Source organism: Rhodococcus sp. FW305-130 (genome assembly GCF_058788335.1).
Map to the genome: position 1 here is coordinate 1 of NZ_JBYTAP010000009.1, position 57406 is coordinate 57406.

Below are 57406 nucleotides of genomic sequence, written 5' to 3' on the forward strand. Positions count from 1 at the left end.
ACTCCGGACTTGTCGAGGGCGCCTTTGATGGCGATGCCGCCGAGGTCGGACCCGGAGAGGTCTTTCAACGATCCGAGGAGTCGACCCATCGGGGTACGAGCTCCCGCAACAATCACAGTGGTCGTGTCGGTCATGTCAGTTCAACTTTCAGTTCGGTGCCGGTCGCGGCGACAACGTCTTCGACGCTGACATCGGGGGCGAGTTCACGCAGGACGAGTGGGCCTTCGTCGCTCACATCGATGACGGCGAGGTTGGTGATGATCCGATTCACCACGCCCTGGCCGGTCAGGGGCAGGGTGCATGCGTCGACGATCTTGGGGTTGCCGTCGCGGTCGTTGTGCTCCATGACGACGATGACACGCCGGGCACCGTGGACGAGGTCCATTGCGCCGCCCATGCCCTTGACCATCTTGCCGGGGACCATCCAGTTTGCGAGGTCACCCGTCTTCGACACCTGCATGCCGCCGAGAACGGCGGTGTCGATGTGGCCGCCGCGGATCATCCCGAACGAGAGGGCCGAATCAAAATATGCCGCACCGGGATTGACGGTCACGGTCTCCTTGCCGGCGTTGATGAGGTCAGGATCGACGTTGTCCTCGGTGGGATACGGTCCGGTACCGAGAATTCCGTTCTCCGAGTGCAGGACCACACGAACGTCCGACCCCAGGTATCCGGGAATCAGTGTGGGAAGACCGATTCCGAGATTGACGTACTCGCCGTCGATCATCTCTGCAGCCGCCCGCGCTGCCATCTGCTGGCGCGTCCAACCCGTCACTGTCACTGGTGCGGTCATCGTGAGGTTCCTTCCGAAGCGCTGACGGTTCGCTTTTCGATTCGCTTGTTCTGAGGGCCGGTGTGCACAATTCTCTGCACGAAGACTCCGGGCAGGTGTACCGATGCCGGGTCGATTTCACCGGGCTCGACCAGACGTTCCACCTGAGCAATGGTGACCCGTCCCGCCATCGCGGCGAGCGGGTTGAAGTTCATTGCGGTCTTGTCGAACACGAGGTTGCCGTCGGTGTCACCGAGAACAGCGTGCACGAGTGCGTAGTCGGCGTTGATCGCCTCTTCCATCACGTAACGCTTGGTTCCGAAGACGCGAGTCTCCTTCGGAGGCGATGCAATAGCGATCGAGCCGTCGGCGTCGTAGCGCCAGGGCATTCCGCCGTCGGAGATGGGGCTACCCACTCCGGCCGGTGTGAAGAATGCGGGGATTCCGGTTCCGCCGGCGCGCAGACGCTCGGCGAGCGTGCCCTGCGGCGTCAGTTCCACTTCGAGTTCGCCGGCCAGGTACTGCCGGGCGAACTCCTTGTTCTCACCGACGTACGACGCGGTCACCCGTCGGATACGTCCGGCGCTCAGCAAGATTCCGAGACCGTGATCGTCGACGCCGCAGTTGTTGGAGAACACCTCGAGGTCGGTTGCACTCGTTGCTGCGATCGCGTCGATCAATACGTCGGGGATGCCGCACAAACCGAATCCGCCGACGGCCAGCGTTGCTCCGTCGACGATGTCGGCGACCGCGTCCGCCGCGGACTCGTACACCTTTGCTGTCATGTTTTCTCCCTGCCAAGCGTTCATTGAGTAGACACTCACTCACTTCGCTATCCAGTGAACTATCTCCAGTTCACAGGTTCAAGGGATCTTGAATATCAACACAGAACTGATCGACTGCTGACCATCTGAAGAAAATTCGTTCACTGAATGGACGCTAGGATGAACTCATGCCTACTCACGAGCAATCACCGGCCATGGTCGCGCGGGTGGCGGCACTTCTGCGAGCCCTCGGCGCCTCTGAGCCAACGGGCATTTCCACCACTGAATTGGGCAAGGTCACCGGCCTCGCTCGGCCCACCGCGCACCGACTGCTCACGTCTTTGGCTGCCGAAGGACTGGTCGACCGTGACGCACGAACCGGTCGGTGGTCTCTCGGCCCGGAGTTGTACCTCCTGGGCGCCGCGGCCGGAAATCGGTACGACATCACCGACCGCGCTCGCGACATCATCGACGACCTCGCCCGGGTCACGGGGGAGAGTGCATTCCTCTCGGCACGTCGCGGCGACGAGACCGTCTGCATCTTGAGTCAGGAAGGCAGTTTTCCGCTGCGATCTCACGTGCTGCACGAGGGGAAGCGATTCCCGTTGGGGGTCGCGTCGGCGGGGCTTGCCATCTTGAGTCACCTACCGACGCGGGACGTCGACGACTATTTCGCCCGAGTGAATCTGGAGTCGGAATGGGGTGAGATCCACAGTGAGGCATCAATCCGCGAGCGAATCGAGTCGACGCGTGTCACCGGCTATGCCGTCAATCCAGCCCTCATCGTCGAGGGAAGCTGGGGGATGGGTGCCGCGGTGTTCGACCGCAACGGGCGCCCGGACTGGGCGCTGAGCCTGACCGGAGTGGAAACTCGCTTTCGGCCCACGCGTCATGCCGAGTTGGGAACGCTACTTCTCGAGTACGCTCATACACTGTCGAACCGACTGAAAACGCATGCAGTGGTCTAACTTTCGGGAACTGCGTCATGCGCAGCAGCAGTTCTTGCCTTCGTTCGCACGTGGGCCTTCTCGCCTTGCGGGCCGAACAGATGCAAGATCTCCACTATCTGGTTGTCGGCGGGCCCGAACCAATGCGGCTCGGACGTGTCGAACTCCGCGACCTCACCGGGGTGCAGGACAACCTCGTTCGTACCCAGAATGAGACGCAGATCCCCAGCGAGGACGTAGAGCCATTCGTAGCCGGCGTGGGTGACGAGCTTCGGTGGACGTGGACCGATCACCTGTTTGAAGACCTGCACCCGGCCCGGATAGCGCGTCAACGGAACGACGGCACTGCCGTTCTTGCGTCGACTCGGGGTGAGATGGACCCGAGGATCGCCCGTGGCGGGAGCGCCGACGAGTTGGTCCAGCGCGACCTGGTGAGCACGCGCGAGCGGTAACAGCAGATCGAGGGTGGGACGACGCTTACCCGATTCGAGTCGCGACAGTGCGCTGACGGAGATGCCGGTGGCGTCGGACAGGGCCTCGAGGGTCAAATCGCGATCCCGACGAAGCGTTCGCAGTCTCGGCCCGATATCGGTAAGCAACTGCTCGAGTTCGGCGTCCATGCGCTCATCTTTGCAGTTTCTGCAAATTTCTTACCGGCTTCGCGGGCCGGGTTGCGACGATCCTTTCGACTGGCGGGCACGGCAGAACACTTCGAGAGATGGAGTCCGAGATGAAACCTTCGAGCGGGATCGACGAACCGCAAGTGATCGGACTTGACGCACGCCGCCGGTGGGGCATTCTGGCCATCTGCTGCACGAGCTTGTTCGTCGTCGGGTTGGACACGACCATCGTCAACGTCGCTCTCCCCGCGATCGGGGAGGGATTCGGCGTCGGAACCGTTGGTCTCGAATGGATCGTCAACGCGTACACGCTCGTCTTGGCGAGCTTGCTGATCTCGTCCGGCGCCCTGGCCGACAGGTTCGGTAGAAGGCGGATCTTCCAGATCGGGCTGGTCGTTTTCGGGGTGGCGTCGATCGTCTGCGCGCTGGCCCCGTCGGTGGGAGTTCTGATTGCGGCGAGGATCGCGCAGGGAGTCGGTGGGTCGATGCTCAGTCCGGTGGCCCTGGCGATCGTCGTCAACGTGATGACCGACCCGAAGGAGCGAGCCAAGGCGATCGGCGTGTGGGCTGCGGTCTTCGGTCTGAGCATGGCAGCAGGACCGATAGTCGGCGGAGTCCTCATCGAGAGCTTCGGTTGGAGATCCGTTTTCTGGATCAACGTGCCCGTCATCGCAGTCGTTCTTGTGCTGACCGCGGTGTTCGTACCGCAGTCCCGGGCTGAACAACCTCGACGTCTCGACTTACCGGGGCAGGTGCTTCTGATGGTCGTCGTGGGCGGATCCGTGGCGCTGCTCATCGAAGGCCCACGAATCGGGTGGCTGGCCTCCGGTGCAATCGCGGGTTACGTCGCCGTCGCTGCCGCGCTGGCAGCGTTCGTCCGCGTCGAATCGAGAAAGAGCGAGCCGCTCATGGACCCCTCGCTGTTTCGGCACCGGCCGTTCACCGCGGCAGTCCTCGGCGCGATCGTGGTGTTCGTGGCACTCAACGCGACGCTGCTTCTGGGCACCTTCTACCTTCAACAGGCGCGTGAAATGACTCCCGCCGCCGCGGGCGCGATGACACTACCGATGGCAGTCGCGGCAACCATCTGTGCGCCGTTGTCGGGGATTCTCGTCGGGCGCTTCGGTGCACGATTGCCGTTGCTGATCGCCGGAAGCTTCACCGCGCTCGGCGGACTGTGCCTGGTCTCTCTCGACAACAGCACAGGCACTTCGACGTTGCTCGTCGCGTACCTGTTCCTCGGTATCGGCTTCGGTTTCTCGAATGCTCCGATCACCAACACCGCCGTCAACGGACTACCGAGATCGCAGGCAGGCCTTGCCGGCGGGATCACCTCCAGTGCAAGGCAGTTCGGCGCTGCTCTCGGTGTGGCGCTGGCCGGCGGCATGATCGCAGGCAGCGCACAATCAGACATCGCCGAGGCATCGAGAGCGGGTTGGATCCTTGTTGTCGCCTGTGGGCTCGTGGTTCTTGTCATCGCCCTGGCGTCGGGAGGTTCCGAGAAGACGAAGGGGTGAGGAGCGTGAGTTCACCCTGCGCGGGTGATTCCAACGCCGCTGCCGCCGGATAGAGATTATGGGGTATCTGATCGTCGTATCCGAGCGGGGAGAGCCATGTGCCAGACACCTAAGGACGCAACACCGGCCACCGTGGCGGTGAACCGCGAAGCGGTCACGCGGTACGCCATGGATGACCGGCAAGATTTTGTCGACGCGGATCGTGGCTTGATCGCACCGTTGCCTGGCAATGTTCTCGGCGACGACGGGCATGTGGTCTTCGACCCCGAGGCATTGGCGTACATCGGTGACGACGTTCCGGCGCCGGACACCGTCAATCCCAGTTTGTGGCGCCAGAGTCAGGTAATTCGCCGGGGTGGGCTCTACCAGGTGACGGATCGCCTCTACCAGGTGAGGAACAACGACATCGCAAACCTGACGGTCGTCGAGGGTGATGAAGGCCTGATCATCATCGACTGCATGGCGGGAGTCGAATCAGCGCGCCAGGGCATGAAGATGATTCGCGAGCACGTCAGCGACAAGCCGGTTGCAGCGATCATCTACACGCACACCCATATCGACCACTACGGCGGAGTCAAAGGCATCATCGACGTCGAGGACGTTGCGTCGGGAAAGGTGCCGATCATCGCGCCGGGCACGATCGCATCGTTCGACAAGTTCGCAATCGGCGAGAATGTTGTTGCCGGCAATGCCATGGCGAGGCGGTCGTTCTATGCCTTCGGCGGATTGCTCGACCTCGGTCCGAAAGGGGCGGTCTCGTGCGGGATCGGCGTGCTCAGCACCAAAGGCCCTCAGATCTCGTATATTTCCCCCACCGACGGCATCACCGAAACCGGAACGAAGCGAGAAATTGCGGGTCTGGAGTTCGAATTCCTCTATGCACCCGATACCGAGGCTCCGGAGGAGATGCACATCTGGATCCCCGAACTCGCTGCACTGACGTGTGCGGAGAACGCCAATCATTCACTCCACAACATCCAGACCCTGCGCGGTGCGCGTACCCGCGATGCCCGCAATTTCGCGCGATACCTGGACGAGACTTTGGAACGGTGGGGCGACGACGCGGCGGTTCACTACGGACCGCACACCTGGCCGGTGTGGGGCAACGAGAACCTCGTTGGCTTCATCGAATCACAAAGGGATACCTACAAATACATTCACGACCAGGCGCTCCGGCTGGCGAACAAGGGATACACGCCGCTCGAAGCCGCCGAGGTGATCGAGCTACCCGAGGAGCTCGGCCGCAAGTGGCACAACCGCGGGTACCACGGAACTCTGCATCATGACGTGCGTGCCGTGTACACCAAGGAACTGGGAATGTGGGACGGCGATCCGGTGACGCTTCATCCACATCCACCGGTCGAGTCGGCGAAGAGGTTCGTCGATCTCCTTGGGGCGCAGAAGATCCTGGATGAGGGTAAGCGAGCATTCGACGCCGCAGACTACCGGTGGGCGGCAGAGATCCTGCACAAGTTGGTGTTCGCTCAACCGGAGAACACCGAGGCGAAGAACCTTCAGGCTGACGTCTACGAGCAGATGGGGTATCAAGCCGAGGGGCCTCAGTGGCGAGGTATCTACCTTTCGGCAGCGTTGGAATTGCGTGAGGGCTCGCAACCCCCGCCGTACATCACTGCGAGCGAAGACAGCGTCCTCGCGATGCCCATCGATATCTTGTTCGACTTCGTAGCAGTGCATCTCATCGGAGACAAGGCAACTGACGTCGACCTCCACATCGATTTCGTGTTCACCGATCACGACGACGAGACCTGGACGGCCTGGGTCAGGCGCGGCGTCCTCAATGCCCGCCGGGGCGCGGCGTCGAACACGCAACTGACGGTGTCCGGGCCGAAAGCTGCACTGATCGGCGCACTTCTGCAACCGGGCGCGGCTGCGGAACTTGCCAAAGCCGGGAAGATTTCGCTCACCGGAGACGAATCGGCGCTGGAGACATTGGGAGGGCTGCTGGATACCTTCGATCCCAGTTTCAATATCGTCACGCCGTGAGGAAGGGATAGTTTTCGATGTGTACACGCTTGGTCTACTTGGGGCCCAACGACACTGTGATCACTGCTCGATCGATGGATTGGAAGGTCGATCTCGGAACCAATCTCTGGGCATTTCCGCGGGGCATGACGCGCGAGGGTTGCGCGGGTCCGAACTCGATTCAGTGGACGTCGAAATACGGAAGTGTTGTCGCAACGGCCTACGACATGTGCACAACCGATGGGGTCAACGAGGCAGGACTGTCTGCAAATCTCTTGTGGTTGGTCGAGTCGGAGTACCCGGCATACGACGGCTCGACGCCGGGTCTGTCCATCGCAGCGTGGGCGCAGTATGTTCTGGATTGTTTTGCGACAGTTCAGGAAGCAGTCGAGGTGTTGGCAGCGGAACCGTTCACCGTCGTGACTGCTGCTGTTCCTGGCGAAGACCGTCTCGCTACCCTTCACATGTCACTCTCGGACGCCAGGGGAGACAGTGCGATCATCGAATACGTCGGTGGACGCGCGACTATTCATCACAGCCGTGAGTACCAGGTGATGACAAATTCTCCGATCTTCGATCAGCAACTCGCGGTCAACGAGTACTGGAAGCAGATCAACGGGACTGTGATGCTGCCCGGAACGAACCGTGCCGCTGACAGATTCGCCCGCGCGTCGTTCTACGTGGATGCGATACCGCAGACGGACGATCCGCGGTCCGCGTTGGCGTCGACGTTCAGTGTCATTCGCAATGTCTCGGTGCCGCTGGGTATTTCGACTCCAGACGAGCCCAACATCTCGTCGACCCGCTGGCGTACGGTGGTCGATCACAAACGCGCGCTCTATTTCTTCGAGTCCGCGATGACCCCGAATACGTTCTGGGTGGATGTGGCGTCGATGGATCTCGGGGAGGGGACGCCCGTCCGCAAGCTCGGGCTGGGCCCGAACGAGAGCACGGTCTACTCCGGAGACTCCACCGACCAGTTCGAACGGGCGGAGGCATTCACGTTCGCAGGAGCGTAGGGATTCGGGGACCCACGAAAACCCAATTGTGAAACTTCTTGACATTTCTACTCCGTTCAGATGAAACTTTGTTGCATATTCGGGTTTCGTCAACGGAGGACGGCATGGGCATCACAGTGCAGACACGGAACGATGGTGCGCAGCTCAAACGGCGCAGGGCGCTCGTCGCCGGCTCCGTCGGAAATTTCATCGAGTGGTACGAGTTCGGTGTGTACGGGTTCTTCGCGACGATCATCGCGTCGAACTTCTTCAGCGCCGACGGCTCCGGCGACCTCGAAAGCCTGATCAAGACCTACGCGTCGTTTGCGCTGGCCTTCTTCTTCCGCCCAGTGGGGGCCGCGCTGTTCGGCCGACTCGGTGACCGCATCGGCCGACGCCCCACCTTGGTGATCGTTCTTCTGCTGATGTCGGGTGCGACGACCCTGATCGGTGTGCTCCCCACCTACGAGAGCGTCGGAATTCTGGCACCGCTGCTCTTGACGGTTCTTCGGATCCTTCAGGGACTGTCGGCCGGAGGCGAGTTCGGCGGCGCGGTGTCGGTGATGACCGAGTTTGCGCCCCCGGGACGACGCGGACTGTACGGGTCGTGGCAATCGTTCACGGTCGCGCTCGGATTGCTCGCCGGTGCCGGAATCGCGGCGCTCCTCGCGACAGTTCTCGACTCCGGTCAGCTCAACGACTGGGGCTGGCGCATCCCGTTCCTCCTCGCACTTCCGATGGGCCTGGTCGCACTGTGGCTCAGGCTCCGACTCGAAGAAACGCCGTCGTTCGAGCGTGCCCGCGCAGTCCAGTCCGAACCGACAGTTGATGCAGCGACGCCGGTAGTGCAGCCGACTGTCGGCGAGACCGCCAGGGCGATCCTGCTCGGCATCGGTCGGTTGATGGGTTGGTCTGCGGCGGGTTACACGTTCCTCGTCGTGATGCCGACTTATCTTCAGAGTTCACTCAACGCGACATTCCATCAGGCGCTGGTTGCTTCGGTACTTGCCAATGCCGGCTTCGCAGTGACGATTCCGCTTGCGGGCGGGCTCAGTGATCGCATCGGAAGACGCGCGGTCATGCTCACCGGCACCGTTTTGATCTTGGTCCTTGCGTTGCCGCTGCTCAACGTCCTGCAGAATGAGCAGACGTCTCTGACCGCCAAGGGATTTGCAGTGTTTGCCGCCGGCGCCGCAGTGGGACTTGTCGCCGGACCCGGACCCGCCATGCTCTCCGAGATGTTCCCCACCTCGGTCCGGTACACCGGATTGGGACTCGCATACTCCCTGTCCAACGCGGTCTTTTCGGGCTGCGCCGGTCTGATAATCACGTGGCTGATCAAGGAAACTTCCAATCTCGATATTCCGGCCTACTTCGTGATGGCAACGTGCGCCGTCAGCGCGATCGCTTTGAGTACCTTGCGAGGAAATGCCCACAAGCGGGCACTCGTCGACTGACCGCAGCTTGCCCGAATGCCGAAACGATCCGAGTAAGGGAAATTTCATGAGAGTCATCGGCCTGATGTCCGGTACTTCGTACGACGCTATCGATGCTGCCGCAGCAGATATCCGGATCGACGGGGACACTCTTGTGCTGACCCCACTGGGGATGGTCAGCGAACCATATTCCGGTGAGTTGCGGGCAGCGGTGGCCGCTGCGGTACCGCCTGCGTCCACCACTGTCGGTCAGATCTGCCAACTCGACACCGAGATCGGGCAGGCATTCGCGGCCGTGGCTGCGCGGGCGAACGCGGAACTGTGTGGCGGCAGTGCGGAATTGATCTCCTCACATGGGCAGACGATGTTTCACTGGGTCGAAGGAGCGCAAGTAAAGGGCACTCTCCAACTCGGGCAGCCGGCCTGGATAGCCGAGAAGACCGGATGCACCGTCGTGTCGGACCTGCGCTCTCGCGACGTGGCGACGGGTGGACAGGGTGCACCATTGGTCAGCGCGTTCGACGTATTGTGGCTCAACGGAAGAACTTCGGGTTCCGTCGCGCTCAATCTCGGTGGCATCGCGAACGTCACTGCTCCGGGTGGCGGCGGTACGACGGCAGATGGTCCCGCAGTACCGATTGCCTTCGACACCGGCCCGGCAAATGCGCTGATCGACGCGGCGGTAAGCGAATTCACTGCGGGGGAGCAGTGGTTCGACCTCGGTGGCGCTCTGGGTGCAGCCGGCACGCCGAACGTCGATCTGCTCGCACATCTACTGAGCGAACCGTATTACACGCAGCCCGCTCCCAAGAGCACGGGCAAAGAATTGTTTCATCGGGACTATCTGCTCGCCGCTCTGCGGGGCTACGAGTCGTTGTCTCTGGCAGACATCGTCGCGACTCTGACTGCACTTACGGCCCGGACCGTCGCCGATTCCGTCAAAGCACTCGCGGCCACCGAAGTGGTGGTGTCAGGTGGTGGCACCAAGAATCCGACGTTGATGACGATGCTCCGTGACGAACTGGGCGACATCGCGCTTGTCTCTTCGGACGAACTCGGAGTCACCTCCGACATCAAGGAAGCATTGGCTTTCGCGGTTCTCGGCTTCCTCACCGCACACGGATTGCCCGGCAGTATTGCGTCGTGCACCGGTGCGCGTCACGCCAGTGTGCTCGGATCTTTGACGCCAGGAAGCCGTGGGCTGCCTAGAATCACATCGGTGCCGTCAGCTCCGAAAACGATGCGAATCGAGGCGTTATGACTTTGGACCGGAGTGCTCCGGCGTCCGTCGACCTGCTTGCTCGTATTCGCGCATCACTGAGCAGCCTCTCACCTGCCGAGCTGCGGATCGCCGAAATCATCGAAGCCGACCCCAGCCTGGCGTCCACACTGACGGTCAACGATCTTGCCGAACGAGCGTCGACAAGCACGGCGACAGTGGTCCGCACAGCCAAAAGGCTCGGATTCGAGGGGTATCCCCAGCTTCGTCTGGCATTGGCGGCCATCAGCGGTTCCGCGTCAAGTGATTCGATTCCACTCGGTGTGGACATCGTTGCCGCCGACTCTGCCAGTGAAGTCATGGCCAAACTCGCCGAGTTCGAATCCGAACAACTCAAGGGCACAGCACAATTGACTGACCCTGTTGCACTCGAAGAAGTGGTGTCGCGGATTCGATCCGCCCGCCGGGTCGAGGTGTACGGCATCGGCGCGTCAGGCATCGTCGCGCAAGACCTCACGTTGAAGCTCTCGCGGATCGACGTCAACTGCCGGGTTCATCTCGACCGAGACGCGGCGATGGTCAGCGCCAGTTTGCTCGGACCGGACGACATAGCAGTGGGAATCTCGCATTCCGGCGAGACTTCTGATGTGGTCGAACCGCTTGCCCTTGCCCGTCGTACCGGGGCGTCGACGGCCGCGATCACCGGCGGGGCGCGGTCGACGCTCGCTGTGCAGTCACACCACGTTCTACTCACTGCCGGTAGAGAGTTCGGTTTCCGGTCGGCAGCAATGGCAAGCCGCACCGGCCAGCTGTTGGTAGTCGACACAATTTTTGCGATGGTCGCGCACTCGCTGCCGAGCGCCCTGTCTGCGCTGCAACGAAGTCATGATGCCATTGCTTCGAAGCGTCACTGACGAGGAGTCGTCGCTGTGATTACTGACGAGGAGTCGGCGTAGTGAAATTTGATCGAGGAGGACTCGCCACAATGCAATTGGACATGCTGTCTACCGAGAGACCGAACCCTCTCACCCGCGATCTCGACGTCATGTCGGTGTCGGATCTGCTGACGGTGATGAACCAGCAGGACGCAATCGTGGCCGACGCGGTCGCGGCGGTGTTACCGGCCATCGAAGCCGCAGTCGATTCGATCGTCACCGCTCGGGCACAAGGTGGTCGGCTGATCTACCTGGGAGCTGGGACCAGTGGGCGTCTGGGAGTGCTCGACGCGGTGGAATGCCCTCCGACTTTCGGGACCGATCCAGGCGAGGTGATCGGAATCATCGCCGGTGGCCCGGGAGCGTTTCTGAACGCCGTCGAGGGAGCAGAGGACGATCCGCGAGCGGCTGGGGCCGACCTCGACGCAATCTCGTTGAACGCCACGGACGTCGTGGTGGGTCTGGCGGCGAGTGGTCGTACTCCCTACGTCATCGGGGGACTTGATCATGCCCGCGCACTCGGCGCCGCAACAGTGGCAGTCTCGTGCAACCGAAATGCGGCAATGAGTTCGCACGCCGGAGTGGCCATCGAAGTGGAGACCGGCCCCGAGATCCTCACCGGATCGACGAGGCTCAAGGCCGGGACTGCACAGAAGATGGTGTGCAACATGCTTTCGACGGCAAGCATGGTCCGTTCCGGCAAGGCGTTTCACAACCTGATGGTCGACCTTCGGCCTACCAACGCCAAACTGGTCGATCGTGCAAACCGGATCGTCGCGGCAGCCACCGGAGTGGATACCGAGATCGCTTCGGAGACCATCGAGAATGCCGACGGTCATGTGAAGGCAGCGGTCGTCATGTTGTTGGCCGAATGCGACTTCGCCGAAGCAACCGAATTGTTGGATCGCGCTTCGGGTTCCGTACGCGAAGCCATCGTCGGAGCCGGCAAGAGCAGAGAGGAAGCCTGAATGGAAATCGTCATAGTTCCCAGTCCGGAAGACGGCGGGCGAATCGCTGCCGACATCGTTTGCGGCGCAATCGAAAACGGAGCCCGGACGCTCGGCCTCGCGACGGGATCGTCACCGCTGCACACGTATCGGGAGCTCATCAAGCGGCATCGAGAATCGGGAGTGTCGTTCGCGGCGATGAGCGCGTATCTTCTCGACGAGTACGTAGGTCTCACGCCCGATCAGCCGCAGTCCTACGCGCACACTATCCGCACGGAACTCGTCGATCACCTCGACATCGACAATGCGCGAGTGTTCAGCCCCGACGGGGGATCCGCGGATCCCAGTGAAGCTGCACGGCGTTACGACGCTGCCATCGTCGACAACGGTCCCATCGACGTGCAGATTCTCGGCATCGGTCTCAACGGGCACGTCGGCTTCAACGAGCCGTCCTCCTCACTCACATCGCGTACCCGAGTGAAGACCTTGACCGAGAGGACCCGCGCCGACAACGCACGGTTCTTCGCAGACCCAGCCGATGTGCCGCATCACGTGATCACGCAGGGTCTCGGAACCATCAGTGATGCAAAGCATCTTGTGCTGATTGCGGAGGGGGCGCGCAAAGCCCCCGCGGTCCGGGCTGCGATTGAAGGTCCGGTGTCGGCGTTCTGCCCGGCATCGGTACTTCAGTTGCATCCGCACGTGACAGTCGTCGTCGACGAGGCAGCGGCCGGTGAACTCCAACTGGCGGACTTCTACCGCTACACAACCGAGCACAAGCCGGCCGAGCAGGGCTACTGAAAAGCGGGCTACTGAAAAGCGGGTTACTGAAAAGCGGACTTGATCTCCAGCGCAGTTGAGGTCCTAGCCTCGGGGCATGATCAACGCTAGAGGTTCAGCGGTATCCCCGCCGGCGGCGCCCCGGATTCTCTCACCACCGCTCAGGGTCTCGATCGTCGGAGCGGGGCCGGCGGGAATCCACGCTGCCGGCGCTCTCGCTGAACTGGCTCCTGGCACCAAGATAGACATGTTCGAGCGTCTACCGACGCCGTACGGACTCGTGCGCTACGGTCTCGCCCCAGGTCACGCCGAGTCCGAAAAGTTCGTCGATTCTCTGCACACCGCGCTGGTCGCCAGTGACTTCCGGCTGTTCTGCAACGTAGAGATCGGAAAGGACCTTTCCGTCGAGGACCTACGTTCTTCCTACGACGCGGTGATCATTGCAACCGGTGCGCCGCGGGATGCACTACTCGACATTCCAGGCGTCGAGCTTCCCGGTTCATTCGGGGCCGCCGATTTTGTCGGTTGGTACAACGATCACCCCGACGCCCCCCAACATTGGCCCCTGCACGCCGAGTCGGTGGCAGTGATCGGCGGCGGCAATGTCGCGCTCGATGTCACGCGGATGCTCCTCGTAGAGGCGCAATCGCTGCAGGCCACGGACGTCTCCGACGAAGTTCGGGAAGGGATCGCCGGCAGTCGCGTTCGTGAAGTACACATCTTTGTCCGGCGCGGACCCGCCGACGCTCGATTCTCCCCGAACGAGTTGCGCGCTCTCGGTGAACTACCCGGCGTAGATGTTGTCGTCGATGCTGCCGATGTCGCGCCGGACCGGCATATCGAGCGGATGACAAAACAGTTGGTGCACGCCCGACTGGCAGTCGAGACACTCCGTAGTTTCGCGGGCACTGCACCTGCCGACCGAACTGCCCAGCGTCGAGTTCACCTGCACTTCTACCGACAGCCCGTGGAGATTCTCGGTAACGGGAAAGTCGAGGCACTCCGCGTCGAGCGGACTGACCCCGACGGCTACGGTCACGTCACCGCTTCGGGTGTCTGTACCGACTATCCGGTTCAAGCTGCGTACCGGGCAATCGGATTCCTCGGCACGCCACTTGCCGGGGTGCCCTTCGATCACGGGCGCGGCATAGTTTCGCACCGGAGCGGCGCGGTGGTCGACGAGAGCGGTCTACCGATCGCGGGCTTGTTCGTGACCGGTTGGATGAAGCGCGGTGCCGCGGGGCTGATCGGTGCGGCGCGGCCAGACGCCCGCCAAACAGTCGAAACGATGCTGCGCCAACTTGATTCGTTCGGCGGGCGCCGAGCAGATCGCAGCCGGATCGAGGAGGTCCTCGCGGCCGGCGATCTGTTTCCCGTCGATTGGGAAGGATGGCTTCGTATCGATGCCGCCGAAAAGGACCTCGGTGTCGAGCACGGACGTCCACGCGTCAAGATCGGTGACCGCGAAGAACTCGTTCGTATCGGCACGAAGTCGGCAGTTCACGCCGAATAGATTCGCTGGGGTCAGAGGTACCGCCGGGGTTACGCTGAAATGAGTCGCCTCGATTCATCGTGCTCGAGGTGCGGAGCAGAACTCATGAATGAACGTGGTGCGCAGGCCAGTGACGCGACAGTCGCGAGCGGGCCCCTGACCGAACGGGGCACCGTCACCGAGTTGCGCCTGTCCGCACTGCCAGTAGTACGTGGCGAATCGAACGATGCCGACGGTCTCGGGCGCCTGGTCGGGGACTGGGAGGCGGGACGAACGCCGTCCGACCTGAGTGAATATCTGCCCGATCCAGCCAAGATTCGTCGGGGCGCGCTGATCGAACTGGTCGGAATCGACATGGAGTACCGCTGGCTGAAGAATGACGGTCCGAAACGACTCACGGAGTATTGCGCCGAGTACCCGGAATTGCTCGAAGAGCCACTACCGGCCGAGCTTCTGTACGAGGAGTTCCGGCTGCGGAAGCAGGGCGGGGAGGACGTCGTAGCGTCCGAGTACCTCAGCGAGTTCCCTTTGCAGGCAGAGGGTTTCGAGCGGTTGTTCGACCGTGATTCGATGGCCGGCCGCGAAGACGTGATGATGTTGGGGCTCTCGGGTTTCGACGAGTTCGAGATCGGGCAGCGCCTCGATGATTTCGAACTGGTGTTGGAACTCGGGCACGGTGCATTCGCCCGAGTGTTCCTGGCACGGCAACTGTCGATGCAGCGGTGGGTTGCGTTGAAAATCTCGCGCAACGTCGGGGTCGAGCCGCAGACTCTCGCCCAACTCGACCATCCCAACATCGTTCGTGTCTTCGATCAACGGCTGCTCGAGGAACGCGCACTGCGAGTTCTGTTCATGGAATACGTGCCAGGCGGGACCTTGCTCGACGTGGTCAAACTTGTCCGCGTGACACCGCAGGCTCAGCGGTCCGGACAACTACTTCTCGACGCCATCGATCAGACCCTGGCGAAGAAGGGGGAGATGAAACCGAGCGAGACGAGTTTACGGAGCGAGATCGCAGCGATGTCGTGGCCGGAGACCGTGGCCTGGATGGGAATGAGACTGGCCGACGCCCTCGAGTACGCGCGTGAGCACGGCGTACTACATCGGGACATCAAGCCGGCGAACGTACTTCTCAGTGTCGAAGGCATTCCCAAACTCGCCGATTTCAACGTCAGTTCGAGCGAGGAGGTTTCGACCGAGGATGCTGCCTGCTTTGTCGGAGGCTCGCTTGCCTACATGTCTCCAGAGCAGTTGGAGGCCTGTGCCGTGGGGTCTCCCGGCACACTCGACACCCGTAGCGACATCTATGCACTCGGCGTGATGCTGTGGGAACTCCTCACCGGGAGTAGGCCTTTCACGGACGACGGCACGGGGGAGAACCCACCGTCGCCCAAGAAGGCGCTCGAGGCACGTCGGCGTGGGGTGGATCCCGCGGCCGAGGCCCGGTTACCGGACGACTGTCCGCCGGCGCTGCGCCGAGTGCTGGTGAAGTCTCTTTCGCCCGAGAGGGACGGAAGGTGGTCTGGCGGACGAAAGCTTGCCCGTCAGTTCGCACTGTGTCTGGACCGGTCTGCCCGGAACCTGGTGGACCCGCCGGAAGGGAGCCCGCGTTCGACGTTGTGGAAGTGGGCACTGCCGATTCTTCTGGCCGCGATCGGAATTCCGAATCTCCTGGCGGCAGGCTACAACTACTACTACAACAAGATGCTGATCATCTCGGGACTCTCGCCCCAGGCTCAGCAGCACCTCGAGCAGGTTCATCTGGTCATCGGGGTGGCCGCGTTCTCGCTCGGTGCCGCGGCGATCCTGTATTGGTGCCGGCTTGCGCTCACTGTGCCTCACGGACTGCGTCACGGTCAGACGTACAGCGCGGAGGTCTTGAACAAAGCCCGTACCGCGACGCTGAACGTCGGACACCGCGCGGTGGTGATCGCATTCGGTCTGTGGGTCCTGGCCGGTATCGCATATCCAGTTGCGTTGCAGATTGCCGCCGGAGGTATTCCGCAACGAGCATACGTGCACCTGATGTCGTCGCTGGCAGTGTGCGGCGCCGTCGCAGTCGCGTATCCGTTCTTCATCCTGACGTACTACTCGGTTCGATGTCTGTATCCGATCTTGTTGTCACACGGCGAGTTACGAAGCGACGACGGACGCGATATTCGCTCGTTGGGTCGGAGCAGCACGCGTTACCTCGCAGTCGCGGCGTCGGTTCCACTGGTGGGAATCGCGGGACTCAGTTTTGTCGGTTCCGGGGCCGGGGAGGAACTCAACGCAACCGTCCGTGCGCTGTGTCTGGGCGGGATCGCGGGCTTCATCGTTGTGTATCAACTGTTTCGACGGATCGAAAGTGATCTCCGAGCACTGCTGCGCGTTGTGTCTCTCGAGGTGTCGGCGTCTTCGTAGTTGCCTGACAACCGCATCCGGGTTGGCCTATTTGGCAGTGCTCTTGCGCGGTCGGCTGCGACGAACTGCTTTGGTGGGCGGCGGGGACTTCTCTTCTGATTCTTCCTGAGGGTCGTCGCGCCAGTGAATCTCGATTTCTATCTCGACCTCGTTGCCGTCGACTTCGATCTCGAGTTCCCACCGAACCTGTTCCGGAACACTGATTTCGATCGAGTCCCCACCCGACCCCAGTTCCACTTCCGATCCACTGGCGAGGGCCTGGCCGAGGGCGATGAGTCGGTCGGCGACTTCCTGCCGTGAGAGTTGTGACTTCCTCTTGATCTCCAATTTGGGCACGATCACTCCTGACCTCGGCGGATTCTCCCCTTCACCGTAGTTGGAACAAACGGAAGATTGTTACCTTTGGACGATGTCGACCTGCTACCACGTCACCTCCGCCTTGAACCGTGCGTCGATCCAGCGGTATGGATTGGACTGGCGTCGAATGGGCTCAGCTCGCGGAATCGCAGGAAGTCTACGAGCAGAGCAGGAGGGATGCTTCCTCGCCAGCGACGAGGGCGAACGGGACTGGTTTGTCAGAATGAACAACACCGGCGGCGCGGTTGACGTATGGGAAGTCGACGGTATCGACGCTGCATCTCTTGTTCAGTCGCCGGAGGGGCACTACTACTTCCCCGGCGTCATCGCGGCCGCTGAACTGCGACTGGCACAACAAGACATACCCCCAGTTCATCTCCCATGATTCCCGGGCCCGTTCGTCCTGTTCGGAGCGCTGACGAACCGGTCGGAAAATCCGCGTAGGCGAGGATTTTCGCGAAAGTCTGGGTTCAGTCCAGAAGATTGCGCAATAGTGGAAAGGTGCCTTCGACGCCGGATTATGCAGCCCAACTGCGTAACGCTGAGCTTCGCGTGACTCGTCCAAGAGTCACGGTGCTCGAGGTTGTGCATGCACGCCCACACGCAGCCACCGAGACTGTCTTCGATGCTGTGCGGGCTGTTCTGCCGGGGGTGTCGCGGCAGGCGGTCTACGACGTGTTGCACGCTCTCACCGACGCCGGGCTGATCAGGCGGATCCAACCGTCCGGATCGGTGGCGCTGTACGAGTCTCGCGTCGGTGACAACCACCATCACGTCGTCTGCCGGTCCTGCGGGGTCGTTGCAGATGTCGACTGTGCAGTCGGAGAGGCACCGTGCTTGACGCCGTCGGCGCACAACGGCTTCGTCCTCGATGAAGCCGAGGTCATCTACTGGGGCCTGTGTGCAGACTGTTCGACAACTCAGAGTTTGCGATCACACCCGTGATCGAAGTCCGTTCTACTCGCTCATGGAGGGATTACCGTGTCCGATAGTTGCCCGGTTGCTCACGATGGAAACACCGCGAGCACCAGCGAAAGTGAAAACCCCGCGATCCCGTCTCCGACACCGACCGGGAATCGTCCGAGAACCAACCGGGACTGGTGGCCGAATCAGCCGGATCTCTCTGTCTTGCATTCACATTCGTCGAAGTCGAATCCCATGGGTGCCGACTTCGACTACGCCCAGGAATTCGCCAAACTCGATGTCGAGGCGCTCAAGCGCGACGTCATCGCGCTGATGACGGCGTCGCAGGACTGGTGGCCGGCCGACTACGGACACTACGGCGGACTCTTCGTGCGTATGAGCTGGCACGCTGCCGGCACCTATCGCATCGCAGACGGCCGCGGCGGTGGCGGTCAAGGCGCTCAGCGTTTCGCCCCGCTCAACAGTTGGCCGGACAACGCCAGCCTCGACAAGGCACGTCGCCTGCTCTGGCCGGTCAAGCAGAAGTATGGAAAACAGGTTTCCTGGGCCGACCTGCTGGTGTTCGCAGGCAACTGCGCTCTGGAGTCGATGGGGTTCAAGACCTTCGGCTTCGGCTTCGGCCGAGAAGACATCTGGGAGCCCGAGGAGATCTACTGGGGTCCTGAGGACACCTGGCTCGGCGACGAGCGCTACAGCGGAGACCGTGAACTGTCCGGACCGCTCGGCGCAGTTCAGATGGGCCTGATCTACGTCAATCCCGAAGGACCCAACGGACAACCGGACCCGGTAGCGGCCGCCCGCGACATCCGAGAAACCTTCGCTCGCATGGCGATGAACGACGTGGAAACGGCCGCGCTGATCGCCGGCGGCCACACCTTCGGCAAGACACACGGTGCCGGTCCGGCCGACCTCGTCGGACCCGAACCGGAAGGCGCACCCGTCGAGCAACAGGGACTGGGCTGGAAGAGCGCCTTCGGTACGGGCGTGGGTAAGGACGCGATCACCAGTGGTCTCGAGGTCGTGTGGACTCCCACTCCGACGAAGTGGGACAACACTTTCCTGGAGATTCTGTACGGATACGACTGGGAGCTGACCAAGAGCCCGGCGGGTGCGTGGCAGTGGATCCCGAAGGATGGCGCGGGGGCCGGCACGATCCCGGATCCGTTCGATTCGTCGGCCGGACGTACTCCGACGATGCTGACCACCGACCTCTCCCTACGCCTGGATCCGACGTACGAGAAAATCACACGGCGTTGGCTCGATCATCCCGAAGAATTCGCTGAAGAGTTCGCCAAGGCTTGGTACAAGCTCCTGCATCGCGACATGGGACCGGTCACGCGCTACCTTGGACCGTGGGTTCCCGAACCGCAGTTGTGGCAGGACCCCGTTCCCTCGGCCGATGATCAACTGATCGGGGACGCGGACATCGCGATCCTCAAGAGTCGACTTCTCGATTCCGGGCTGTCCGTCTCACAGTTGGTATCGACCGCGTGGGCGTCGGCCGCGAGCTTCCGCAGCACTGACATGCGCGGCGGCGCCAACGGTGCGCGAATCCGCTTGGAGCCGCAGAAGAACTGGGAAGTCAACGAGCCCGCAACCCTCTCCGCGGTGCTTCAGACCCTCGAGCGAGTTCAGCAGGAATTCAACCAGGCTGGTGGAGCCAAGGTTTCACTTGCCGACCTGATCGTTCTGGGTGGTACAGCGGCAGTCGAGCAGGCCGCGAAGAACGCCGGACAAGACATCACGGTCTCGTTCACGCCGGGACGTACGGATGCGACTCAGGAGCAGACAGACGTCGACTCGTTCGAGGTACTCGAACCCCGGGCCGACGGATTCCGGAACTACCTCAAGGGAGGGGAGAAGATTCCGGCAGAGATTCTGTTGGTCGACCGCGCGTACATGCTGTCGCTGACCCCGCCCGAGGTGACAGTTCTGGTCGGCGGACTTCGCGCGCTGAACGCGAACTTCGGCAAGACCGGCCACGGGGTGTTCACCGGCCGTCCCGAGACGTTGACCAACGATTTCTTCGTCAACCTTCTCGACATGGGTACCGAGTGGAAGCCGTCGAAGACGGAAGAGAACGTCTACGACGGGGTTGATCGGGCGACTGGAGATCCGAAGTACACGGCAACTGCGGTCGACCTTGTTTTCGGATCGAATTCGCAACTGCGCGCACTCTCCGAGGTGTACGCCAGCGAAGACGCGAAGCAGAAGTTCGCCGAGGACTTCGCTGCCGCCTGGACCAAGGTGATGGACCTCGACAGGTTCGACGTCAACTGATTCAGCAGATTAGCCGACGGCGCCCCGCGAGCTTTGTTCTCGCGGGGCGCCGCCGTTTCCCGCACGTGGTCGGGTGAACCACGCCGGATGGAGCCGTTGAGATCTGCAGATCTGCGGTGGTGGCCGGTTGACGAACTCCCGGAGAAGTTGGTCGACCACGAGCGTTTCGTGATCGAAGCCCACCACGCCGGTCAGCTCGCACCCATCCACAGTTACGGGTTCTGACCGAGCGAGGATCCAATTCAGGCTTCGCTCGCAACGATGACCGGGCAGTGAGCTTTTCGAATCATTGCACTGCTCGTGGTGCCGAGAGCGGTGTCGTCGAACGAACCTCGGCCGCGCCGGCCCACGACGAGAAGCCGTGCCTCGGTGGAGAGTTGTTCCAGAATGGCAACCGAGGGGCCGTCGTACTCGATCTGTCGGATGGTGACGCCGGGGTAGAGCGTGGCCCAACCTGACAGTTGCCACGTCAGCGGCGTCGAATGCTGGGGCGCGTGCCCGGCTGCGAAGTTTCGACTCAGCTCGGCCTCGGGCGGGGCGGCGTGCACGACGACCAGTTCGGTGCTCGCCGCCTCGGCTTCCTTGAATGCAATGGCCAAAGCGCTTTCGCTGTAGGCGCTTCCGTCCAAACCGACGACAACGGGAAGATCAGCCGTAGCCTGGCTTTCACACGAAGTTCCGACTGTTGCGAATGAACATGCCGGGGCGGGTGCAGTGAGATCGTCCTGTGGTGTGACGATCAACGGGTTGACGATCAAGGCAGCCTCGGACGTCAACGCGGTGAGGATTGCGGTGTTCTCCCCGGAGATCAGATCGGTCCGGATCCGAAGATCTGGCGACACCGACTCTGCGATCTGAATGGCTTCCATGAACAGGCCGGTCGGTGATGCCGAGGTATTCGGATCGCCGGTGTTCGGATCTGCGGAGTTCGGAGCTACGAAAACTATTCGCATCCAGAGACTGTGGCGATGCGCGAACTCGGCCGCCCACGTGATCACGTCGGTGCGCAGCGGGGATCCATCGATGCACACGACGACCGCTCCGTCTGCGGACCACTCCGAGGTGAAGACGTCAGTCGAAAGTTGGGAGGTCATTCCGAGCTCCTCGCGTTATGTCTGCCGAAGGTTCTGCTGAATGCGAACTGGCTTGCAGGACAGTGCCGAACAGCAATCCTGCAACTACTATCGAGCAAGCGGCAGTTGTCAGGGGCAACCACACGAGCGTCGTGACTGCGAACATGAGGACGAGCAACGGCATCAGGAGATGGCCGGGTTTCGCTCGGCGTTCAACCTGCTGACTTTCTGCCCAAGCTCGATACTTCGTGCCGTCATTCATGTCGTTTCACCTCTGTGCTTACCGTGGAAACCGGCTTGTGACCAAGCAGTCCGACGTGCGCCTCGTCGCGCATCCTCTCGACCATGTGGGGGTAGTGCAGTTCGAATGCCGGCCGCTCACTGCGGATTCGGGGGAGTTCGGTGAAGTTGTGTCGTGGTGGCGGGCAGGACGTCGCCCATTCGAGTGAGTTTCCGAATCCCCAGGGATCGTCGACCGTCACGATCCTGCCGTACCGATAGCTCTTGAAAACGTTCCAGATGAACGGAATCGTCGAGGCTCCGAGCACAAACGCGCCGACGGTCGAGATCGTGTTGAGAAGAGTGAAATTGTCCGACGGCAGGTAATCCGCGTACCGCCGAGGCATACCCTGAGCGCCGAGCCAATGCTGGACGAGAAATGTCGCGTGAAAGCCGATCAGAGTCAACCAGAAATGGATCTTGGCGAGCTTCTCGTCCAACATTCGGCCGGTCATTTTCGGGAACCAGAAATAGATTCCGGCGTATGTCGCGAACGCGATTGTTCCGAAGAGGACGTAGTGGAAATGCGCGACAACAAAGTACGAGTCGGTGACATGAAAGTCCAGGGGCGGGCTTGCGAGAATTACGCCGGAGAGTCCGCCGAACAGGAATGTGACCAGGAAGCCGACGGAGAACAGCATCGGCGACTCGAAAGTCAACTGCCCCTTCCACATCGTGCCGATCCAGTTGAAGAACTTGACTCCGGTGGGAACTGCGATCAAGAAGGTCATGAACGAGAAGTAGGGGAGGAGAACGGCGCCGGTTGCGTACATGTGGTGCGCCCACACAGCGATCGACAGAGCTGCAATTCCCAGTGTTGCGTAGACCAATCCGGTGTATCCGAAGATCGGCTTGCGGCTGAAGACAGGGAAGATCTCGGAGACTATGCCAAAGAACGGAAGCGCCAGAATGTAGACCTCGGGATGGCCGAAGAACCAGAACAGGTGCTGCCACAACATGACTCCACCTGTCGCGGGGTCGAACAAATGCGCTCCCAGGTGCCGGTCCACCCACAGCCCGATCAAGGCAGCAGCGAGCAGCGGAAAAACGAGGAGGATCAGCATGCTGGCGACCAGCGCATTCCACGTGAAGATCGGCATGCGGAACATCGTCATCCCGGGGGCCCGTAGGCAGACGATCGTCGAAACGATGTTGACTGCGCCGAGGATGGTGCCGACGCCGCCGAGAGTAAGCCCGATGATCCACAGGTCGGCACCCATACCGGGGGAGTGGAGTTCGCTGGTGAGTGGCACGTAAGCGGTCCAGCCGAAATCTGCTGCACCACCGGGTGTTACGAACCCGGCGGAGGCGATCAGGCCGCCGAAGAGATACAACCAGTAGCTGAACGCATTGAGCCGCGGGAAACACACGTCCGGCGAGCCGATCTGCAGCGGCATGAGGTAGTTGGCGAATCCGAAGAAGACCGGGGTCGCGTACAGCAAGAGCATGATCGTGCCGTGCATGGTGAACAACTGGTTGTACTGCTCGTTTGACAGGAATTGCATTCCCGGGACAGTCAATTCCATGCGCATGAGCAGCGCCATCAGTCCGCCGATCAGGAAGAAGGCAAACGATGTCACGATGTACATCAGCCCGATCATCTTGTGATCGGTGGTCCTCAGGATCTCGACCAGTTTCGAACCCTTCGGAGCGGTCCGGGGAGTTGCGCCGACGTGGATATCGACCTCGTCGACCGGCCGGGGCGCGAGATCAACCACGACGGCCGCCTGTGCGCATCGACGTGACGAAATACCGAGAATTCTTGGGACTGTGGAACATAAACGCAATGATCGCGGCGGCCACGACCTCGGACGAGGGGAAAAGGTCCCGAGGATCGGACAGGGCGGCATGGCGTAGATCACGTGGTCCGGTACGGTCGAAAGACAATTGTCCTTGCGGATGGAAAGCGAGTTGTCATGGCATGTCGTATCAGTGAATTGGTGCTCGGTTGCCGGGATCCTGAGGTTCTGGGGCGGTTCTGGTGCGAGGTCCTGGACTTCGTCGTGCTCGATCGAATGCACGACGGTTCTCTGGAGATCGGCCCGCGCGAAGGGTTCGGCGGTCCGCAGCCGACGATCATCCTCAGTCGCAGAGACGAACCGGAGAAGGGTAAGCCCCGCCTGCATATCGACGTCAACGCCACCGACCGCGATCAGGAAGCCGAACTTGAACGCCTATTGGGTCTTGGTGCGCGGCCGGCCGACATCGGCCAGACGGGGCAGGAACAATGGCATGTCCTGGCCGATCCAGAAGGTAACGAGTTCTGCCTGCTCAAGGCCCAACTGGATCCGCTCTGACGCTCAACCGTGCTGGATTGACAACGGACTTCGCCTGGGGCTCAGCGGAACTCGCCACACCAATTCGGTGACGCCGTTCTCGCTGGTGATGTTGCTCGAGCCGCCGCACTGACGAGCGCGGGTCGCCAGGTTGTCGAGACCGTGGATTCTGGTTGCCTGGTCGATTCCCACACCGTCGTCGACGATGCTGATGACAAGATCTTCCGTTGCCCGGATGGTGACGTCGATGGCGTTGGCATGGGCGTGCCGCAGAGCATTGCTCAACCCTTCTCGCACAACGGCTTCGGCGTGCGGGGCGAGTCGAGCCGGGACGGAACTGTCGATGGTCCCCTCGAAAGTGACGCTGGGAGTGATCGACGAGTGACCGGACAGACCGTTGACGGCGTCGAGTAATCGGCGTCGCAGGCTTGTGGGAGTCGACATCTCACTCGTGTGGAGGTCGAAGACTGCGGTGCGGATTTCGCGGACCGTTCGATCGAGTTGATCAACGGAGTTGTCCAACACCGTGCGAATGGTTTCCTCGTCGCCGGGACGTTGCAATGCCCCCTGCAAACTCAATCCGGTGGCGAACAACTGCTGAATGACGTGGTCGTGAAGATCACGCGCGATTCGGTCTCGATCTTCGAGGACGTCGACCAGTCGCTCTTTTCGTTGCTGTTCGGCGAATTCGACAGTGACAGCGGCGATGTCGGCCATTGCCGTCAGCTGCTCGATCTCGTCGACGCCCCACGGACGATCGCTGCGGCGTGACGCGAAGAGGACGCCGCCGCCGAACGAGGTTCCCGACAATGGGAGTGCGACGACGGATTCCTCGCTGGAAACATGCAGTGCCGGAACAGCGCTGGCACTGGGGGCGGAAATCGTTCGCCGGCTGCGGGCAGCTTCGTCGATCACGGTTCCGGAAAGATCGAGAACTGTGCCGTCCGAGACGGTCATCCCGCGAGTCCGGGATTCTGCGACGTGAACACCCGGCCCTTCGCCGAGGTCGTAGCGAACTATGCACACCAGATTGCCGTCGGTGAGACGGCGCGTCGTGCGAACCAGTTCGGCGAGTGTCTCGTCGCGAGATCCTCCACTGAGCAGGCGTGCGTTTACGGCGGCGACGGCCTTGAGCCACGCTTCCCGCGTTTGGGATTCCTCGAACAGACGCGCATTGTCGATGGCGATGCTCGCAGCGTTTGCCAGAATCTGGAGTACGGCCTCGTCACGGTCGTCGAATGCAGTCCGTTCCGAGCTGTCCGCGAGGTAGATGCTGCCGAACACCTCGCCCCTGACGAAGATCGGAACACCGAGAAACGTGTCCATCGGTGGGTGATTGGTTGGAAACCCCGCCGAGGACGGGTGTGAGGCGATTCGGTCGGTTCGAACCGGACAAGGTTCTTGAACGACCAGGCCCAGCAGTCCGTGACCTTCGGGAAGATGCCCGATCTTGGCAACCTGCCCCTGATTCAAACCGGAATGGATGAAGCGCGACAAGCGGCCGTCGGGAGACTTCACGCCGAGCGCACCGTAGTCCGCTTCGAGCACATGTCTTGCGACGTCGACTATCTGTTGCAGCGTTTCGTCGAGTTGGAGGGTGGACCCGACTGTCAATACGGCACTGAGCAGCTTGGGAATTGCAGTCGGGTTGAGGGCAGTCAGCTCTGCGCTTCCGGCGATGTCGCCGAAAAGGCTGAGCATGAGCGCGTCGCGGCTACCTGGCATGGTGTGTGCCTGTAGTGGCGGAGAATGGGGAACCGGACGGCGTCAGTAGGTGTGTGGTCGCCTGTCCCGATGGATCCGGGTAAGCAGTGCCCGCACGAAGCTTGGTCGCCAGAACTGCAGCCTGCGTTCGACGTTCGAGACCCAGTTTTTCGAGGATGCGTGAGACATAGTTCTTGACTGTTTTCTCCGAGAGTTCCGCGTGCGTGCTGATCTCTCGATTGCTCAGCCCCTTGCCGATCAACTCGAAGATCAACAGTTCCTGATCGGTCAACAGTGCTGCCGCAGTGCCCGACTCCTGCTCGGATCGGATGCGCCGGACCAAACCGACCACCGCCTGAGTGTTCAACAGCGATTTGCCGGTGGCGACCGTACGGATCGCGGATACCAGGTCGTGGCCACGGATGTTCTTGAGGACGAATCCGCGTGCGCCGGCGATCAGGGCGTCGAGTAGGGCGTCGTCGTCGGAGTACGACGTGAGCATCAACGTGGCCGCTTCCGGACAGGTCGACGCCAGTTCCCGGCACAGTTCCACACCGTTGCCGTCGGGAAGTCTGACGTCCATGACGACCACGTCGGGTCGGCATTCGGGTATTCCGTCCGAAGCTTCGCGAACACACGACGCCTCGCCCACAACGTTGAGTCCCGATACCTGATTCAACAGGTCTGCCAATCCACGACGGACGATCTCGTGGTCGTCGACCAGATAGATGCCGATCGTCACGGTGGTCACCTCTTCCAGCTCGCGCCTGCCATCGATGTTACCGGACGGTAATGTACTGGCAAGGACGGGTTGTTCGTCAAACGGTCGACAAAAAACCCGCGTCGAACGGTGCGAGACCGAGTGTCGATTGCACAGAGTCAAAGGTCCCGATCGCGACGAGATATGGATCACCGAGGTACGGCTCGGCGATCAGTGCGGAGTGAATGTGATTGCGCCGGTGCCGTTTCGATCGTTTCAGTCCGTAGGCGCGAGTTCGACCGAAACGTAAACACCCTTGCCTTTTCGATGTGCGAGGGCTTCGCCAGGACGATCGATACCGTCCAGTTGGAGAACGATGGGGCCTTGTTCCGGATAGAAATTGCGCCACCAGCTTTTCTTGTCCGGCATGGCAACTCCGATCGTCACATGGTCGCCTTTTCTTTTGTAGGACACGGGCGCGCTGAAGGTACGTCCCGATTTGCGGCCGACGTAGGTGATGACGGTCATTGAACGGCCGAGTAATTTGCCCACGATCGGAGCGCCGATCAGTGGTTGGACCACTACGTTGACGGCGGCGGATACACGTTGGAAAGTGTTCACAAGAAGCCCTTTCGCTTCGGATGCTGCACGGATTCGAACGCTGCACGGAAATGGTGCGTGCTGTAGTTCTATCCTGCTCGACGGTGATTGTCGCGTGGCAGAAATTGGTACAAACCGGTGCGCCGAAGCGAGTAGCGTGGGGGTACGTCGAGGGTCATTCGTATATGCGCGGTCAAGCCATGTCGTCCTCGACGCCAACCCGGTCTGTGGTCGAACGGCCGAGAACTGGAGCGCCTGTATGGCGTCGAACCCGTCCGATGTGTCGAATGCACCAGGGCAAGCCGAGTCGACAGACGCGGATCAGAAAACGCCGTCCATCTGCCCTGCGTGTCAGCACAGTATGGAATCCCACGATCCGCTCGGCGTTCGGTTCTGCGCAGTGACAGCCGACCGCGGTCTCGATCGAAAGTGCATCTGCGCTGCCGATCGTGAGGAGATGCAGCACTATTCGCGATACTGATCCGCCTGGGCATCACGTCAATTCCTCCGTCAAGATTCGACTGCCACCTCGACGACACTGCCCGCGCCACTGAAACGCGCCGCGGGTGAACCGCACTGAGCAATAGATTCATTCTCGTCGCGACCACTTGCCGCGCAGAAGCATCAGTGCGGTAAGGGTGAGGCCCCATCCGATCGTGGACAGTGCGACGCCGACGCCTGCCTGTCCGGTGACATCAGTACTGGCGTCGATACTGAATGCTGTGGTGAATCCCGCAGCCGTGCCGGCAGCTGCAGTCAGGCCGCCTGCCTTCATCCACCGCGACCGATGCGCGGAAACGAAACACGCGAGGATCACCGTTAATCCGCAGGCAAACACCTGCCAGGGAGGAAACTGCGTCGGGGCAGGCAGGCCGGGGCCGCGGAATCCGCCTTTGTAGTCGGCTGACCAGCTGAGCCAGCCCACACAAGACAGAAAGCCCAGCGCAAAGGCCAACAGACCGGTGCGCCACAGTCCGAGTGGGCCGGATCCCGTGCGCCCGGGGTCGAGGGCGGTCGTGGAGTGCTCCACGCCAGTTCGTTCCGAACGCCAGATTGTCCAGATGATGCTCGCGCCGATAGTTGTGGGCACGCCGACGAAGATGAATGCAATCCAGAGAAACTGCGGCCAGGAAAACTCGAGATCGACAGTCATGATCGGAGTATGCGCGAACTTCGAATCCTGTGCGCCCATCTACCGATCTGGCGAGTTGCGGGTCAACCCTCCTCGACCTTCTCCACATGTGTACTTGTCGGGTCCAGGTCGATATTCCGTGCGTTGATCAGTCGAAGCCTGGGCACCGGATCGCCCGTGGTGTCGTCGATCAAGATCGAGTGTGGCTCACCGTCATCGAAGGCGTGGCGCTCTCCCCATTGCCGCAGGCTCGTGATCACGATGAACAGATCCATACCGCGTCCGGTCAGGATGTACTCGTTGCGGGTCCCTTGTTCGTTCGGTCGGACTTCGAAAATTCCTTGCTCGACAAGGGTTTTCAGCCTGTCCGTCAAGATATTCTTTGCGATGCCCAGGTTTCGCTGAAACTGACTGAACCTCGACGACCCGTCGAAGGCGTCTCGCACGATCAACAGCGACCATCTGTCGCCGATGATGTCGGCCGCTCGGGCCGTCGGGCAGTGCGGGTCCGTCCATTGCGTGCGATCAGGCATCGGGTTCCTCATTGGTTGCGTTTTGAAACTGTATTGACATAGTCTTCAAATGGTATCAAAACGCAACCAAATTGAGGTGGAAGTGACTGCACGTCAATCTGTCGAGAACGCACGGGACAAGTTCAAAATGCCTCGTGGACTTCGCCTGTTGCTCGCGGTGCTCTGCGGGGTCTCGGTAGCCAATATCTACTACGCACAGCCGCTCCTCGGGCAAATCGGTTCAGATCTTTCCATTGCTCCGGCCGGCCTCGGCTTCGTCGTGGCACTCGCCCAACTCGGTTACGTGGTGGGGTTGATCGTGTTGGTGCCACTGAGCGATCTCGTGAATCGGAAAAAATTGATCGCAATCCAGATCGTCTCTGCTGCAACAGGAACGATGCTTGTTGCTCTGGCAGCCACGAATCTGCAACTGCTGATCGGGATGGCCGTCGCAGGCACCTTCTCGGTCGTCGTTCAAGTCGTAGTCGCCTACGCTGCGGCAATCAGCGACCCAGATGAGCGCGGCGCAAACATCGGTGTGATCACCAGCGGCGTTGTTGTCGGCATCATCCTCGCTCGAACTGTCGCCGGCGCAGTTGCGGATCTGGCAGGCTGGCGGGCTGTCTACGCGGGATCCACCTTGATTTCGGTCCTGATCGCGGCTGTCGCGTTGACGATGCTGCCGAAAGACCCTCGTTCGCACTCGGATCGGGGTTCGTACGTGGGTGCAATGGGATCGGTCGTGACATTGACTCTTACGAACCGACTATTTCGCACGAGGGCTCTGATCACCCTGTTCCTGTTCGCGTCCTTCGGTGCGCTCTGGAGCGGTATGGCATTACCACTGAGCGAGGAGCCATGGCGATTGTCGACCACACAGATCGGGTTCTTCGGAATCGCCGGATTGGTCGGAGCATTGGGCGCGATCGGTGCCGGACGTTGGGCCGATCAAGGCAAAGCCCAACGCGTCACCGGGGCGTCGTTGGTCGTTCTCTTGCTGTCGTGGGTTTTCAACGCGCAGGCGACGCACTCGCTGGTGTTACTCGTAGTCGGTGTTGTTGCGTTGGACTTCGCCGTGCAGGCTGTTCATGTCTCGAGCCAGAACCTGATCGTCGCGGATGAACCGGAATCGGCCGGGCGGACCATCGGTAGTTACATGGTGTTCTATTCGTTGGGCAGCGCGGCTGGGGCGGTTTCCACCACTATGGTTTTCGACGCGGCAGGGTGGGGCGCTGCAAGTATTCTCGGCGGCGCCTACGCGTTTGCAGCCTTGATCGTGTGGACGGTCGATCGATTGCGGACCCGCAACACACTAGGGAGTTGGGAGCCACGTCCTGGCCGCGACGACCAAGGCGTTCACACCGATGGTCAGGGTCGGCTCGATCACGGGAGCGTAGTGCGGGGAGTGGTTCGACGGCACGGTTCGCAAAGCCGGATCGGTCATGTCACCTGTCGTGAACAGTGAAGGGTCGGTACCGCCCAACAACCAGTACGACAGTGGCGCACCGGCACTGGTCGCGAGAATACCGACGTCTTCACTACCTGCTCCCGCACCGGGATCGAGAATCTTGTTCGTCCCCAACCATTCGGCGAAGGCATCGAGTGTCTTGTCCAGCGCCGCCGGGTCATTGACGACGATCGGAAAGTGCTCCGTCTCGGTGATGGTCGGTGGGGTGGGAGCGCCGGCGGTGGCCGCTTCGCCCTGGACGATGCGGTCGACGCTATCCAGGATGCGCTGACGCACAACTGCGTCGTAGCTGCGGATGTTGAGTTGCAGTTCTGCTTCGCCGGGAATGACGTTGGCGGCATCTCCAGCATGGATGGAGCCGACGGTGAGGACAGCTGTTGCAGTACTCGGGACCTCGCGTGAGATGACAGTTTGCAAACGCAACACGGTTTCGGCCGCCATGACCACGGGATCGACCGAGTTCTCCGGCATAGATCCGTGGGCGCCCTTTCCGACCAGTCTCACACGAAGTGAGTCCGATCCCGCATACGAGGGGCCGGCGTGCCCGGCGATCGTGCCTGCCGGTAGCGGCGATACGTGTTGGCCGAGAACGATGTCGGGCTTCGGGAATCGCTCGAACAGTCCGTCGTCGACCATGGCTTGCGCACCCGCGCCAAGTTCCTCCGCCGGTTGGAAGACGAGGACAAGAGTGCCGGACCAGGTCGTCGTGTCCTGCGAGAGGATCCGGGCTGCACCGAGTAAGCAGGTCGTATGCAGGTCATGGCCGCACGCGTGGCTGACCGAGACGGTCTTCCCCTGGTCGTCGGTCGTTGTCACGGTGCTGGCGTAGTCCAATCCGGTTTCTTCCCGAACCGGGAGGGCGTCCATGTCCGCACGCAGCAGCGCTGTGGGGCCCGCTCCGTTCTTCAGGACTCCGACGACTCCGGTTGTCCCGACGCCGGTAGTCGTGTCGAATCCCAGTGCTGTCAAATGTCCTTCCACCAGACTGGATGTTCGATGCTCGTGAAATCCAAGTTCCGGGTTGCCGTGGAGGTCTTTGTACAGGTCGATCAAATCCAGATCCACTGCGATCGTTTCGTGCACTGACGAGGTCATGAGAGTCCTCTCGGTAGCGTCTTTTCAGGCTAACCGGGATGACGGGTCGGTAAACAGGACCTTAGGCCCCACCGCGTCCGCGATGCGGAGTTCTGGTGCTACGGCACGTAGAACGATGCGACACCTGGGGTGATGATGGATCCGGCCACAGACGTCACGGCGACAGCGACTTGACCGGTCCCGGTCTGCACGATCGCCCCTGCCGGGACTCCGTTCAGACCGTCCGAGAGACGAGCGGAGCCGGAGACCCCGGTCGAAAGGTTCAGCCAGCGCACTTCGGACGAGAGCAGGCATCCCCAGCGGTCTTCCTTGCCCCCAGTGATCGTCACTGTGCCGGGTAGTTCGCCGACTACAGCTACGCAGCGGACCGCCGGCGCGTCGAAGCTGCCGTTCGGGTTGCCGTACGGCGCAGGGTTGATCTGGAATGGAATGGTCACCGCAGCGGATGCGAGCGCTACCGACGTCAGAGCCGACGTGATCACGACGGATGTGCAGACGCTCAGTCGGCGAACGAGATTCATCACGGAGGCCTCCAGCCATATCCAGGCGATTTGCTTATTCCCCGACATAACGTCTTGGTCGTAACTTCCCTTCTTGCACCGCCGCATTGAAGACGACAGCCTCACCATATCCGGTTGCACAGGAGAATTCAGGTACTCGTCGCTATTCGATACCTGTAGCGGCCTCAGATGCCGTCCGTCGAACCGCTCGAGGGGATCAGAACGCGCGGATTCAAGATGTTGTTGGGGTCAACAGCGTTCTTGATGGTCCTGTTCAGTTTGCTGACGACGGGATCGAGCGAGTTCGACAAGCGATCTCGTTTATCTTGTCCTACACCATATTCTGTTGCTGCGAATCCGCCCAGAGTGCTCACGAGTTGATAGATTTCTTGTCGCGCCGCGGAGGCGGATTCAGCGGCGGCCACGTCTCCGATGGGGTAGTTGAGGACTGGGTGCGTGAGCTCGTCGGCTGCGTGGGTGTAGCTGACGATGGTGGTGCTGTAGCGCTTCGCGATGTCGGCTATACCGTCGGTGAGCTCGGGGAGTCTGTCGATGGGTACCGCGACGTCGTCGCCGATGACCACCCCTTTCTGCTCGAAGGCTTCGTAAACGGCATAGCGGGGGCGGATGAACAGTTCGCCTTCGTGAGGGTCGTCGGTAGCGTATGTAGCTGTGGCTCGATGCTTTTCGCAGAGAGTGCTCATCAATTTCATCTCTGTCTCTGCGCCGTTACCGGCGTCGGATCGCCCGATCAGGAGTGCTCCGGCATCGGTGTCCAGTTCCATGTTGAGGAATTCTTCCGCCACCTTGATGGCTGCGTTGTCGAGGATTTCGAGTTCTGAAGGGCGTATAGAACTTGTGATATCTCGGGCAGCGGCAACTGCGTCGGCCATGAGTGGAAAGAAGGCCACCAATGTTTGGGGAGTCGGAGGCTGAGGGATGAGTCGCAGCGACAGTTCGGTTATCACACCGAGCGTTCCTTCACTGCCGACGAATAGCTTGGTCAATGCAAGCCCTGGGGTGTCTTTGATCCGTTTTCCGCCCAGTTCGGCGACGGATCCATCAGGCAGCACAACCGTCATACCCAGGATGTAATCACTGGTGACGCCGTATTTTATGCAGCACGGTCCGCCTGCGTTGGTGGCGGCATTACCGCCGATGGAACAGATTTCATAAGACGACGGGTCTGGTGGATAGTACAAACCTTCGCGTGCGGCAACAGCCTTGACGTCATTGGTGATTGCCCCTGGTTCGACGATCGCGGTTCGTGACGAGACGTCCACTCGAATAGATTTCATTCGCTCGAGGCTGAGGGTGATAGCGCCGTCGACGGCGGTGGATCCGCCGACGACGCTCGTGCCGGCGCCCCGTGGAATGACCGGGACATTGTTACTGTTGGCGAAGCGCAAGGTCTCCTGGACATCTGCCGTCGTCGAAGCACGTACGACGGCGATCGGAGTGCCGGCTGCGGGATCGAAACTCCAGTCCTGCCGATAGGACTGGAGTAGATCTGGATCTGTGATCATCGCACCCGGCGACAATCGTCGGGCGAGCGTGTTCAAAGCGTCGACATTGACCATGATCTGGCTTCAGCCTTCCGATCCGAGATGTGAAACTCATTGTGTCCAAGGCATGTCCGTGGACCTAAGAGTTGAAAGTTAGTATCTCGAGTGCGGTTGAGATCCACCGAATGTGGCGTACGTCATATGTTGCTGAGGTCGGTCAGTACCTGATCGAAGGCACCGGTACGTCCAGGTGTCACTACCTTCTGAAACAGTGTCAGGACACATTCGTCAAGGGTGTCCGTTGCTGTGAGGGTTCTTCTGGTGACGATACTTCTACCGGACCATCGCCCACGTTCCATGTGAGCCAATGCGATTCCGTCACGTCGGGCTGTTGCCTTTCGGCCCGATGAATGAACGAAGAGGTACCTTCTGCCCGCGATATCGACTTCGCACAGCTTGTTCTTGCGGCGCATGGCCTTGGGTCTCTGGTCGATCAGAGTCCCGATCGTTCCGTCGGACAATCGAAGTGATGCAGGTCGGCCCTTGCGGAATGCGAGCCTTGGTCGATCCTGCTCGGCTGTTGACGATTTCCTCTTCCGCCCGCCGGAAACGCTCTCCAATTCGTCGTCGGGTGCGGGAATCAGTTCGCCTTGGACGCTCCCCGACGGATCGAATATCGATACGGCCGAACCACCTTCGGCAAGGTTCACGAACCAGCCGGTCTCTGTAGGGGTGTTCCATTTCATGTAGATGATTATTCTTCATCGGTGCCGAGGAACATCAGCAGATAGTCCGAGACGAGGATCGCGGTCAGGATTCGACAGTCACCTCGACGGACTCGAGCACCAAATCGCGCAGTGCATCGATCACTTCGCCTCGTGACGGAGCTTCTTCGCTGAATTCGTTGACAATCGCTTCGACGGCCAGACGATGAAGAGCCTGGTGCTGGTCGACGACGTGGCGTAGGCGGGGAAGCATGCCGCGTACGGTGTCAGGCTCGAGTGAGTGGGCGATAAATCCGACGGCTCGCCCGTCGAGGTTGCAGGTCAGGCTGTAGTAGTCGTCGTCCAATCGCTCACCGTCGGACAAGATGTAGTGCCCGCGGACAAGGGTGCCGAGCGCTTCGTCAGTGATGCCGAAGCCGGAGTCTGTCGTCACGAGAGCAGCCTAAAGGTTGACGAGGGCAAGGCGTAGTTCTGCTGAGACGGCCACAACGTCCGAACCGTGGCAGGAGCTGTTTTTCGCCAATCCACTCGCAATGTCCCGCTGACTGGGCATCCGGAACCTTCTGCGCCGCGACTGCCTTAGCGTTCTACGTCGATAACCACGTGAAGGGATTTGTTCAATGGCTAAGAATCAGGCACCCCCCGCGACACAAGCCAAGGACATCGTTGTCGATCTATTGGTGATCGGTGCCGGTACCGGCATGGCTGCCGCTCTCACCGCGAACGAACTCGGCTTGTCCACGCTGATCGTGGAGAAGACGCAGTACGTCGGCGGTTCGACGGCGCGGTCCGGTGGGGCGTTCTGGATGCCTGCCAACCCGATCTTGGCGAAAGCCGGTGCGGGCGACACCGTTGAGCGAGCGAAGACATACGTGCGTTCGGTGGTCGGTGATACTGCCCCTGCCCAACGAGGAGAAGCATTCGTCGACAACGGTGCGGCCACTGTCGACATGCTCTACCGCACGACGCCCATGAAGTTCTTCTGGGCCAAGGAATACTCCGATTACCACCCCGAACTGCCGGGCGGTAGCGCCGCCGGACGTACCTGCGAGTGCCTGCCGTTCGACGCGTCGGTACTGGGAGCGGAACGCGGTCGCCTGCGCCCAGGTTTGATGGAAGCCGGACTGCCGATGCCGGTGACGGGTGCGGATTACAAGTGGATGAACCTGATGGTGAAGAAGCCGAGCAAGGCTTTTCCCCGCATCATCCGCCGCCTGGCGCAAGGCGTTTACGGCAAGTACGTCCTCAAGCGTGAATACATCGCGGGCGGTCAGGCGCTCGCCGCCGGACTGTTCGCCGGTGTGGTCCAGGCCGGTATCCCGGTGTGGACGGAAACGTCGTTGGTTCGGCTCATCACCGAAGATGGCCGCGTAACGGGTGCAGTTGTGGTGCAAGACGGACGTGAAGTGACGGTGACCGCTCGGCGCGGTGTCGTCCTGGCAGCCGGCGGGTTCGACCACAACATGGAGTGGCGCCACAAGTACCAGTCGGAGAGCCTCGGTGAGCATGAGAGCCTGGGCGCAGAGGGCAACACCGGCGAAGCGATCGAGGCAGCACAAGAGCTCGGTGCAGGTATCGGATCGATGGATCAGTCCTGGTGGTTCCCCGCGGTGGCAAGCATCAAGGGCCGCCCGCCGATGGTGATGCTCGCAGAGCGTGCGCTGCCCGGCTCTTTCATCGTCGACCAGACCGGTCGTCGATTCGTGAACGAGGCGACGGACTACATGTCGTTCGGCCAGCGCGTGCTCGAACGGGAAAAGGCTGGCGATCCGGCCGAGTCGATGTGGTTTGTTTTCGACCAGGAGTACCGCAACAGCTACGTGTTCGCAGGCGGTATCTTCCCCCGTCAGCCCCTTCCGCAGGCATTCTTCGAGTCCGGCATCGCGCACCAGGCGAGCAGTCCGGCCGAACTCGCCCGCAAGGTCGGTCTCCCCGAGGATGCGTTTGCCGAGTCCTTCCAGAAGTTCAACGAGGCCGCTGCTGCAGGTAGCGATGCGGAGTTCGGTCGCGGCGGCAGCGCATACGATCGGTACTACGGCGACCCGACAGTGTCTCCGAACCCGAATCTGCGCCAGCTCGACAAGAGCGCCCTCTATGCGGTGAAGATGACGCTCAGCGACCTGGGCACCTGCGGCGGTGTGCAGGCGGACGAGAATGCACGCGTGCTTCGTGAGGACGGCAGCGTCATCGACGGCCTGTACGCGATCGGCAATACTGCGGCCAACGCATTCGGTCACACCTACCCAGGCGCCGGCGCGACGATCGGCCAGGGGCTGGTTTACGGATACATCGCGGCCCATCACGCAGCAGAGAAGTAGCTCAAACCGTAGATGCACTAGCTAGTAGATCGACCTGACGGGAGATCAGCGCGCGTTTCCGATGCCGGAACGTGCACTGGTCTCCCGTTCGGCGTGTAGCAGCAATGCCAGCTGTATGTCCCATCTCGGTAACGCTGACGTGCCGGGTGACCGAGGCGCGGTATCGTCTCCAGAAGTGATGTGAGGCACTGATTTTTTCACCAGATGCCGTGGAATGAAGTGGCGCCTGATATCGACCGGTCGGGTCGAAAGCGCAAAAACAGGTACGTACCCAGGTAATTCAACCGTGGCGTGGAGCGTCGTGAAGCGACAGCGTATGAGGTGATTCCTCATCCGCAACGCAAGGATCTCCATGTTCCACCCCATTTCCGACCATCCGGGTAGACACCCACCCTGTCGATCTTCGAACGAAATGCCCTCAGTTCGGTCCGGCATTCGTAGTCCTCGATCAACGATCGATTCAGGCACTGCCTCGATGTAAAACCCGTATCTCCTGTGCTGTCACCAGGAGATACAGACCTGCGGGTCTATGCGCGCGATCGCGTTCGAGAGTGGTCACCGTACTTCTCTCCATGGCGCAATCCGAAAATTTCACTCCAACGGAGTCTCGGTGCGATGCACCGCGTAGCTCAGCACGTACTGAGTGCTGTCTGGCGGTAGAGCCTGCGCCGGCTCCGAGCACATCAGTCAAGGAAAATATGAGTAAGCACAGAAAACACAAGCCTTCCAGCACAAAACGATTCATCGCCGTAACTGCAGGACTGGGCGCCCTTGTGGGGGCCGGAGCAGTTGTCAATGCAGGTACCGCCGGTGCGCAGGGCTGGTCGGCGAGTTGCAGTTGGGAGTGGCCGGTAAGCGGATCACTTTCGCAGGGGTACCACGCGGGACATGACGGAGTCGACTTCGCTGTCAACGTCGGCACCGCGCTTCACGCGCCGACATCGGGCACGATTTCTGTTGCCGGACCCAATGATCCGGGTGGATACGGAACGTACATCCAGTTGGAAGCGGACAGTGGCGAGCAGATTCAGATGGGCCACCTCTCCGAAACCTGGGTCGGTGTGGGGCAGCACGTCGAGGTAGGCGACCAGATCGGGGCAACGGGTAACACCGGTAGCTCCACCGGTCCACATCTGCACCTCCGCATTCACAGTGGTGGCGCCGTCGATCCCATGTCCTTCCTGAGTTCGATCGGGGCGTGCGATACCGGGTCGAGCATCGTGCCCGCACCCGCGCCCGTGCCGGCACCGGAAGTAGCACCCGAATCCGCACCGGAACCGGCGCCAGTTCCCGTCGTCTACTCTGAGGCAGCCGAATCTGCACCGGTAGAGAGCATTCCGGAGTCGAAGGCTCCAGCGTCTGGCGAAGAGGTAGTCGTTGCGGCCGGTGATACATTGTTCGACCTCGCTGCAGAACGAGGTCTCACCTGGCAGCAGTTGTGGGACATCAATCCACAGATCGCCGATCCCGACCAGATCTTTGTGGGCGACGTAATCAATCTGTGAGAGTGGATAATTCGATACTGATCCTGGGATGAGTCAAAGATTCGTATACGACCGGTTCCAGTACCCGAGTTAACTCCGAGTTCCAGTTGGTGCGTGTGAGCGCTGCAGCCGGGCCGTGTATTTCACGGTCCGGCTGTTTGCGCGCTCCGAGAAGTGATTCCTACCGAAGTGCTGATGCGTGGCGGTTCGCTTCTTGGGCAGCCACGGCCAATCGCGGGGGATCTTGCCGATACTATTGAGCCCGTGAACCGGTCCGCGATCACCTCCCTACGTCGACGTTGGTCAGATGAGGGCGTCGACAATTTACGGGCGCAGCTGCTCGATCAGTCGCGGATCGTCAAGCCGCCCCACACTCTCGTCTCCCCATGGGCGGAGACCGATGACGGGCTGATCGATGTGCGTGGCCTGACAGCGGGTAGCGGTGGATTGGACATCCGGTATCTCACGTTGGAACGGATTGATCTGAGTTTCGCTCGGGGTGCGATCTCCGCCTTCGAATCCGAATTATTCGACTGCCGTTTCGATTTCGTGGCACTGACCGGACAGCCCCGTTTCAATCGCCGATTCGAACGGTGCAGTTTCCGGGGTGCCACGCTCTCGCGTCTGGCGCTCGGACCGAGGGTGGTCGATTGCGATTTCACTGGAGCCAAAGCACGCGGGCTCCGCTCCGTGCCCAATACTGTGTTCGAACGATGTGCATTCGACGACACAGACCTGCCTGGTGCGCAGTTCGCCGATACCTCTTTCGTGGAGTGCACTTTCGGCGGCTCAAGATTCTCGGCGGCCACGAGTTTTGTGCGGTGTTCCTTCACCCGGACCGCTGTCGAGTTCTCCGAGGCGCGAGTGTCGCGAACAACGGGTGACGGCGCCGCGATTCCGGATCAATGGGCAGGTGAGGCCGATACCGCAGTCGCACTGGAGCGGTATGCCGGTCGATATGCCCGAGCACTTGGCATGGGCGACACAGAGGGTATGGCCCTCGATCCTGAAATGGATGATTCGTAAAGGGGGAGATCGATGACTCGCGGGGTCACGTTCAGAACAGTGTTCGGTGGACCGTCGGTGCCGCTCGACTTCATCGAGGAGTTGACTCGGCTCAGACACCGGCTGAGGCGCATCGCGATGCAGTACGACTTCGATCTGTTTGTTGTCGTTGGTGGCGACATCACCGTGGTGACCGATCCGACCGGGATCCGGCTTCCACGTGTGTTTCTGGGCCGGCGCACCGCTACGGCGCAGGTACAGATGAACACTGACGACGTGATGGGGGTGTCCGACCCGCGTGCATTTCTGTACACGACGATCCATGCGGCACTGACGGAACTGATCGCGCGTGTCTCAGACCGCGACAATGACTTCGATGCGGACGGGGAGCGGGCGAAGATCGAGTTCTTGATCCTCGATGACAGTGGCGAGCGCGAATCAAAGCTGTGATGGCAATGACAAATGCTGCGCTCCCAGATTCGTCAGGCTGTTGTCGCTCTCTGGCATCAAACACTGCGGTGGGCCCAATGAATCCGGACATTCCGGCTAAACGATGTGTATATACGTTGTAACCGTACGTGTCACGGGTGGCCGGTGTCGGCGCGCTTCGTCCTTGTTGTGTGAGTGTTTCGTCCCGCTCCGCCCATTTCGGGCGATTCTTCATCTAGCTGAGGTTGGTGAATCTTCGGCTTGCGTCGTGGAACGATCCTCAGGCTTCGCCCGGGCTTGACGACTGAATACGGCCTTCCGTCCGCCCGAATAGACGGACGGAAGACCTCAATTCAGTTGCGGGTGAACGCACTCGGCGATCGCGGTCGGGTCTTGTCAGGGTTGAAATTCGTCGTTGGATGAATTCTCCGGCGAGCCGGCCGTGAGTATGCGCGTCCACCACCTTTGTCGCTGCGGATCTTCGTTCCAGACGACCGGTTCAGCCAGAGCTGCGGCGGGGGCCATGATTGGCGCGGGCATAGTGGACCTCCTGGATGAAAGGTTCTTGTACAGTCGATTTCGTGCCAAGCCGTTCAGGTCAGGCTTCGATCTGTCCCTGAGTTTCTGCCTCGGAGTTGGCAGTGCTGGACGGCGGCCCCGACGAGATTTCGATCCGCCGCGGTTTCGCCTTCTCTGCGATCGGCAAGCTCACGGTCAACACGCCGTTGTCGTACGAGGCGACGATCCGCTCGGAGTCGATGTCCTCACTGATGGACAGCTGCCTTCTATACGTTCCCGTGAAACGCTCGCTGGCCAGCCACGTCACTCCATCTTCGGAGAGAGCACTGCGGTGCGCGGTCAAGGTCAGGGTCGAGCCGTCTACCTGTACGTCCACCGATCCCGGGTCGACGCCGGGAAGATCGGCGTGAAGGACGTAGTGATCATCGATCTTGTAGAGGTCCATCGGCATGAAACGTGGACTTCGGTTGCTGCCGGTTCCGGTAGCAAGCAAGGACTTGGTGATCGCGTCGATGTCGGTGAAGGGATCGAAACGAAGCACAGCAACACACCTCCCGTATCGTCTAAGAAAGGCCACCGTCACCTCGACGGCGACCGAACTCACTGTGCGAGAACATGATAACCAACCGATCTGGCACTCTGCAACCTTGAGTGCCAGATTCTTCGACTGAACTTCGGCTAGATTTTCGGGAGCATCTGGGGGCGTGGCTGTTCGGTGATCACGCGATCACTCGAGTCCTGCTGGATCAGGACACCTGGGTTCAAGAATCCGCAGATGCCTCGGTTCGATCCGCCTCGAACGAGTGTAATGAAGTACCAGTCAGCTTGTGGTGCTGGCTATTTCGTCGAGAGCTCGTTCTACGGCTTGCGCGATCTTGCTTGCCGGAGGGAGATGCTCGGCATCGGTCTGGATTCCGATCCAGAATTTATCGTTGTAGGACGCTGCTGTGAAGCCGATTCGAACATTGCCCGCCAACGGGCCGAGCGGCCAGAGTTGGACGAGCGCTGCCCCGTCGAGCGTGAGCGGACCGCGTGGTCCGTGAACATTGGACACCACTGCACCGATCATGTGCTGTCGCTTCGCGAATTTGTCGAAGATGCCGGCTACACGCGGCGACCGAAATGTTGTTCCTGCCGCACGTGCGGACGGTTTTGCGGCCGCAGTTTGCTTCGCGACGATTGCGACGGCACGTTCCAGGTCTGTTTCTTGAAGTGGGAGGTCGATGATCATGAATCCGACGGCGTTGCGTGCGTCTCCGATCGCTGTGACTGCGACGGGGACCGATACGGCGATCGTTTTCGGAATGGACTCGCCACGATCTTCGAGGATGAATCGCAGTCCGGTGCCCGCTGCAACGAGGTAGGCATCGTTCAATGTGCCTCCCACACTTTGCGCACCGCGCACGACCGGAGCGGTCCGGGTGCTGACGGAAGCGATGGATCTCGTGGTGCCGATTGTGCCGAGCAGTACCCGTGATCGGATCGGCCGATGTAGGAACGTCCCGATTCGAAATCGGAGGAGGTCCAGGGAACTGGCCTTCTGGGGGATGTGTGGCTCGGGGGAGTGGCCGGTTTTCGCCGTTGGTGGCGCCCCTGGGTCGGGTTTTTTCGAATCAGGCGAGGCGAACAAGCGCTCGAAAAGGTCGCTGGCACCGGCGCCGTCGAGAACCGCATGATGCACTCGAATGACGATGCCGCACTGACCGGTTCGAGCTACAGGAATCAATGCGATGTGCCACAACGGTCGGGTGGTGTCAAGGGGTTGCATCACAAGTCGACCACAAACCGCTTCGAAGTCGGGTTCGGTGGGACCGCGTTCCTCCAGTGAGACATGGAGGTCGACCTCTATGTTGCTTTCCGTCCACCACCATGACCCATGCCGCACAATCGGTCGTTGCCGCAACAACGGTTCCTGCGCGATCTGCGCGGCGAGTGTTCGGTGAAGATGCGCTAGATCCGGTCGACCGTCGCTGTCGACAAAGCCGCCCGGAGAGAGCAGACCGGCAATAGTGACCAGGTACGGCTGGACATCCACACCGAGCTGGAAGCTCGCAGCGTCGACGGGTGATATCGGCACGTCGGGTGTGGTGTCGACCATCTGCTGAGCCTAATCGAGGCGACACGGTGGACGGCGCTGGTTTCGGCTAGCGGATCACCAAGTCGTGGTCGGTGGCGCTGAGCGTGATCGCGGCAATGGGGTTTCCGCGCATCCAGTCCTGCACGAACGCGTTCAGAGCGGGGTTCGATGCCCGATCCGCGTACGCGTCCGACGGGATCTCGATTGCCCCGACGAGGTGGCGCGGATCGGCATCGAGGCCGGATGCGCGGGGAGTCATCCGTAGTCCGTCGGCGGTGTGCAGGACGACCGGAAGAACCGTGCCATCCGGTGCAGTCACGGTCGCGGTCCGGGTGGTGGCGACCGGGTTGAAATGGTCCACGTCCAGTCGGTATCCGGACGGTTGTGCGTACTGGCCGATCGCGTCCAGCATGCGCGGATCCACCACAGAGTACGGAAACCCGATGTCGATCAGAGTCTGACCGTCGATGGCGCCGTCGCGGGCGGGCAAGGTCGTGGACAAGTGCCAGGGGGCAGCGGGGGACAGGGTATCCGTCGACCGGTCTGTCAGCGCGTTTTCGATCAGTGTGCCGAGGAGGGACGCGCCAGTCGGCGTGAACTCCCAAGCATCCCCGACGAGATCCTTGTGCCAGAAACCGGATTCGGCGCCGCGGCGGCCCTCGACACGCAACTCCCGCCGGTTCGGGCCGGGGCCGAGTGAGTGCACACTGATCGCGGATGTGACTTCACCGGGAATCTTGGGCTGGTGCACCCAGTCCGGTGCCGGAAGTTGGATCGCGGCGGTGCTGCGGTCCAGTGTTTCGGCCACGAGGTTGGGTGCCGACGGCTTGTCCGACTGATCTTCCCAGCTGTAGCGGAAGAAGATCGAGTCCGATCCCGAAGAATCGAAATCAAATGTGCGGGTGTACATGTCGCCGTACTTGTTCATCACGAAAGTGGTTGATCCGGCCGCCGACAGCGAGTCCGCCTGGAATCGCCCGCCGAGCGGGCCGCCGATCTCGTAGCTGTCGTCGTTGGGCAGCCACGGGTCTGCGTAGGTTATTCGGCTGCCGTCCGCGGTCAGCGTGGGGATCATCGTCATCTTGGCGAGCCCGACGAAGTGAATCCGTCCTGCGATGTCGATGAAAGTTTGATTGTCCCAAGGCGACGAGACGCTCAGTGCCCACCCGTTCGGCCGGTCTCCTGGAAGTTGTCGGCCTGGACCACTCCACAGGGGCGCACCCCACGCGGAAGTCCAGTTCCACAGGAGCGGGTCCTGGGAGGCGTTGTCCATCGTGTAAATCCAGCCGTTGTCGTCGACTGCGACGAGTTCGTCGTCGTCCAGTGATATCCCGACCAGTCGTCCACGTAGGCATTCGGGCATCGGCACGAAACGCCATGGCTCGGTCGTTGGTTCGCCGGGTGCCCGCGGACGAGCGAGTAAGTCGTGGTCGACCAGTGCAAAGTCCCAGAATCGATTGAATTGGCTTGTTGGCGTGCGAATCTCAATGGAAGAGGGGGCGGCCGTGCCGTTGAACAACGGAAGGTTTTCCAACCCGACTCGTCCGCCTCCCGAGGGTGCGCCGGGTGGCAGTTGGGCGGTTCCGAATGGTACGCAACTGGCCGGCCCGGTTTCGGTGGGCGTGGCTGCGGAGAGGGGACTGGACCACAGCAGGCCGGCGGCGAAGAGGATGCCGACGCTCGACAGTCGCGATCGGTGCAGGTGCGCAACTCCACTGTCGGTGTCGTTCACAGTTTGATTGTGGCACGTTCCGGCACGTCTGCCGTGCTGATTGTGTGGATTGTCCAAATGTGTCGGCCGGTGGCGCAAAGTGCTGATTGCTGCGCAGAGGAGTGGTTCCGTGCTAACCGGTCAGTGCTTTGTTCGAGTTATCAAGACGATTTGTCTGATTCTGTCTAGATTGGCAACAGCAGAGGTTTGATGCTGTGTGGGTAATGGCTGTGCCGAGTTCGTTGGAGTGGAGGCTACTGATGACACCAAAGTTCGCTGGCCGGATCGAACATGATGTGAGGTCCTCGACTCCGGATTGGGCGCCGTTCACCGAGCCTGAGGCCACTCGAGGTTCCCCAAACGTGCTCTATGTCGTGTGGGATGACATGGGGTACGGATCCTGGGATCTGTTCGGTGGCCTTGTCGAGATGCCCAGTATGAAGCGGATCGCCGACGACGGGCTCAAGTTCACCCAATTTCACACTACCGCACTGTGTTCGCCGACAAGATCCTCGATGTTGACCGGTAGGAACGCCACCACCAATGGGATGTCGACGATCGGTGAACTCGCGGCCGGATTCCCGAATCTTTCGTGTTACATCCCACCCGAGAACGGGTTCATTTCGGAGGTACTCCGTGAAAACGGGTACAACACTATGGCTGTCGGCAAGTGGCATCTGTCGCCGGCATCGGAAATGTCGATGGGGGCGTCGAAACGTACCTGGCCGACACAGCGAGGTTTCGACAGATTTTACGGGTTCCTCGGTGGTCTCACCGATCAGTGGTATCCGGACCTGTGGTACGACAATCACCAGGTCGACCCGCCAGCTTCGCCCTCCGAGGGCTATCATCTGTCGAAAGACTTGGCAGACAAAGCTGTCGAGTTTCTATCTGATTCCGCCGCAACTGCCCCCGACAAACCTTGGATGATGTATCTGTGTCCCGGGGCATGTCACGCACCGCACCATGTGTTCAAGGAGTGGTCGGACAAGTACAAAGGTGTGTTCGACGACGGGTACGAGTTGTATCGCGTCGCCGCGCTACAGCGACAGAAGGACCTCGGTCTCGTCCCGGCTGGGACAGTCTTGCCTGACATCAATCCGCTTGCCGCTGCCACCAGCACTGACGGGAAACCCTGGCCTGCATCCGATCTTATCCGGCCGTGGGAGTCGCTGAGCGAGAACGAGAGACAATTGTTCGTACGCCAGGCGGAAGTGTTCGCGGGATTCGCCAGCTACACAGACAGCCAGATCGGACGCGTCCTGGACTACCTCGAGCGCACCGGGCAGAAAGACAACACAATAATTGTCGCCGTATCGGACAACGGTTGCTCGGCCGAAGGTGGACCGAATGGATCGGTCAACGAAAACCGCTGGTACAACGACGTTCCTGAACGCCTCGAGGACAATCTGAAGTACCTCGACGAACTCGGCACCGAATCAACCCATCCGCATTTCTCGAACGGTTGGGCGATGGCCTTCAATACGCCGTTCAAGATGTACAAGACCAACTCGTCGTGGGAAGGCGGTACCGCCGATCCTATGGTGATCTCGTGGCCGAACGGCATTGCAGCCAGGGGAGAGGTGTGTGACACGTACATTCACGCCATCGATCTGGTCCCGACGATCTACGACCTTGTAGGAATCACAGCTCCGGATACCGTCCGATACGTCCCACAAGCCCCTATCGAAGGGGTGTCGATGGCTGACGTCCTGCGGGACGTCACTGCCGAGTCCCCGAAACACAGCCAGTTCTACTCCATGCTCGGGACCCGGGCGATCTGGCGGGATGGATGGCAAGCCAACACAGTGCACGCGCCCGCTCCGGCTGGGTGGGGGCACTTCGATGACGATGTCTGGCACCTGTATCACCTCGAGGAGGATCGCAATCAGCTGCACGACTTGGCATCACAGCGGCCCGAACTGTTGGCAGAGTTGGTCGAACTGTGGGACGAACAGGCAGGACGTTACAGCGGGTACCCTCTCGACGATCGGACCGCGATCGAGCTGTTCAGCCTCGAACGGCCCTCGGTCTCCGGCGAGGCCCGCAGACTCACTCTCTACCCGGGCGGTGCGGAGGTACCTGAGCGCGCGTTCGTGATTGCAGGGCGATCGTTCACGATCTCGGCGGCGGTGACGATCGATGCCGATCAATGTGACGGCGTCATCTTCGCCAGTGGCGGACGGTTCGGTGGGCACTCGCTGTATCTGAAAGACCGTCGATTGCACTACGTCTACAACTGGCTCGGGGAGAAAGAGCAGAAACTGATCGCACCTCATCAAATTCCGCTCGGGAAGGCAGTTCTCGGTGTCGACTTCGTCAAGTCGGGCCTCGACGGTCCGTCGCCCACAGGTACCGCACACTTGTACGTCAACGCCAAACAAGTTGCCACAGAACCCATCACCATTCAGCCGCTGTTCTTCTCGCTCTCCGGCGAAGGCTCGAACGTCGGACACGACCGCGGGCAACCGGTGTCCTCGGATTACACTTCGCCGTTCACCTTGACCGGGGCGACGATTAATCACGTGACAATCGACGCAGGCGACGATCTCGCAGTCGACCTGCAGCACGAAACTGACGCGGCATTTCGGCGAGACTGAGGCATTCGCACCGTCAGAAGCTACCGGGGCATCGCGCCGCGGAAACCGTTGGCCGGCGATCCAACCGAGATCGGCGGTGAAGCCGACGGGAGCGACATGACTGAGTCTGACGTCCACCTGCAGATACGGTGGGGTGATGAGAAGGCCGAAGTCGCTGGGTGAATGGTTGGTAGCTGACCCTCCGGAGTCGTCCAAGCCACCGGGGCCGATTCTTTTGGCATTCACCGTTGTTCCGCTTATTGCGTTGGTCTGCCGGCATTACGGGTGGTGGCCTTCGCCATTCGGTGACTTCAGGTGGTTCGATCCTCTCCTCGTCAGCGCTGCGGCTCTGCTCACCTTGATCGTTGTTGGTCTGGTGTGGGCGGTTCGTACGCTCTACGTTCTCGGCCAGGACCGACGGTGGTCGTGGTGGATCCTGCCCTCTCCGGTTGCCGTTATCGCCGCGGTCGCTGCGGTGTTGTTGATGCCGCCGGCAACTTTCCTCGACAAGAGCGGAGAGTTCGAGACCATCGCGATTGCTCTCCTGGAGCAGCCTGGATCGACTGTGGAAGAGCTCGAGATCGGCCAGTTCGAGATCAGCAGTGCCCATGTCGTACGTCCCGATGAGGTCTACTTCATCGACAACGACAGCATGTTCACCACCACGAGTGGATGGGTGTACTCGCCCAGCGGCGCACCTACGGGGTTCGACGATTTCTCCGCAAAGCACCTCGGCGGACCTTGGTACGAGTTCACGGCGGTCTGGCGTGACTGATTCACCGCGCCATTTCAGGCATGAAGTGCGTCGATAAATCGAGTGGCCCGTGTCGAGGACCTGTGGCTACCATCGGGGTGTGGACATCGTGATGCCCCATGGGCGTGAGGGGGTTGTCGGCGTCGTCTTCGCCGGCAGCAGATAGCGCATTTCGGACCCGACAGCACTAGGTGCTGGTCGGGCCATGAGCTGTACCCACCTTCACCGATCCACGATTGGCATACACCCATGATCATTTTGACCGATACATCTGTTCGTTCCAGCCTCGTCAACGCGAGCCGTAAGGAGAAGACTGATCTCACGTTGCCGGATGGCTTCGACACCATCGACTTCGACGCTCTCGACTATCTGGGCTGGCGAGATCCCAAAATGGGCCGACGCGCCTACGCGATCGTCCCGACACTCGACGGGGAGATCATCGGAGTCTTGCTCGTTCAAGCGCAAGCCACTCCGCGGTCGCGTGCCCAGTGTTCCTGGTGCCGTGACACGCGCCTTCCCAACGAGGTCGTCTTCTACGGCGCCAAGTTGGCCGGGCCAGCTGGTCGACGCGGCAGCACAGTCGGAACACTGATCTGCCGAGATTTCCAGTGCTCGGCCAATGTTCGTAACGACCCCCCGCTACCATACGCCGGCTACGATGCCGCCGCTGCGCGCCAGGACCGGAAAGATGAACTGGTGCTGCGTGCTTCGAGTTTTGTCGAGCGAGTGGCTCGGCAGTAGCGAGGGCCATCCAATCGGGAGCGAGTCGCGTACTGTTGCGAAGTTCGACCCCCTTCCTGCCATAGGGAGGGGGTCGAACTGCCTGGACGGTGTCGATCCGAGGGGCACTCGGAGACGGTGCGACATCTGGCGTCGCACATGATTACTCGGTCAGGGCGTTGCTCGACGTAACGTGACCCAGGCTCCGGCTATGCAGGCGATGGCCAGGGCCAATGGAAGTAGTGCCATCGGCACCACTCGGGAAGTATCGGCAAACCACGAACCGATCGCCGGCCACCAGTTGGCCCAGGTGATTACGATCGCTGACAGGCCGAGCACACCGAAGAGACCGGTGAGAGAGGCGAGCAGACCGGTGGTCCTCCATCGCTGGTAGATCGCACCTGTCAGCATTGCGATCGAACTGGTCAGCAGCAGCGTCGCGAACAGCGCGAGCAGCTGAACGGCTGCGCTGTCGGTGAAATAGCGTGCGATGCCGAACATGCGCATGTGCACACCCCAGCCGTTGGTGGCGGACTCCACCACTGACAGCAGTTGTAGCGCGATTGCGAAGATTGCGGACTGTGCCAGCGCCATTATCGTGGTGGCAGTGAAGAACTCGCGGCGAGTCACGCTCAGCCCGAGCGCGAACGGGAACGTCTGGGTCATCGACTGGAGGTAGAACGCCAGCACGAAACCGTAAACGGAGAACACACTGCCGGTGAATCCCTCACCCTCATCGTTCCGGACGATCGCGTAGATGGTGAAGCTGATGAGGAAAGAGATCAAAAGGATGCCCACCGGCCAGGCGATCAGCAACGGCCACGCGACCGTGTGCAGTTGGAGGACGGAACCGATCCTGGACCGGGTGGGCGCCTTCGGGACCGTCCGTGGCGCTGTCGTTGCGATGCTCATGCGGTGATCTCCTTGCGCTGCGTCGAAGTCGCGATGACAAGTTCCTGCAAAGATGCCGGTTCCACTTGGACTCCGGCCTCCCGCAGTCGGATTCGCTCGGTCTCGGTCACATCGGCCTGCAACATGATTCGGCTGTGGGAGCCTAGTGTCTCCCGGCGCAGGACCCTGCCGGACGCGGCAACGGCATCCACCGCATCAAAGGGGCCGGATACCACTACGGCGCGACCTCGCAGTGCGTCCGCGTCCTCGTCGACGACAATCCGGCCGCTGTCTACGACGATCACGTGCTCGAGCAGATTGGCTACCTCGTCGATAAGGTGAGTCGAAAGCACTACAGTGCGAGGATGTTCGGCGTAGTCGGCAAGCAGTCGATCGTAGAACAGTTGGCGTGCAACGGCATCGAGGCCGAGATACGGCTCGTCGAAGAGCGTGAGCGGTGCACGGGAGGCAAGTCCGATAATCACTCCCAACGCTGACCGCATGCCGCGCGAGAGCTTCTTCACCTTGCGGCACAGTGGAAGTTGGAAATCGTCGAGCAGTGTCTCGGCGAATGCGTGGTCCCAATTCGGGAGCAAATGGCCGGCGGCGACGAGTACATGCTTGACCTTGAGGTCTTCGGGGTACGTCTGGCTTTCCTTGACGAAGCACACGTTCGCCAGGACGTCGGCATTTTCGAAAGGGGCAGCGCCGAATACCTCGACGTCGCCGCTGGTGTGCAGGTCCTGTCCGGTCAGTATCTGCATGATCGTGGTCTTGCCTGCGCCGTTACGGCCGAGCAGGCCGTAGATCTTGTTCTGGCCGATCTCGAACGAGACGTCCGAGAGCGCATCGACGTCCCCGTAGCTTCTGTTCACTGCTCGCATCGAGGCGACGAGTTCAGTTTCGTCGAAACGCCTGACGTGCGACTTGGTCGTTGTCGTGCTTGAGTTCATCGGTCCGCCTTCCTGTCGTCCAGCATGGATTTGAGTTCGTCGAGGGAAATCTGAAGGCGGTCGGCCTCCATGACCAGCGGCTCGATGTATTGGCGCGCGAACGCTTCTCGTCGTCTGAACCTGAGTGCGTCGCGGGCGCCGACGGTGACGAACATTCCGATTCCCCGTTTCTTGTAGAGGAGCCCCTCGCCTACGAGTTGATTGAGGCCCTTGGCTGCCGTCGCCGGATTGATTCGGTGGAACGCCGCCAGTTCGTTGGTTGAGGGCACCTGCCCGTCTTCCGGCAGTGAGCCGTCGATGATCGAGCCTTCGATCTGCTCGGCGATCTGCTGGAACAGTGGTCGTCCGTCGTCGATCACGATGATCGACGCCCGGTGTTCACTGGTTCATTACTCATGTAATGAACCATAGAACGTCGTGGGGCATGTTGGCAATGAGATCGCGGAATCTGGCACCGATGCCTTGGGTCTCCGAGCGCTACCCATCGGGATATTCATCGCAGAGGCTGATGGAACAGCTTGGATGCAGACCAGCTACGACTTCCAGATCCCCGACCAGGCGGTCGAGAGCACAACCTCGATGGCGCGGGCGTACTGGCCGAATACCCGCCCCGAACATCACCCACGTACCGTCGTCGAACTCGATGTCGACGACCCCGCGGGGCGTTGCACCACAGGCATTGAACTTCTGCGGAACCGTGGAACCGCCCCGTTGTAGGTGGTCGACCACGGGACGGGGCACCTTCGGGTGGCCGTCTCCTATTTTGGAGGGAGTCGATCCCTTGGCAACAGAGAACAGTTCATTGATCGAATCGCTAAGTTCGGCAGTTATCGCCCCAATGAATTCGGCTACCTCATCGAAGACGGCAACTATGTCGCGGGGTCATTCTGCATGGACGTTGTAGATGGGGAGTTCATCACGCGTTGACGCAAACACCCGTCAGCATTGGCAATTCGCCACCCAACGTGAAGCAGGCGAAACCAGAAGCCTCGGCTTCGGGTCGTAACCCGCAGTTGTAGAACAGAAGCCGGACCGCACGCCCCGGTCCGGCTGTTTTTCGTCAACCCAAAGACGGAGTCGCATCCACCGCAAGTAGGGACTTAGCGCCCTGTTTTGGTGTTTCTGTACTGATTTGCAATCCGATACGTACGCTTCCGGCCAGGGAATCGGACACTCGACCAAACAGGGGTATCTATGCCGAATGTGTCAGTGAAATTCGGGGGTTCAGACCCGGAAACAGCCGACCTTGCACGCCGGGCACTGCAACCAGTACTCGACAGCATCTACCGCACATACCGCAGGAAACCACTCCCATTCGTCGAAGCCGCACTTAAGCGCGCAGGCCGAGGAAGCTTCTCACAAGCAGGAATTGAAAGATTCGCCAATTACATTTCAAGAGGCGACCGACCGATCCTCACCAAATAGCGGCCGCCGTGATCAGGCCGAAGACCGAAGCGCTTCCACCGGCTACCTGGTCGACGACCTAATTGGTCGGTGCCGACTAGGTACTGGTCCATCGTGGTCAACATCAAGAGACAGCTCCCGCCCGCGTCCGAGATCGGTAGCTGCCTCAACGTGGCACGGGCACTCGAGCCAGCAGATGTATTCGATCAATCGGAGCTGAGAATGCTGATTGAGCAGATGCACATTAGATCGACCTCTGTCGTGTTTTTCCTTCCTTCGGTCTTCGTAGCTGTGTTTTTCGGTCAAAACCCCTGAGTCCTTCGTTGTCCAGAAACTGTTGGAGAACTGTGCAGCCGTCAACGCTGGGAATGCCCGGGGACGTACCGCGTGCGCCGAACAGGAAACGTGATGTCGGACACGGCGTGACAAAGGTCCCTTATGCAGGTCGGATTGCTTTCGTGATGTGTCTGTTATTGGAGTTTCGAGGTATTTCGGCTCCGGGGCATTCGGAGCTGTGGCGGCCAAACGGGACGATTGGTACTGTCCGGTAACTCGTTCAGTTAGTTATCGGTTACCGTCAGGTTTCCGTTCGAAGCTCGGGAGCAGTCCATGAGAATCGGTCAATCGAATCGCGCAGCGCGTCCCTGTGTGAAGTCTTTGGGTGTAGCTGTAAGTGTTTGTGCTGCAAGCGCTGTCGTAGCAGGAATCGTCTCCGTCGGAACCGCCTCGGCAGCCCCGACGGCGTTGGCGGACAAATTCGCGAGCACGGTCACCGATGACGGCTGGTCGTTGGATCTTGCCGCCACGAAACTTTCGGCGAACCCGGTGCCGAATCTGGCGACGACGGCGTTCACTCGTGAGGGGTTCGTGTCGGCGAAGGTGACCGGCACGATTGGTGGTGCGGGCGATTCGGCAGTGAAGACCGGATATGTCGAGCAGGGATTGCAGATCGGCTGCCAGATCGATGTCTCCTCCGGACTTGGCTTGGGGCTTGGCTTTTCGCTCGGCCCGTCTGTCGGTGTGAGTATTTCGGGTGTCCCGTCGGCGAACGTGGGTGTGAATGCGTCGGTAAATCCGAGTATCCAGTCGACGATTGCGCCGGGCACGATCACGACGATTCCGTTGGGGAAGAAGGATCTCGAGTCGTCGAAGGCGTCGATCACGGCAGAGAACGTGCACGTGAAGGTTGATGCGTGCATGGGGCCGGTGACGATCCGCTCGTACGCACAACTGTCGGTGTCGACGGCGACGTCCGACAACACGTTGTTCGTGTACTCCGATCCCACCTGGCTCTGACCTCTGATCCCGGGGCGGTCACGCGGGGATATCTGCTCGACATCCGCGCCGCAACTGACTGTTTTCTGACGTCGTTGTGCGCCTTGACATCGACTTAGTGCGCCATTCGATCTTGTCGCATTCAGATCCTCTCTGAATGCATCTGTCCTGCTGCCGTTCTCGTTCATTGTCTGGAGTTCAAGTCATGGCTGTCCGTAGTGCTGATCATTCTCGGCCTGATCCAATAGCTGATCAACGAGCTGCTGTCGGTCGCGACCGCAACGCTAGCGATGACGACTGGGACCCGAACAGTGAATTGAGCGAAACGTCGAAGGCTGTGATCGCCGCAGTCGTCGGGTTGGGCTTGTTGATTGCAGCGTTCGCGGTGATCGGACGCCTCGGGGGCTGGGCCGAGGATTACGGGACGATCCTGGTGTATCTGGCGTTCTTTCTGTGGATGTCGATCGCGGGGCGCCTGTTCTGGTGGGGCGCAGACAAATTGATTGCCACGGTGAGGAAGAAGTCGGGCACGAGTGGTGATCGTCGGTGAAGTCCGCTCTGCGACTCAAGAGGTCATTCGCGGGGTTACTTGCAGCCGGAGCACTGTTGACCGGGACCGCCGGCGTGATCGGTGCGGGGCTCGCGCTCACTGCCGGACCGGCGCATGCGACACCGGAAGAGGATTGCGCGGCGGTGCGGGCACGTGATCATCAGATCTACCTGAACCTGATCGCCTCACTACCACCTGGTGCACCGATCCCGCCTGAGTACATCAACCCGTGCCTTACTGCGCCGTTCACGACCGCGACGGCTGCGCCGACGACCACCGTCGGGCTCCCCGGTGCACAGGCTCCGGGCGGTGGCCCGAACGTCGGGGCGAACGCACCCACGAACTTCCCCACCTACAACGGCACCCCCATCGTTCCCGTGCCGGGTGCGGCGCAACCGGGGCAGCCGCAGTCGCCGACACAATCTGGTGTCGAGAACCCTGCGGGAGTTCCGGTTCCGTCGACCACAGGCGGACCTGCCCCGAATACGCCGCAGCCTGCAGGATCGACCGCACCCACAGCGGTTCCCGATCGTGGTCCCGGACCCATCCCCGCGGATTCGGATTCGAATATCGCACCGGCCCAAACGGTTCCGGACCCGGCAGCAGATGTTTCCACAACCGGGGAGGACTCGGGCCGTGACCGGTATCTCGAACTCACCCTGATCGGCGCTGCGGCGTTCACCGCTGCGGGTATCGGAGTGCGCGGGCGGCCGGGACCGTTCAGCCCCCGCACGCCCGAAGCAGTGCTCTCCCAGGCGGTCGGGACTGTCGCGTCGCCGTTGACGGCGTACGCGCCTGGCGGGCAGTCCTCGTTGCGGGTGTTCGATCCGATCACCGGCGGAGGCCGGTTCTTCTTCCTGATCCACGACGAAACGTCGTCGCACGAATCCGTGATTCCGGTGACGGTGCCGCCCGGTGGTCACATGAGTGTCAACCCCGATGGCACGGTCACCGTCTTCGACGCCGACGGAAACCCGGTCTCGACAATCGATGCCCCGTGGGCGTACGACGCCAACGGCACACCCATCCCGACGCATTACGAGATTCGGGACGGGCAACTCGTCCAGGTCGTCGACACCGCCGGTATCGAGAACGTGCTGTATCCGATTTTGGCGGACCCGCAGGATCGCACACAGAGCGGCAAGAAATCGCCTGCACCGGCGCGCCCGACCAAGATATCCGGTGAGGACGACGGCACCCGCTCAGATGACGGTCCACATTGGAACGAGACACCGCAGGTCGAAGGCCACAAGGCCCCCAATCCACCAGTCCAGAAACCGAAACCCACTCAACCACCAGTCCCACCCGCGGTCGAGCCCGAACCACAAGTCCCTGAGCAGGCTCCGGCGCAAGTGCCGGAGCAGATCCCGCAGCAGTCGCCGGCCGAGAACATCAGCGGAGACATCGGCGGGGACGGACCAGGTGCCGGGACATCCCCATCCATCGACCCAGCGCCCGCTACACCGAACGAAACCGACCCACCCCAAGCAGAATTGGCAGGAATTCCGATCATCGGCGGCATCTTCAGTGCAGCCGAAGCCGGGCTCATGCTCACCGCTGGAATCGCAGCTTTGTTCGCGCAGATACTTGCAGGTGTGGGTCTGGGGGATTCGGAACTGTTCGGCCGCATGGAAAGCCTCGAGGAATGGGCGCTCGAGGCCGGGGTGAATCTCGCCGAAGTGCTTGTGAAGGCTATGGCCCTGCTTTCTCCGCAGGATCAGGCACTTCTTCGCACTGTCCTTTCTCCGTTCGTGAAGCTGCCCCCAGCGCATGAGCAGGACACTCCCGGCCACGCCCAGCCCGGGCCGGCCGGACCTGCCGCGAAGCCGCCGCCTCGGAGGCCCACACCGCGGCCTGTACCGCGTCTGCCTGGTGATCACGATCCGACCCAGCCGCAAGATCCCTCCAGCGAGCCGGATTCAGGCGATCCGGCAACACCGTCGGATCCGGGTTTCGAACCACCGGTAGACCCCGGCACCACCACACCTGGATTCGTTGACCCCGACCAACCTTCGGCTCCCGAACCTGGCGAGCAACCGGCCGTCGATCCGGTCAACCCAGGCCACATTCCGGTCGATCCCGAGACTCCCGGTGCGCCGACCCAGCCCGGGCCCCCGGATTTCGACCCCTTTGATCCCGACCCGAGCACGATCCCGCAGCCAGGTGCCATCGAAGATCCGACAGAGCGGCCCTCTACTCCCATCCCTGGGACGACATCACCTGATACACCGCTCCCCGGCGTACTAGTTCCACCATCAGCAGCTATCGAGCCAGGCCCAGCCCGGACACCGAGGACACCACCAGTCATTCCGCCTGATTCGCCGCCAACTACTCAGGACCAGGTCGTCATTGACCATGTGGAGCCGATACTGCAATATCTGGCGTCTCTGGCATGGTGGACCGTACTTGACCTTTACGGGACACGCCTACCCCCGTGGCTACTCGGCATTTTCGCGCATTCGATGTTTGAAGGTTTCGTCCGCAGTATCCTCTCTCCACAGGTCGGACAGCTGTTTCCTGGAGTTGTGTTGTTGCCGGAAGTGTCGTTCAGGCCGATCGAGGGGGGACCGGAAATCGCGGGTCGAGGTGAGCTGGGAAGCTTCCGACCTGATGTCGTACTCATCCGCACGATCATCGACGAGTTTGAGGATGCCACGATGGTTATCGTTCAGGTGTGGGATCTCAAGACGGGAAACGCGACTATTGACCGGGCCTGGGCAGAAAAAGTTGCGCAGTTCTTGCAGATTCCCTTGAACTGGATCAAGAATCTCTTCCCTGAAGCGATGGACAACGAATGACGTTCGATGGACAGGATGTGTACTGATGAGCGATGACAAGCCTAAGCCTCCGAAATCGGTCACTGAGGTGCTCGAATCCCTGGGAATGGACCGGGATCAGTTGCGGGCGATGGCGAAAGATGCGATCGCGGATCTGACTCCGAAGAAAGGAAGAGGCGCTGCGTGGGAGAAGGTGCTGGGCGCGGCGGTGCAGAAGCTCGGGCCCAACTGGACGATCATCGGTAGCGGTTTGCGAGCGGAACTGCTGCACACGCCAGTTCGGTGGTGGTTCGACACCGTCGGGATCGATCCGATCCCCAACAGAGAACAACTGACCATCGGCCATGTCCGGCTCTTCGAACCGCTCATACCTCGTGCCATCACTCTGAGGCAGGACATTCCCGACAGTAGGCTTCAGGACCAGGAGTTCCGCCGACTGCAGATCGACATCTTCGACACCGCCTCCGCTGCGGCAATAGTGACGCAGTGGGCTCAGGGCCCAGCAATGCAACTATTCGACACCAAGCCGGCTGAGCTTTTCTCGGCATTTCTGGAGGAGAAGTATCTGGTCCGAGACCAGTCGCGTAGCACCAGCTGGAGGTTTCTGGCGGCGTATCGCGTGATCACCGACACCGGGTCACCGCTCGAGGTCATCGACAGCCAACTCGACTATCTCCGCAGCCGGGCCGCCGACCCGGCAGGTCCACTTGTCATGTTCTGGACACAGTTTCGTGAGGTGGCTACCGCCGGTAATCGAGAGCGGACACTGCGGTGGCTCGACGAGCATCGACGTGCCACGGTGCGTGAGCACTACCCGTTACCGGATTCGGTGTTCGCCGACGTTCTCGACGACCTGGGCGACGGTTAGTCATGTGACTACAAGAATCTCGAATTTGCTTCGACCGCAACACTTCAGGGAAATGAGAAATCAATGGACCACTGGGTCGTCGTCCCGGAACAGCCAGGGTTTGTCGGGAATCGCACAGTTGTCGAAACCGCAACCTCGCCGCCGACCGTGGAGAGGGCGCACTTTGTGTTGACCCGGCAACCTACCGACGGACTGATCGGTGCCGGCCCGCTGGTGTTGGTGGACCGTGAGACCGCGGAAGCGCTCGAGGACAACGTCTTCGGTGAAGTGTCCCTTCATCCGGCTGACCTCGATACGGACCCGGCGTCGGGGTTGTTGCACGTTCCCGACTTTGTGTGGTGTCAGGTGCATGGGCAAGCGGGGATGCTCGATATCGGCCTCACCGAGGACGGTCGCCTGGTGATGTCGGGGCAAGCGTTGCTGGTGTTCCACTCTTTCGGTGGCGGCATCGACAACGCCACCATCTCCGAATGGCTCGGCTGACCCACTCGCCTGTCGATATCTCGTGGCCGGCGGTGGCCCAGGAATGGGCCCGACAACCGCCGCTGACGTGGACGTTCTCACGGTTGTTATACCCAAGAGCGGTCACGCAAATGAAGGACTGTTGAATGCTCAGTGCTCTGACCCCGAATCAGCAACAGGACTTCGTTGTTCGCTGGCGGCAACCGCACCGGCAGTATCGCCCGATCGGTCATCTCCATGCCGTACTCGACGCACTGAACATGCGCGCCTCGCACGGCTGCGAATTCGACTCGGAAACAGTGATATTGGCGGCTTGGTTTCACGACGCGATCTACGATATCCAGGCCTTGGACAATCAGGAACGGTCCGCAGCGTTGGCCGCGTCGACTCTGGGCCTAGGGCCCTTGGCAGACGAGGTTGTCAGGTTAGTGCTGTTGACGAAGCTCCGGGAGTAGTTGATGACCCGGCGCAATTCCTCACCGCCGCCCAAGTTTCCGCGCTCGTGAACGCTGCGCCGTGGCCCTACATCGTCATGGTCCACGTCGCGGCTTGGTCGGGTCTCCGCGCGGCTGAACTCGCAGGACTCCAGATCGGGGACGTTGAGTTGCCGGCCAAGTCGCTCAACCCGAACGCAGCGCCGAAGCCGGGCCTATGCGGGTGGATCGGACGGTGATGGTGATTGACGGC

General features: G+C 61.0%; 55 protein-coding genes and 1 pseudogene (1 of these 56 cut by a window edge). 33 read left to right on the forward strand and 23 right to left on the reverse strand.

Going from position 1 to position 57406, the window contains the following annotated elements:
- The 3 genes from AC3WQS_RS25350 to AC3WQS_RS25360 all read right to left on the reverse strand — a co-directional run.
- Window positions 1-134 (reverse strand): thiolase family protein (locus AC3WQS_RS25350; protein WP_455769918.1); only part of this gene is annotated, 134 nt, incomplete at its 3' end.
- Complete coding sequence (locus AC3WQS_RS25355) at window positions 131-793, reverse strand: 3-oxoacid CoA-transferase subunit B (RefSeq protein WP_492713203.1); 663 nt, start codon at window positions 791-793, stop codon at window positions 131-133. The genes AC3WQS_RS25350 and AC3WQS_RS25355, both read right to left, overlap by 4 nt.
- A complete protein-coding gene (locus tag AC3WQS_RS25360; protein WP_153211317.1) occupies window positions 790-1557 on the reverse strand; it encodes a CoA transferase subunit A in 768 nt (255 codons plus the stop codon). The genes AC3WQS_RS25355 and AC3WQS_RS25360 overlap by 4 nt, the downstream gene beginning before the upstream one ends.
- Before the next feature lie 167 nt (window positions 1558-1724).
- On the opposite strand from AC3WQS_RS25360, the gene AC3WQS_RS25365 reads away from it, so the two are divergent.
- Window positions 1725-2504 (forward strand): IclR family transcriptional regulator, encoded by a 780-nt coding sequence (locus tag AC3WQS_RS25365; protein WP_030535888.1) that lies wholly within the window; start codon window positions 1725-1727, stop codon window positions 2502-2504.
- Here AC3WQS_RS25365 and AC3WQS_RS25370 read toward each other — a convergent pair.
- Window positions 2501-3103 (reverse strand): helix-turn-helix domain-containing protein, encoded by a 603-nt coding sequence (locus tag AC3WQS_RS25370; RefSeq protein WP_492713202.1) that lies wholly within the window; start codon window positions 3101-3103, stop codon window positions 2501-2503. The two genes, AC3WQS_RS25365 and AC3WQS_RS25370, sit on opposite strands and share 4 nt — an antisense overlap.
- Window positions 3104-3213: 110 nt before the next feature.
- Between AC3WQS_RS25370 and AC3WQS_RS25375 the strand changes: the two genes are divergently transcribed.
- The 10 genes from AC3WQS_RS25375 (at window position 3214) to AC3WQS_RS25420 (ending at window position 16813) form a co-directional block, all read left to right on the forward strand.
- Window positions 3214-4620 carry an MFS transporter gene (locus AC3WQS_RS25375; protein WP_070385427.1) on the forward strand — a complete coding sequence of 469 codons (1407 nt, stop codon included), beginning with the start codon at window positions 3214-3216 and terminating at the stop codon, window positions 4618-4620.
- 96 nt (window positions 4621-4716) lie between these two features.
- Window positions 4717-6624: an alkyl/aryl-sulfatase gene (locus AC3WQS_RS25380; protein ID WP_046378066.1), complete on the forward strand. Its 1908-nt coding sequence runs from the start codon at window positions 4717-4719 to the stop codon at window positions 6622-6624.
- Window positions 6625-6641: 17 nt separating this feature from the next.
- Entirely contained in the window at window positions 6642-7622 is a 981-nt protein-coding gene (locus tag AC3WQS_RS25385) for a linear amide C-N hydrolase (RefSeq protein ID WP_019747534.1), read from the forward strand.
- Between the two features lie 104 nt (window positions 7623-7726).
- A complete protein-coding gene (locus AC3WQS_RS25390; protein WP_019747533.1) occupies window positions 7727-9058 on the forward strand; it encodes an MFS transporter in 1332 nt (443 codons plus the stop codon).
- 46 nt (window positions 9059-9104) lie between these two features.
- Window positions 9105-10298 (forward strand): anhydro-N-acetylmuramic acid kinase, encoded by a 1194-nt coding sequence (locus AC3WQS_RS25395; RefSeq protein WP_492713201.1) that lies wholly within the window; start codon window positions 9105-9107, stop codon window positions 10296-10298.
- The gene (locus AC3WQS_RS25400) at window positions 10295-11170 is read left to right on the forward strand and encodes a MurR/RpiR family transcriptional regulator (protein ID WP_042950990.1); all 876 of its coding nucleotides are present in this window, start codon (window positions 10295-10297) and stop codon (window positions 11168-11170) included. The genes AC3WQS_RS25395 and AC3WQS_RS25400 overlap by 4 nt, the downstream gene beginning before the upstream one ends.
- 71 nt (window positions 11171-11241) lie before the next feature.
- Window positions 11242-12159 carry an N-acetylmuramic acid 6-phosphate etherase gene (murQ, locus tag AC3WQS_RS25405; RefSeq protein ID WP_020968668.1) on the forward strand — a complete coding sequence of 306 codons (918 nt, stop codon included), beginning with the start codon at window positions 11242-11244 and terminating at the stop codon, window positions 12157-12159.
- Window positions 12160-12939, forward strand: coding sequence for a glucosamine-6-phosphate deaminase (gene nagB / locus AC3WQS_RS25410; RefSeq protein ID WP_046378067.1), 780 nt, complete (start codon window positions 12160-12162; stop codon window positions 12937-12939). It begins immediately after the preceding gene.
- Between the two features lie 76 nt (window positions 12940-13015).
- A complete protein-coding gene (locus AC3WQS_RS25415; RefSeq protein ID WP_046378068.1) occupies window positions 13016-14431 on the forward strand; it encodes an FAD-dependent oxidoreductase in 1416 nt (471 codons plus the stop codon).
- 84 nt (window positions 14432-14515) lie between these two features.
- Entirely contained in the window at window positions 14516-16813 is a 2298-nt protein-coding gene (locus AC3WQS_RS25420; protein ID WP_492713200.1) for a serine/threonine-protein kinase, read from the forward strand.
- Between the two features lie 27 nt (window positions 16814-16840).
- Here the strand turns inward: AC3WQS_RS25420 and AC3WQS_RS25425 are convergent, their stop codons facing one another.
- Window positions 16841-17149, reverse strand: coding sequence for an amphi-Trp domain-containing protein (locus AC3WQS_RS25425; RefSeq protein WP_024487387.1), 309 nt, complete (start codon window positions 17147-17149; stop codon window positions 16841-16843).
- A gap of 73 nt (window positions 17150-17222) precedes the next feature.
- Here AC3WQS_RS25425 and AC3WQS_RS25430 point away from each other — a divergent pair, with 73 nt between their 5' ends.
- From AC3WQS_RS25430 to AC3WQS_RS25445, 4 genes are all read left to right on the forward strand, one after another.
- Window positions 17223-17555: a hypothetical protein gene (locus AC3WQS_RS25430; RefSeq protein ID WP_046378070.1), complete on the forward strand. Its 333-nt coding sequence runs from the start codon at window positions 17223-17225 to the stop codon at window positions 17553-17555.
- A 116-nt stretch (window positions 17556-17671) separates the two neighbouring features.
- Entirely contained in the window at window positions 17672-18115 is a 444-nt protein-coding gene (locus tag AC3WQS_RS25435; protein WP_020906505.1) for a Fur family transcriptional regulator, read from the forward strand.
- Between the two features lie 36 nt (window positions 18116-18151).
- Window positions 18152-20374: a catalase/peroxidase HPI gene (gene katG, locus AC3WQS_RS25440; protein WP_046378071.1), complete on the forward strand. Its 2223-nt coding sequence runs from the start codon at window positions 18152-18154 to the stop codon at window positions 20372-20374.
- A gap of 87 nt (window positions 20375-20461) precedes the next feature.
- A complete protein-coding gene (locus tag AC3WQS_RS25445) occupies window positions 20462-20599 on the forward strand; it encodes an NUDIX hydrolase (RefSeq protein ID WP_257209879.1) in 138 nt (45 codons plus the stop codon).
- A gap of 17 nt (window positions 20600-20616) precedes the next feature.
- Here the strand turns inward: AC3WQS_RS25445 and AC3WQS_RS25450 are convergent, their stop codons facing one another.
- Window positions 20617-21468, reverse strand: coding sequence for a universal stress protein (locus AC3WQS_RS25450; RefSeq protein ID WP_046378072.1), 852 nt, complete (start codon window positions 21466-21468; stop codon window positions 20617-20619).
- Between the two features lie 233 nt (window positions 21469-21701).
- Complete coding sequence (gene ctaD, locus AC3WQS_RS25455) at window positions 21702-23444, reverse strand: aa3-type cytochrome oxidase subunit I (RefSeq protein ID WP_020906509.1); 1743 nt, start codon at window positions 23442-23444, stop codon at window positions 21702-21704.
- A 198-nt stretch (window positions 23445-23642) separates the two neighbouring features.
- Between ctaD and AC3WQS_RS25460 the strand changes: the two genes are divergently transcribed.
- Window positions 23643-24023 carry a VOC family protein gene (locus AC3WQS_RS25460; RefSeq protein ID WP_020906510.1) on the forward strand — a complete coding sequence of 127 codons (381 nt, stop codon included), beginning with the start codon at window positions 23643-23645 and terminating at the stop codon, window positions 24021-24023.
- 3 nt (window positions 24024-24026) lie between these two features.
- Here the strand turns inward: AC3WQS_RS25460 and AC3WQS_RS25465 are convergent, their stop codons facing one another.
- From AC3WQS_RS25465 to AC3WQS_RS25475, 3 genes are all read right to left on the reverse strand, one after another.
- Complete coding sequence (locus AC3WQS_RS25465) at window positions 24027-25727, reverse strand: sensor histidine kinase (protein ID WP_046378073.1); 1701 nt, start codon at window positions 25725-25727, stop codon at window positions 24027-24029.
- Window positions 25717-26448, reverse strand: coding sequence for a response regulator transcription factor (locus tag AC3WQS_RS25470; protein ID WP_060938362.1), 732 nt, complete (start codon window positions 26446-26448; stop codon window positions 25717-25719). Before AC3WQS_RS25470 ends, AC3WQS_RS25465 begins: the two co-directional genes overlap by 11 nt.
- A gap of 234 nt (window positions 26449-26682) precedes the next feature.
- A complete protein-coding gene (locus tag AC3WQS_RS25475) occupies window positions 26683-27027 on the reverse strand; it encodes a PNPOx family protein (RefSeq protein WP_019747516.1) in 345 nt (114 codons plus the stop codon).
- 238 nt (window positions 27028-27265) lie between these two features.
- Between AC3WQS_RS25475 and AC3WQS_RS25480 the strand changes: the two genes are divergently transcribed.
- Window positions 27266-27487 carry an RGCVC family protein gene (locus AC3WQS_RS25480; RefSeq protein WP_019747515.1) on the forward strand — a complete coding sequence of 74 codons (222 nt, stop codon included), beginning with the start codon at window positions 27266-27268 and terminating at the stop codon, window positions 27485-27487.
- 108 nt (window positions 27488-27595) lie between these two features.
- Here AC3WQS_RS25480 and AC3WQS_RS25485 read toward each other — a convergent pair whose 3' ends face one another.
- Window positions 27596-28198 (reverse strand): hypothetical protein, encoded by a 603-nt coding sequence (locus tag AC3WQS_RS25485; RefSeq protein ID WP_492713196.1) that lies wholly within the window; start codon window positions 28196-28198, stop codon window positions 27596-27598.
- A 23-nt stretch (window positions 28199-28221) separates the two neighbouring features.
- On the reverse strand, window positions 28222-28671 hold the full coding sequence (locus AC3WQS_RS25490) for a winged helix-turn-helix transcriptional regulator (protein WP_492713195.1): 450 nt from the start codon (window positions 28669-28671) through the stop codon (window positions 28222-28224).
- Window positions 28672-28798: 127 nt separating this feature from the next.
- Between AC3WQS_RS25490 and AC3WQS_RS25495 the strand changes: the two are divergent.
- Window positions 28799-29782: pseudogene (locus AC3WQS_RS25495) on the forward strand (MFS transporter); the annotation flags it as partial.
- A gap of 180 nt (window positions 29783-29962) precedes the next feature.
- On the opposite strand, the gene AC3WQS_RS25500 reads toward AC3WQS_RS25495, so the two are convergent.
- The 5 genes from AC3WQS_RS25500 to AC3WQS_RS25520 all read right to left on the reverse strand — a co-directional run bounded on the left by AC3WQS_RS25500 (window position 29963) and on the right by AC3WQS_RS25520 (window position 34376).
- Window positions 29963-31213 carry an amidohydrolase gene (locus AC3WQS_RS25500; protein WP_019747511.1) on the reverse strand — a complete coding sequence of 417 codons (1251 nt, stop codon included), beginning with the start codon at window positions 31211-31213 and terminating at the stop codon, window positions 29963-29965.
- Window positions 31214-31311: 98 nt separating this feature from the next.
- Window positions 31312-31734, reverse strand: coding sequence for a hypothetical protein (locus tag AC3WQS_RS25505; RefSeq protein ID WP_029537826.1), 423 nt, complete (start codon window positions 31732-31734; stop codon window positions 31312-31314).
- 164 nt (window positions 31735-31898) lie between these two features.
- The gene (locus tag AC3WQS_RS25510) at window positions 31899-33293 is read right to left on the reverse strand and encodes an FAD-binding oxidoreductase (protein ID WP_492713194.1); all 1395 of its coding nucleotides are present in this window, start codon (window positions 33291-33293) and stop codon (window positions 31899-31901) included.
- 122 nt (window positions 33294-33415) lie between these two features.
- Window positions 33416-33964, reverse strand: coding sequence for a hypothetical protein (locus AC3WQS_RS25515; RefSeq protein ID WP_019747508.1), 549 nt, complete (start codon window positions 33962-33964; stop codon window positions 33416-33418).
- Between the two features lie 64 nt (window positions 33965-34028).
- On the reverse strand, window positions 34029-34376 hold the full coding sequence (locus AC3WQS_RS25520) for a hypothetical protein (protein WP_264614000.1): 348 nt from the start codon (window positions 34374-34376) through the stop codon (window positions 34029-34031).
- Between the two features lie 187 nt (window positions 34377-34563).
- On the opposite strand from AC3WQS_RS25520, the gene AC3WQS_RS25525 reads away from it, so the two are divergent.
- The 4 genes from AC3WQS_RS25525 to AC3WQS_RS25540 all read left to right on the forward strand — a co-directional run bounded on the left by AC3WQS_RS25525 (window position 34564) and on the right by AC3WQS_RS25540 (window position 39200).
- Window positions 34564-36261 carry a 3-ketosteroid-delta-1-dehydrogenase gene (locus AC3WQS_RS25525; protein WP_492713193.1) on the forward strand — a complete coding sequence of 566 codons (1698 nt, stop codon included), beginning with the start codon at window positions 34564-34566 and terminating at the stop codon, window positions 36259-36261.
- A 698-nt stretch (window positions 36262-36959) separates the two neighbouring features.
- Entirely contained in the window at window positions 36960-37766 is an 807-nt protein-coding gene (locus tag AC3WQS_RS25530) for a peptidoglycan DD-metalloendopeptidase family protein (RefSeq protein ID WP_492713192.1), read from the forward strand.
- A 243-nt stretch (window positions 37767-38009) separates the two neighbouring features.
- On the forward strand, window positions 38010-38771 hold the full coding sequence (locus tag AC3WQS_RS25535) for a pentapeptide repeat-containing protein (RefSeq protein WP_492713191.1): 762 nt from the start codon (window positions 38010-38012) through the stop codon (window positions 38769-38771).
- Window positions 38772-38783: 12 nt separating this feature from the next.
- Window positions 38784-39200 (forward strand): hypothetical protein, encoded by a 417-nt coding sequence (locus tag AC3WQS_RS25540; RefSeq protein ID WP_492713190.1) that lies wholly within the window; start codon window positions 38784-38786, stop codon window positions 39198-39200.
- Window positions 39201-39777: 577 nt separating this feature from the next.
- On the opposite strand, the gene AC3WQS_RS25545 is transcribed toward AC3WQS_RS25540, so the two are convergent.
- From AC3WQS_RS25545 to AC3WQS_RS25555, 3 genes are all read right to left on the reverse strand, one after another.
- Window positions 39778-40239, reverse strand: coding sequence for an Hsp20/alpha crystallin family protein (locus AC3WQS_RS25545; RefSeq protein WP_317558220.1), 462 nt, complete (start codon window positions 40237-40239; stop codon window positions 39778-39780).
- A gap of 279 nt (window positions 40240-40518) precedes the next feature.
- Entirely contained in the window at window positions 40519-41796 is a 1278-nt protein-coding gene (locus AC3WQS_RS25550) for a wax ester/triacylglycerol synthase domain-containing protein (protein WP_021333874.1), read from the reverse strand.
- A gap of 46 nt (window positions 41797-41842) precedes the next feature.
- Window positions 41843-43507, reverse strand: a complete 1665-nt coding sequence (locus AC3WQS_RS25555) for a hypothetical protein (RefSeq protein ID WP_492713189.1) — start codon at window positions 43505-43507, stop codon at window positions 41843-41845.
- 239 nt (window positions 43508-43746) lie between these two features.
- On the opposite strand from AC3WQS_RS25555, the gene AC3WQS_RS25560 reads away from it, so the two are divergent.
- From AC3WQS_RS25560 to AC3WQS_RS25570, 3 genes are all read left to right on the forward strand, one after another.
- Window positions 43747-46086 (forward strand): arylsulfatase, encoded by a 2340-nt coding sequence (locus tag AC3WQS_RS25560; RefSeq protein WP_492713188.1) that lies wholly within the window; start codon window positions 43747-43749, stop codon window positions 46084-46086.
- 136 nt (window positions 46087-46222) lie between these two features.
- Complete coding sequence (locus AC3WQS_RS25565) at window positions 46223-46840, forward strand: hypothetical protein (protein ID WP_029537817.1); 618 nt, start codon at window positions 46223-46225, stop codon at window positions 46838-46840.
- Window positions 46841-47068: 228 nt separating this feature from the next.
- Window positions 47069-47560: an FBP domain-containing protein gene (locus AC3WQS_RS25570; protein ID WP_080910146.1), complete on the forward strand. Its 492-nt coding sequence runs from the start codon at window positions 47069-47071 to the stop codon at window positions 47558-47560.
- Between the two features lie 150 nt (window positions 47561-47710).
- Here AC3WQS_RS25570 and AC3WQS_RS25575 read toward each other — a convergent pair whose 3' ends face one another.
- Genes AC3WQS_RS25575 through AC3WQS_RS25585 form a run of 3 tightly spaced genes read right to left on the reverse strand, consistent with a single transcriptional unit; the run spans window position 47711 to window position 49742 of the window.
- Window positions 47711-48451, reverse strand: coding sequence for an ABC transporter permease (locus AC3WQS_RS25575; RefSeq protein ID WP_211918053.1), 741 nt, complete (start codon window positions 48449-48451; stop codon window positions 47711-47713).
- Window positions 48448-49383, reverse strand: coding sequence for an ABC transporter ATP-binding protein (locus AC3WQS_RS25580; protein ID WP_029254676.1), 936 nt, complete (start codon window positions 49381-49383; stop codon window positions 48448-48450). Before AC3WQS_RS25580 ends, AC3WQS_RS25575 begins: the two co-directional genes overlap by 4 nt.
- On the reverse strand, window positions 49380-49742 hold the full coding sequence (locus tag AC3WQS_RS25585) for a GntR family transcriptional regulator (RefSeq protein WP_019747490.1): 363 nt from the start codon (window positions 49740-49742) through the stop codon (window positions 49380-49382). The genes AC3WQS_RS25580 and AC3WQS_RS25585 overlap by 4 nt, the downstream gene beginning before the upstream one ends.
- Before the next feature lie 163 nt (window positions 49743-49905).
- On the opposite strand from AC3WQS_RS25585, the gene AC3WQS_RS25590 reads away from it, so the two are divergent.
- The 8 genes from AC3WQS_RS25590 to AC3WQS_RS25625 all read left to right on the forward strand — a co-directional run.
- Window positions 49906-50100 carry a hypothetical protein gene (locus tag AC3WQS_RS25590; RefSeq protein WP_492741578.1) on the forward strand — a complete coding sequence of 65 codons (195 nt, stop codon included), beginning with the start codon at window positions 49906-49908 and terminating at the stop codon, window positions 50098-50100.
- A gap of 1296 nt (window positions 50101-51396) precedes the next feature.
- Window positions 51397-52083 (forward strand): MspA family porin, encoded by a 687-nt coding sequence (locus tag AC3WQS_RS25595; protein ID WP_492713186.1) that lies wholly within the window; start codon window positions 51397-51399, stop codon window positions 52081-52083.
- A 184-nt stretch (window positions 52084-52267) separates the two neighbouring features.
- Window positions 52268-52612 carry a hypothetical protein gene (locus tag AC3WQS_RS25600; protein ID WP_046378089.1) on the forward strand — a complete coding sequence of 115 codons (345 nt, stop codon included), beginning with the start codon at window positions 52268-52270 and terminating at the stop codon, window positions 52610-52612.
- The gene (locus AC3WQS_RS25605) at window positions 52609-55410 is read left to right on the forward strand and encodes a hypothetical protein (protein ID WP_492713185.1); all 2802 of its coding nucleotides are present in this window, start codon (window positions 52609-52611) and stop codon (window positions 55408-55410) included. Before AC3WQS_RS25600 ends, AC3WQS_RS25605 begins: the two co-directional genes overlap by 4 nt.
- A 25-nt stretch (window positions 55411-55435) precedes the next feature.
- Entirely contained in the window at window positions 55436-56257 is an 822-nt protein-coding gene (locus tag AC3WQS_RS25610; protein WP_046378090.1) for a hypothetical protein, read from the forward strand.
- Window positions 56258-56320: 63 nt separating this feature from the next.
- A complete protein-coding gene (locus AC3WQS_RS25615; RefSeq protein ID WP_046378091.1) occupies window positions 56321-56740 on the forward strand; it encodes a hypothetical protein in 420 nt (139 codons plus the stop codon).
- 125 nt (window positions 56741-56865) lie between these two features.
- Window positions 56866-57174 carry a hypothetical protein gene (locus AC3WQS_RS25620; protein WP_052740926.1) on the forward strand — a complete coding sequence of 103 codons (309 nt, stop codon included), beginning with the start codon at window positions 56866-56868 and terminating at the stop codon, window positions 57172-57174.
- Window positions 57175-57388: 214 nt separating this feature from the next.
- On the forward strand, window positions 57389-57406 hold the start of the coding sequence (locus AC3WQS_RS25625) for a site-specific integrase (RefSeq protein WP_371331159.1). It continues 573 nt past the right edge of the window; the window shows 18 of its 591 coding nt (coding positions 1-18); the start codon lies at window positions 57389-57391; its stop codon lies off the right edge, out of view.

Bases quoted from the DNA above. Each gene is read 5' to 3' on its own strand.
- AC3WQS_RS25490 (WP_492713195.1), bottom strand. From the start codon at position 28,671: ATGCCTGATCGCACGCAATGGACGGACCCGCACTGCCCGACGGCCCGA.
- AC3WQS_RS25485 (WP_492713196.1), bottom strand. From the start codon at position 28,198: ATGGGCGCACAGGATTCGAAGTTCGCGCATACTCCGATCATGACTGTC.
- AC3WQS_RS25620 (WP_052740926.1), top strand. From the start codon at position 56,866: ATGCTCAGTGCTCTGACCCCGAATCAGCAACAGGACTTCGTTGTTCGC.
- murQ (WP_020968668.1), top strand. From the start codon at position 11,242: ATGCAATTGGACATGCTGTCTACCGAGAGACCGAACCCTCTCACCCGC.
- AC3WQS_RS25510 (WP_492713194.1), bottom strand. From the start codon at position 33,293: ATGGTCAATGTCGACGCTTTGAACACGCTCGCCCGACGATTGTCGCCG.
- AC3WQS_RS25610 (WP_046378090.1), top strand. From the start codon at position 55,436: ATGAGCGATGACAAGCCTAAGCCTCCGAAATCGGTCACTGAGGTGCTC.
- AC3WQS_RS25365 (WP_030535888.1), top strand. From the start codon at position 1,725: ATGCCTACTCACGAGCAATCACCGGCCATGGTCGCGCGGGTGGCGGCA.
- AC3WQS_RS25375 (WP_070385427.1), top strand. From the start codon at position 3,214: ATGAAACCTTCGAGCGGGATCGACGAACCGCAAGTGATCGGACTTGAC.
- AC3WQS_RS25390 (WP_019747533.1), top strand. From the start codon at position 7,727: ATGGGCATCACAGTGCAGACACGGAACGATGGTGCGCAGCTCAAACGG.
- AC3WQS_RS25460 (WP_020906510.1), top strand. From the start codon at position 23,643: ATGGCATGTCGTATCAGTGAATTGGTGCTCGGTTGCCGGGATCCTGAG.
- AC3WQS_RS25540 (WP_492713190.1), top strand. From the start codon at position 38,784: ATGACTCGCGGGGTCACGTTCAGAACAGTGTTCGGTGGACCGTCGGTG.
- AC3WQS_RS25400 (WP_042950990.1), top strand. From the start codon at position 10,295: ATGACTTTGGACCGGAGTGCTCCGGCGTCCGTCGACCTGCTTGCTCGT.
- nagB (WP_046378067.1), top strand. From the start codon at position 12,160: ATGGAAATCGTCATAGTTCCCAGTCCGGAAGACGGCGGGCGAATCGCT.
- AC3WQS_RS25445 (WP_257209879.1), top strand. From the start codon at position 20,462: ATGGAGCCGTTGAGATCTGCAGATCTGCGGTGGTGGCCGGTTGACGAA.
- AC3WQS_RS25580 (WP_029254676.1), bottom strand. From the start codon at position 49,383: ATGAACTCAAGCACGACAACGACCAAGTCGCACGTCAGGCGTTTCGAC.
- AC3WQS_RS25395 (WP_492713201.1), top strand. From the start codon at position 9,105: ATGAGAGTCATCGGCCTGATGTCCGGTACTTCGTACGACGCTATCGAT.
- AC3WQS_RS25590 (WP_492741578.1), top strand. From the start codon at position 49,906: ATGCAGACCAGCTACGACTTCCAGATCCCCGACCAGGCGGTCGAGAGC.
- AC3WQS_RS25465 (WP_046378073.1), bottom strand. From the start codon at position 25,727: ATGCCAGGTAGCCGCGACGCGCTCATGCTCAGCCTTTTCGGCGACATC.
- AC3WQS_RS25355 (WP_492713203.1), bottom strand. From the start codon at position 793: ATGACCGCACCAGTGACAGTGACGGGTTGGACGCGCCAGCAGATGGCA.
- AC3WQS_RS25515 (WP_019747508.1), bottom strand. From the start codon at position 33,964: ATGAAATGGAACACCCCTACAGAGACCGGCTGGTTCGTGAACCTTGCC.
- AC3WQS_RS25370 (WP_492713202.1), bottom strand. From the start codon at position 3,103: ATGGACGCCGAACTCGAGCAGTTGCTTACCGATATCGGGCCGAGACTG.
- AC3WQS_RS25615 (WP_046378091.1), top strand. From the start codon at position 56,321: ATGGACCACTGGGTCGTCGTCCCGGAACAGCCAGGGTTTGTCGGGAAT.
- AC3WQS_RS25480 (WP_019747515.1), top strand. From the start codon at position 27,266: ATGGCGTCGAACCCGTCCGATGTGTCGAATGCACCAGGGCAAGCCGAG.
- AC3WQS_RS25550 (WP_021333874.1), bottom strand. From the start codon at position 41,796: ATGGTCGACACCACACCCGACGTGCCGATATCACCCGTCGACGCTGCG.
- AC3WQS_RS25450 (WP_046378072.1), bottom strand. From the start codon at position 21,468: ATGACCTCCCAACTTTCGACTGACGTCTTCACCTCGGAGTGGTCCGCA.
- AC3WQS_RS25595 (WP_492713186.1), top strand. From the start codon at position 51,397: ATGAGAATCGGTCAATCGAATCGCGCAGCGCGTCCCTGTGTGAAGTCT.
- AC3WQS_RS25505 (WP_029537826.1), bottom strand. From the start codon at position 31,734: ATGAATCTCGTTCGCCGACTGAGCGTCTGCACATCCGTCGTGATCACG.
- AC3WQS_RS25380 (WP_046378066.1), top strand. From the start codon at position 4,717: ATGTGCCAGACACCTAAGGACGCAACACCGGCCACCGTGGCGGTGAAC.
- AC3WQS_RS25575 (WP_211918053.1), bottom strand. From the start codon at position 48,451: ATGAGCATCGCAACGACAGCGCCACGGACGGTCCCGAAGGCGCCCACC.
- AC3WQS_RS25570 (WP_080910146.1), top strand. From the start codon at position 47,069: ATGATCATTTTGACCGATACATCTGTTCGTTCCAGCCTCGTCAACGCG.
- AC3WQS_RS25530 (WP_492713192.1), top strand. From the start codon at position 36,960: ATGAGTAAGCACAGAAAACACAAGCCTTCCAGCACAAAACGATTCATC.
- AC3WQS_RS25525 (WP_492713193.1), top strand. From the start codon at position 34,564: ATGGCTAAGAATCAGGCACCCCCCGCGACACAAGCCAAGGACATCGTT.
- AC3WQS_RS25500 (WP_019747511.1), bottom strand. From the start codon at position 31,213: ATGACCTCGTCAGTGCACGAAACGATCGCAGTGGATCTGGATTTGATC.
- AC3WQS_RS25430 (WP_046378070.1), top strand. From the start codon at position 17,223: ATGTCGACCTGCTACCACGTCACCTCCGCCTTGAACCGTGCGTCGATC.
- AC3WQS_RS25600 (WP_046378089.1), top strand. From the start codon at position 52,268: ATGGCTGTCCGTAGTGCTGATCATTCTCGGCCTGATCCAATAGCTGAT.
- AC3WQS_RS25415 (WP_046378068.1), top strand. From the start codon at position 13,016: ATGATCAACGCTAGAGGTTCAGCGGTATCCCCGCCGGCGGCGCCCCGG.
- AC3WQS_RS25420 (WP_492713200.1), top strand. From the start codon at position 14,516: ATGAATGAACGTGGTGCGCAGGCCAGTGACGCGACAGTCGCGAGCGGG.
- AC3WQS_RS25560 (WP_492713188.1), top strand. From the start codon at position 43,747: ATGACACCAAAGTTCGCTGGCCGGATCGAACATGATGTGAGGTCCTCG.
- AC3WQS_RS25385 (WP_019747534.1), top strand. From the start codon at position 6,642: ATGTGTACACGCTTGGTCTACTTGGGGCCCAACGACACTGTGATCACT.
- AC3WQS_RS25360 (WP_153211317.1), bottom strand. From the start codon at position 1,557: ATGACAGCAAAGGTGTACGAGTCCGCGGCGGACGCGGTCGCCGACATC.
- AC3WQS_RS25565 (WP_029537817.1), top strand. From the start codon at position 46,223: ATGAGAAGGCCGAAGTCGCTGGGTGAATGGTTGGTAGCTGACCCTCCG.